The sequence below is a fragment of the Kitasatospora sp. NPDC088264 genome, from assembly GCF_040685715.1.
Classification (GTDB): Bacteria; Actinomycetota; Actinomycetes; order Streptomycetales; family Streptomycetaceae; genus Kitasatospora.
Genome location: NZ_JBFBIR010000016.1, coordinates 57,539 through 114,135 on the forward strand (window position 1 = coordinate 57,539; position 56,597 = coordinate 114,135).

General features: G+C 72.7%; 52 protein-coding genes (2 of these 52 running past the window's edge). 12 read left to right on the top strand and 40 right to left on the bottom strand.

Translation table 11 applies throughout. The annotated features are described in order from the left end of the window. Together AB0O82_RS15460 and AB0O82_RS15465 are read left to right on the top strand one after the other, a co-directional pair. Positions 1–197: the 3' portion of a hypothetical protein gene (locus AB0O82_RS15460; RefSeq protein ID WP_350877952.1), read on the top strand. 178 nt of this gene lie to the left of the window's left edge; 197 of the gene's 375 nt are visible here — the last part of the coding sequence; its start codon lies beyond the left edge, outside the window; the stop codon is at positions 195–197. A gap of 29 nt (positions 198–226) precedes the next feature. After that, positions 227–604, top strand: a complete 378-nt coding sequence (locus tag AB0O82_RS15465) for a metalloregulator ArsR/SmtB family transcription factor (RefSeq protein ID WP_363583839.1) — start codon at positions 227–229, stop codon at positions 602–604. Between the two features lie 56 nt (positions 605–660). Here AB0O82_RS15465 and AB0O82_RS15470 read toward each other — a convergent pair whose 3' ends face one another. Further along, a complete protein-coding gene (locus AB0O82_RS15470) occupies positions 661–1,833 on the bottom strand; it encodes an aminotransferase class V-fold PLP-dependent enzyme (RefSeq protein WP_363583841.1) in 1,173 nt (390 codons plus the stop codon). 82 nt (positions 1,834–1,915) lie between these two features. On the opposite strand from AB0O82_RS15470, the gene AB0O82_RS15475 reads away from it, so the two are divergent. The 3 genes from AB0O82_RS15475 to soxR all read left to right on the top strand — a co-directional run bounded on the left by AB0O82_RS15475 (position 1,916) and on the right by soxR (position 7,305). After that, a complete protein-coding gene (locus AB0O82_RS15475) occupies positions 1,916–4,006 on the top strand; it encodes a prolyl oligopeptidase family serine peptidase (protein ID WP_363583843.1) in 2,091 nt (696 codons plus the stop codon). A 203-nt stretch (positions 4,007–4,209) separates the two neighbouring features. After that, a complete protein-coding gene (locus AB0O82_RS15480) occupies positions 4,210–6,582 on the top strand; it encodes an immune inhibitor A domain-containing protein (protein WP_363583845.1) in 2,373 nt (790 codons plus the stop codon). Between the two features lie 240 nt (positions 6,583–6,822). Further along, positions 6,823–7,305 carry a redox-sensitive transcriptional activator SoxR gene (soxR, locus tag AB0O82_RS15485; protein WP_363377928.1) on the top strand — a complete coding sequence of 161 codons (483 nt, stop codon included), beginning with the start codon at positions 6,823–6,825 and terminating at the stop codon, positions 7,303–7,305. 205 nt (positions 7,306–7,510) lie between these two features. Here soxR and AB0O82_RS15490 read toward each other — a convergent pair whose 3' ends face one another. Genes AB0O82_RS15490 through AB0O82_RS15510 form a run of 5 tightly spaced genes read right to left on the bottom strand, consistent with a single transcriptional unit; the run spans position 7,511 to position 13,190 of the window. Next, the gene (locus AB0O82_RS15490) at positions 7,511–8,488 is read right to left on the bottom strand and encodes an oligopeptide/dipeptide ABC transporter ATP-binding protein (RefSeq protein ID WP_363583847.1); all 978 of its coding nucleotides are present in this window, start codon (positions 8,486–8,488) and stop codon (positions 7,511–7,513) included. Continuing rightward, positions 8,485–9,483 carry an ABC transporter ATP-binding protein gene (locus tag AB0O82_RS15495; RefSeq protein ID WP_363583849.1) on the bottom strand — a complete coding sequence of 333 codons (999 nt, stop codon included), beginning with the start codon at positions 9,481–9,483 and terminating at the stop codon, positions 8,485–8,487. Before AB0O82_RS15495 ends, AB0O82_RS15490 begins: the two co-directional genes overlap by 4 nt. Continuing rightward, the gene (locus AB0O82_RS15500) at positions 9,483–10,469 is read right to left on the bottom strand and encodes an ABC transporter permease (RefSeq protein WP_363583851.1); all 987 of its coding nucleotides are present in this window, start codon (positions 10,467–10,469) and stop codon (positions 9,483–9,485) included. Before AB0O82_RS15500 ends, AB0O82_RS15495 begins: the two co-directional genes overlap by 1 nt. Beyond that, entirely contained in the window at positions 10,466–11,425 is a 960-nt protein-coding gene (locus AB0O82_RS15505) for an ABC transporter permease (protein ID WP_363583853.1), read from the bottom strand. Before AB0O82_RS15505 ends, AB0O82_RS15500 begins: the two co-directional genes overlap by 4 nt. Positions 11,426–11,438: 13 nt before the next feature. After that, positions 11,439–13,190: an ABC transporter substrate-binding protein gene (locus tag AB0O82_RS15510; RefSeq protein WP_363583855.1), complete on the bottom strand. Its 1,752-nt coding sequence runs from the start codon at positions 13,188–13,190 to the stop codon at positions 11,439–11,441. A gap of 213 nt (positions 13,191–13,403) precedes the next feature. On the opposite strand from AB0O82_RS15510, the gene AB0O82_RS15515 reads away from it, so the two are divergent. Continuing rightward, on the top strand, positions 13,404–14,873 hold the full coding sequence (locus tag AB0O82_RS15515) for an aminopeptidase P family protein (protein ID WP_363583857.1): 1,470 nt from the start codon (positions 13,404–13,406) through the stop codon (positions 14,871–14,873). Positions 14,874–14,890: 17 nt separating this feature from the next. On the opposite strand, the gene AB0O82_RS15520 is transcribed toward AB0O82_RS15515, so the two are convergent. From AB0O82_RS15520 to AB0O82_RS15530, 3 genes are read right to left on the bottom strand one after another with little or no spacing between them, the layout of a single operon-like run. After that, positions 14,891–15,916, bottom strand: coding sequence for a nitronate monooxygenase (locus tag AB0O82_RS15520; RefSeq protein WP_363583859.1), 1,026 nt, complete (start codon positions 15,914–15,916; stop codon positions 14,891–14,893). Between the two features lie 48 nt (positions 15,917–15,964). Continuing rightward, positions 15,965–16,630 (bottom strand): response regulator transcription factor, encoded by a 666-nt coding sequence (locus tag AB0O82_RS15525; RefSeq protein ID WP_363583861.1) that lies wholly within the window; start codon positions 16,628–16,630, stop codon positions 15,965–15,967. 56 nt (positions 16,631–16,686) lie between these two features. Further along, positions 16,687–17,886 (bottom strand): sensor histidine kinase, encoded by a 1,200-nt coding sequence (locus AB0O82_RS15530; protein WP_363583863.1) that lies wholly within the window; start codon positions 17,884–17,886, stop codon positions 16,687–16,689. A 164-nt stretch (positions 17,887–18,050) separates the two neighbouring features. On the opposite strand from AB0O82_RS15530, the gene AB0O82_RS15535 reads away from it, so the two are divergent. Together AB0O82_RS15535 and AB0O82_RS15540 are read left to right on the top strand one after the other, a co-directional pair. Then, on the top strand, positions 18,051–19,127 hold the full coding sequence (locus AB0O82_RS15535; protein ID WP_363583865.1) for an ABC transporter permease: 1,077 nt from the start codon (positions 18,051–18,053) through the stop codon (positions 19,125–19,127). Next, the gene (locus AB0O82_RS15540) at positions 19,124–19,804 is read left to right on the top strand and encodes an ABC transporter ATP-binding protein (RefSeq protein WP_363583867.1); all 681 of its coding nucleotides are present in this window, start codon (positions 19,124–19,126) and stop codon (positions 19,802–19,804) included. The genes AB0O82_RS15535 and AB0O82_RS15540 overlap by 4 nt, the downstream gene beginning before the upstream one ends. A gap of 1 nt (position 19,805) precedes the next feature. Here AB0O82_RS15540 and AB0O82_RS15545 read toward each other — a convergent pair whose 3' ends face one another. Together AB0O82_RS15545 and AB0O82_RS15550 are read right to left on the bottom strand one after the other, a co-directional pair. Further along, positions 19,806–20,402 (bottom strand): Uma2 family endonuclease, encoded by a 597-nt coding sequence (locus AB0O82_RS15545; RefSeq protein WP_363583869.1) that lies wholly within the window; start codon positions 20,400–20,402, stop codon positions 19,806–19,808. A gap of 109 nt (positions 20,403–20,511) precedes the next feature. Further along, a complete protein-coding gene (locus AB0O82_RS15550) occupies positions 20,512–21,222 on the bottom strand; it encodes a GntR family transcriptional regulator (protein WP_063346897.1) in 711 nt (236 codons plus the stop codon). Positions 21,223–21,485: 263 nt separating this feature from the next. Here AB0O82_RS15550 and AB0O82_RS15555 point away from each other — a divergent pair, with 263 nt between their 5' ends. Then, a complete protein-coding gene (locus tag AB0O82_RS15555) occupies positions 21,486–21,827 on the top strand; it encodes a hypothetical protein (protein WP_363583871.1) in 342 nt (113 codons plus the stop codon). A gap of 3 nt (positions 21,828–21,830) precedes the next feature. Here the strand turns inward: AB0O82_RS15555 and AB0O82_RS15560 are convergent, their stop codons facing one another. The 23 genes from AB0O82_RS15560 to arc form a co-directional block, all read right to left on the bottom strand. Continuing rightward, positions 21,831–22,760 carry an ornithine cyclodeaminase family protein gene (locus AB0O82_RS15560; protein WP_363583873.1) on the bottom strand — a complete coding sequence of 310 codons (930 nt, stop codon included), beginning with the start codon at positions 22,758–22,760 and terminating at the stop codon, positions 21,831–21,833. A 68-nt stretch (positions 22,761–22,828) separates the two neighbouring features. After that, positions 22,829–23,857 carry a proline racemase family protein gene (locus tag AB0O82_RS15565; RefSeq protein ID WP_363583874.1) on the bottom strand — a complete coding sequence of 343 codons (1,029 nt, stop codon included), beginning with the start codon at positions 23,855–23,857 and terminating at the stop codon, positions 22,829–22,831. Further along, complete coding sequence (locus AB0O82_RS15570) at positions 23,857–25,227, bottom strand: aldehyde dehydrogenase family protein (RefSeq protein WP_363583966.1); 1,371 nt, start codon at positions 25,225–25,227, stop codon at positions 23,857–23,859. The genes AB0O82_RS15565 and AB0O82_RS15570 overlap by 1 nt, the downstream gene beginning before the upstream one ends. A 76-nt stretch (positions 25,228–25,303) precedes the next feature. Continuing rightward, complete coding sequence (locus AB0O82_RS15575) at positions 25,304–26,308, bottom strand: proline racemase family protein (protein WP_363583876.1); 1,005 nt, start codon at positions 26,306–26,308, stop codon at positions 25,304–25,306. 115 nt (positions 26,309–26,423) lie between these two features. Then, positions 26,424–27,332, bottom strand: a complete 909-nt coding sequence (locus tag AB0O82_RS15580) for a dihydrodipicolinate synthase family protein (RefSeq protein ID WP_363583878.1) — start codon at positions 27,330–27,332, stop codon at positions 26,424–26,426. An 84-nt stretch (positions 27,333–27,416) separates the two neighbouring features. After that, complete coding sequence (locus tag AB0O82_RS15585; protein WP_363583880.1) at positions 27,417–28,889, bottom strand: NAD(P)/FAD-dependent oxidoreductase; 1,473 nt, start codon at positions 28,887–28,889, stop codon at positions 27,417–27,419. Continuing rightward, positions 28,870–29,184: a (2Fe-2S)-binding protein gene (locus AB0O82_RS15590; protein ID WP_363583882.1), complete on the bottom strand. Its 315-nt coding sequence runs from the start codon at positions 29,182–29,184 to the stop codon at positions 28,870–28,872. Before AB0O82_RS15590 ends, AB0O82_RS15585 begins: the two co-directional genes overlap by 20 nt. A gap of 132 nt (positions 29,185–29,316) precedes the next feature. Further along, entirely contained in the window at positions 29,317–30,486 is a 1,170-nt protein-coding gene (locus AB0O82_RS15595) for an FAD-dependent oxidoreductase (RefSeq protein ID WP_363583884.1), read from the bottom strand. Between the two features lie 227 nt (positions 30,487–30,713). Further along, entirely contained in the window at positions 30,714–31,655 is a 942-nt protein-coding gene (gene tatC / locus AB0O82_RS15600; RefSeq protein ID WP_363583886.1) for a twin-arginine translocase subunit TatC, read from the bottom strand. Between the two features lie 76 nt (positions 31,656–31,731). Further along, on the bottom strand, positions 31,732–32,049 hold the full coding sequence (gene tatA, locus AB0O82_RS15605; RefSeq protein WP_363583888.1) for a Sec-independent protein translocase subunit TatA: 318 nt from the start codon (positions 32,047–32,049) through the stop codon (positions 31,732–31,734). Positions 32,050–32,334: 285 nt separating this feature from the next. Continuing rightward, positions 32,335–32,511: a hypothetical protein gene (locus AB0O82_RS15610; protein WP_360230298.1), complete on the bottom strand. Its 177-nt coding sequence runs from the start codon at positions 32,509–32,511 to the stop codon at positions 32,335–32,337. A 54-nt stretch (positions 32,512–32,565) separates the two neighbouring features. After that, positions 32,566–32,772, bottom strand: a complete 207-nt coding sequence (locus AB0O82_RS15615; RefSeq protein WP_363583890.1) for a hypothetical protein — start codon at positions 32,770–32,772, stop codon at positions 32,566–32,568. 27 nt (positions 32,773–32,799) lie between these two features. Then, positions 32,800–33,747 carry a WYL domain-containing protein gene (locus AB0O82_RS15620; protein WP_363583968.1) on the bottom strand — a complete coding sequence of 316 codons (948 nt, stop codon included), beginning with the start codon at positions 33,745–33,747 and terminating at the stop codon, positions 32,800–32,802. A gap of 26 nt (positions 33,748–33,773) precedes the next feature. Next, the gene (locus AB0O82_RS15625) at positions 33,774–34,766 is read right to left on the bottom strand and encodes a WYL domain-containing protein (RefSeq protein WP_350877984.1); all 993 of its coding nucleotides are present in this window, start codon (positions 34,764–34,766) and stop codon (positions 33,774–33,776) included. Between the two features lie 165 nt (positions 34,767–34,931). After that, on the bottom strand, positions 34,932–35,315 hold the full coding sequence (locus tag AB0O82_RS15630; protein WP_363583892.1) for an FKBP-type peptidyl-prolyl cis-trans isomerase: 384 nt from the start codon (positions 35,313–35,315) through the stop codon (positions 34,932–34,934). A 163-nt stretch (positions 35,316–35,478) separates the two neighbouring features. Then, entirely contained in the window at positions 35,479–36,789 is a 1,311-nt protein-coding gene (locus AB0O82_RS15635; protein ID WP_363583894.1) for an FKBP-type peptidyl-prolyl cis-trans isomerase, read from the bottom strand. Positions 36,790–37,035: 246 nt separating this feature from the next. After that, entirely contained in the window at positions 37,036–38,022 is a 987-nt protein-coding gene (locus AB0O82_RS15640; protein WP_363583896.1) for an FKBP-type peptidyl-prolyl cis-trans isomerase, read from the bottom strand. 136 nt (positions 38,023–38,158) lie between these two features. Beyond that, positions 38,159–39,520 carry a Pup--protein ligase gene (gene pafA, locus AB0O82_RS15645; protein WP_363583898.1) on the bottom strand — a complete coding sequence of 454 codons (1,362 nt, stop codon included), beginning with the start codon at positions 39,518–39,520 and terminating at the stop codon, positions 38,159–38,161. Positions 39,521–39,641: 121 nt separating this feature from the next. After that, complete coding sequence (prcA, locus tag AB0O82_RS15650; protein ID WP_363583900.1) at positions 39,642–40,397, bottom strand: proteasome subunit alpha; 756 nt, start codon at positions 40,395–40,397, stop codon at positions 39,642–39,644. 31 nt (positions 40,398–40,428) lie between these two features. Further along, complete coding sequence (gene prcB, locus AB0O82_RS15655) at positions 40,429–41,271, bottom strand: proteasome subunit beta (protein ID WP_363583902.1); 843 nt, start codon at positions 41,269–41,271, stop codon at positions 40,429–40,431. Between the two features lie 163 nt (positions 41,272–41,434). Continuing rightward, positions 41,435–41,653, bottom strand: coding sequence for a ubiquitin-like protein Pup (locus tag AB0O82_RS15660; protein WP_031069167.1), 219 nt, complete (start codon positions 41,651–41,653; stop codon positions 41,435–41,437). Between the two features lie 174 nt (positions 41,654–41,827). Then, positions 41,828–43,339 carry a depupylase/deamidase Dop gene (gene dop / locus AB0O82_RS15665; RefSeq protein ID WP_208869055.1) on the bottom strand — a complete coding sequence of 504 codons (1,512 nt, stop codon included), beginning with the start codon at positions 43,337–43,339 and terminating at the stop codon, positions 41,828–41,830. Positions 43,340–43,569: 230 nt separating this feature from the next. Then, on the bottom strand, positions 43,570–45,336 hold the full coding sequence (gene arc, locus AB0O82_RS15670) for a proteasome ATPase (RefSeq protein WP_363583904.1): 1,767 nt from the start codon (positions 45,334–45,336) through the stop codon (positions 43,570–43,572). 283 nt (positions 45,337–45,619) lie between these two features. Between arc and AB0O82_RS15675 the strand changes: the two genes are divergently transcribed. Further along, a complete protein-coding gene (locus tag AB0O82_RS15675) occupies positions 45,620–45,925 on the top strand; it encodes a ferredoxin (protein WP_363583906.1) in 306 nt (101 codons plus the stop codon). A 13-nt stretch (positions 45,926–45,938) separates the two neighbouring features. Here AB0O82_RS15675 and AB0O82_RS15680 read toward each other — a convergent pair whose 3' ends face one another. From AB0O82_RS15680 to AB0O82_RS15690, 3 genes are all read right to left on the bottom strand, one after another. Beyond that, entirely contained in the window at positions 45,939–46,544 is a 606-nt protein-coding gene (locus AB0O82_RS15680; protein WP_363583908.1) for a hypothetical protein, read from the bottom strand. Between the two features lie 125 nt (positions 46,545–46,669). Next, complete coding sequence (locus tag AB0O82_RS15685; protein WP_350877994.1) at positions 46,670–47,629, bottom strand: tRNA (adenine-N1)-methyltransferase; 960 nt, start codon at positions 47,627–47,629, stop codon at positions 46,670–46,672. 45 nt (positions 47,630–47,674) lie between these two features. After that, positions 47,675–48,895: a site-2 protease family protein gene (locus AB0O82_RS15690; RefSeq protein ID WP_363583910.1), complete on the bottom strand. Its 1,221-nt coding sequence runs from the start codon at positions 48,893–48,895 to the stop codon at positions 47,675–47,677. A 168-nt stretch (positions 48,896–49,063) separates the two neighbouring features. Here AB0O82_RS15690 and AB0O82_RS15695 point away from each other — a divergent pair, with 168 nt between their 5' ends. Both AB0O82_RS15695 and AB0O82_RS15700 read left to right on the top strand, forming a co-directional pair. Further along, the gene (locus AB0O82_RS15695; protein ID WP_363583912.1) at positions 49,064–49,972 is read left to right on the top strand and encodes a RecB family exonuclease; all 909 of its coding nucleotides are present in this window, start codon (positions 49,064–49,066) and stop codon (positions 49,970–49,972) included. Next, positions 49,972–50,643, top strand: a complete 672-nt coding sequence (locus AB0O82_RS15700; RefSeq protein WP_063346919.1) for a response regulator transcription factor — start codon at positions 49,972–49,974, stop codon at positions 50,641–50,643. The genes AB0O82_RS15695 and AB0O82_RS15700 overlap by 1 nt, the downstream gene beginning before the upstream one ends. An 88-nt stretch (positions 50,644–50,731) precedes the next feature. Here AB0O82_RS15700 and AB0O82_RS15705 read toward each other — a convergent pair whose 3' ends face one another. The 3 genes from AB0O82_RS15705 to metH form a co-directional block, all read right to left on the bottom strand. Beyond that, the gene (locus AB0O82_RS15705) at positions 50,732–52,351 is read right to left on the bottom strand and encodes an ABC transporter substrate-binding protein (RefSeq protein WP_363583914.1); all 1,620 of its coding nucleotides are present in this window, start codon (positions 52,349–52,351) and stop codon (positions 50,732–50,734) included. Between the two features lie 353 nt (positions 52,352–52,704). After that, entirely contained in the window at positions 52,705–53,406 is a 702-nt protein-coding gene (locus AB0O82_RS15710; protein ID WP_363583916.1) for an HAD family phosphatase, read from the bottom strand. Between the two features lie 153 nt (positions 53,407–53,559). Further along, positions 53,560–56,597 carry the 3' portion of a methionine synthase gene (gene metH, locus AB0O82_RS15715; protein ID WP_363583918.1) on the bottom strand. It continues 469 nt past the right edge of the window, so only the last 3,038 of its 3,507 coding nucleotides appear in the window; the start codon falls outside the window, past its right edge — the gene reads right to left on this strand; it ends in the stop codon at positions 53,560–53,562.

Genomic DNA, 56,597 nt, shown 5'->3' on the forward strand with positions numbered 1-56,597 from the left:
TGGAGATGCTCAACCTGCACGACAACGAGATCGAGGACATCCTGATCAGCCTCACCAACCAGTACCACATGGTCCGACCGATCACCACGCCCACCGGACGCGGCCTCTTCCTCTTCCTGGCGCTCAACCGCGGCCGCTCCAACCTCGCGATGGCCCGCCACCAGCTCAAGCGGATCGAACTCTCGCTGGAGATCTGAGCGGACCGACACCAGGGAAGGGGGGACTCGTGGCGGTAGCGCTCTACCAGGCCAAGGCCGAGTTCTTCCGGATGCTCGGCCATCCCGTCCGGATCCGGGTGCTGGAACTGCTCCAGGCCGGACCGACGCCCGTCCGCGGGCTGCTCGCCGAGCTGGAGGTCGAACCCTCCAGCCTCTCCCAGCAGCTCGCGGTGCTGCGCCGGTCCGGCATCGTCACCGCCACCCGGGAGGGCAGCACGGTGGTGTACACACTGGCCGGCGGCGACGTCGCCGACCTGCTGCGAGCGGCCCGGCGGATCCTCACCGGGCTGCTCGCCGACCAGAACCTGCTGCTCGCCGAGCTGCGGGCCAGCTCCGACCGGGCCGGCTCCGAACGAGGCAGCTCCGAGCGGGCCGGCCCGGACTAGCCACGCGCGGACCGGCCCGGACCAGCCACGCGCGGAGGCCGGCCCCCGCGAGCCGGTCAGCCCTTCAGCAGGTCGGCCAGCCCGTCCGCCAGCCGCTCGTACTCCCGCGGCCGGTTGTACAGCTGCGCGCTGACCCGCAGCACCCCGCCGCCGGCCCACGGGCGGATCGCGATCCGGGTGCCGAGCCGCTGCCACACCTCGTCCCGCAGCGGTCTCACGTCCTGCTCCGCCTCGACGCACCCGGCCGGCAGCCGGACCGAGCGCATCGAGACCCCGGGCGTCGCGGGCAGCGGCGACAGGCCGGCCCGCTCGGCGAGCACCCGCTGGCCGTACCCGGCGAGCGCGGCGTTGTGCGCGGCCACCGCCTCGGGGCCGAGCTCGCGCAGCAGCTCGAACCCCGCCGGGGCGGCCAGCCAGCCCGTGTAGTCGCAGGTGCCGCGCCATTCGACGTTCCACGGGAAGCCCCGGTCGTGCTCCCAGGAGAAGGTGAGCGGGCGCACCCGGTCCACCCACTCCGGGCGGACGGCGAGCACGCCGGTGCCGCGCGGGGCGAAGGCCCACTTGTGCAGGTTGCCGAACCAGAAGTCGGCGTTCGGGTCGACCGGGGCGGGCAGCATGCCGGGGGCGTGGGCGCCGTCCACGACGGTGGTCACACCGCGCTCGCGCAGGTCGGCGAGCAGGCCCGCTCCGGCGATCAGGCGGGCGGTGGGCGAGGTGATCTGGTCCAGCACCGCGACGGTGACGCGCTCGTCGACGGCGGCGAGCACCGCCTCCCGGACGGCCTGCTCGTCGGGGGTGTCCAGCGGCAGTTCGACCTCGACCACCTCGGCGCCGGTCTCGGCGGCCCGGCGGGCGGCGGCCCGGGTGACCACCCCGTAGCCGTGGTCGGTGACCAGGATCCGGTCGCCGGGCGCGAACGGGATGGTGTCCAGGGCGATCGCGACCGCCTCGGTGACGTTGGAGACCAGGGCGAGCCGGCCCGGGTCGACGGCCAGGTCGGCGGCGATCCTGGTCCGCGCCGCGCCGACCCGGGCCGGCAGGTCGGCGAAGAAGCCGTCCGGGTCCAGCTCGTGTTCGGCGCGCAGCCGCTGCTGCGCCCGCTGCACGGGGACGGGCACCGCGCCGAACGAACCGTGGTTCAGGTGCGCCGCGTCCGGTGAGACGCCGAACAGCCCGTCGGCCGCGGGCAGCGGGGCCGGGGGTTCGGCGGTCCACAGGTCCTCGATCACGGCATCCTCCGCATTGTGATGTGTGACATTTCACATGACAGGGTACTGGTCGGGTGGCGTGTCCCGAGACGACGATCGGGCCGTGACCATCACCGACCCCTTCCTGTCGCTCAGCGCCCGCACCGGCCGGTTCACCTTCGGTGCGCCGCGCGCGTTCACCCTCGCCGAGGACGGTACCCGGCTGCTGCTGCTCCGCTCGACCGGTTCCGAGGATCCGGTCGACCGCCTGCACCTGCTCGACACCGCCACCGGCGAGGAACGACTGGTCGCCGACCCGGCCGTCCTCGCCCCCGGGCGCGCCGGCCGCCGCGACGACCTGCCCGCCGTCGAACGACGGCTGCGCGAACGCACCCGCCTGGTCGCCGCCGGCATCGGCACGTACGCGGCCACCGCCGACCTCGCGACCGCCGTCCTCGTCCTCGACGGCCGGCTGTTCCGGATCGACACCGCCACCGGCACCGGCACCGAACTGCCCGTCGCCGGGCCCGCGTTCGACCCCCGGCCGGACGCCGCCGGCGAACGCGTCGCCTACGTCGCCGACGACGCCCTGTACGTCACCCCCGGCCTCGAACCGCTCTCCCCCGCCGACGGCGCCCGCTGGGGCGTCGCCGAGTTCGCCGCCGCCGAGGAGCTCGGCCGCTCCCGCGGCCACTGGTGGCGCCCCGACGGCGGCGCGCTGCTGGCCGCCCGGGTGGACGAATCCGCCCTCCCCCGGCGCTACTTCGCCGACCCCGCCCACCCCGGCGAGCCCGCCGAGGACTTCGCCTACCCGCAGGCCGGCGGCCCCAACGCGGACGTCCAGCTCTGGGTGCTCGGCCTCGACCGCAGCCGGGTACGGCTCCGCTGGGACGCCGCCGCGTTCCCCTACCTCTGCGCCGCCACCTGGGCCTCCGACCAGGAGCTGCTGCTCACCGTCGCCGACCGGCTCCAGCAGCACGTCCTGCTGCTGACCGCCGACCCGACCACCGGCGAGACCCGCGAACTCTCCCGCACCACCGACGAGTTCTGGGTCGACGACCTGCCCGGCACCCCCGCCCGGCTGACCGACGGCCGGCTGCTCACCGCCCACGACACCCCGCAGGCCCGCGGCCTCGCCCTGGACGGCAAGCCGCTGGACACCACCGGGCTCCAGATCCGCCGGGTGGTCGGGCACCTGGACGACCGGCTGCTCTGCGAGACCGGCCAGGGCGACCCGGCCGACCAGTACGTCCACCTGGTCGACCCGGACGGCGGCGCACCCGAACCCGTCACCACCGGCCCCGGCGTGCACTCCGCACTCGCCGCCGGCCGCACCCTGCTGCTCACCACCGCCGACGCCGACGGCATCCGGCGCCGACTGCTGCGCGACGGCTCGCTCGACGCCTCGCTCGACGGCCCCGCACTGCCGCTCACCGACCTGAGCGCCACCCTGCCCTACCGGGTGCGGCCACGGCTCGCCCGGGTCACCGAACTCGGCCTGCCCACCGCCGTGGTGTACCCGCGCGACCACGTCCCCGGCCGCCGGCTGCCGGTGCTGCTGGACGTCTACGGCGGGCCCGGCTTCCAGGCCGTGGCGGCCGAGCCGCGCCGCTGGCAGCTCCGCCAGTGGTGGGCCGACCAGGGCTTCGCCGTCGTCACCACCGACAACCGCGGCACCCCGTTCGTCTCGCCGGAGTTCACCCGGGCGATCTTCCGCCGCTTCTCCCAGGTGGCGCTGGACGACCAGGTGAACGCCCTGCGGGCGCTCGCCGGGCAGCACCCCGACCTCGACCTCGGCCGGGTCGGCGTGCGCGGCTGGTCGTACGGCGGGTACTTCGCGGCGCTCGCCGTGCTGCGCCGCCCGGACGTCTTCCACGCCGCCTGCGCGGGCGCCCCGCCCACCGACTTCCGGCACTACGACACCGCGTACACCGAGCGCTACCTCGCGCTGCCGCAGGACAACCCGGAGGGCTACGCCGACGACTGCCTGGTCACCGACGCGCCCGGGCTGACCCGGCCGCTGCTGCTGATCCACGGGCTGGCCGACGACAACGTCCACCCCTCGCACACCCTGCTGCTCTCCGAGGCGCTCACCAAGGCCGGCCGGCCGCACAGCGTGCTGCCGCTGCCGGGCGTCACCCACATGACCCCGGGCGGAGTGAACGAGCAGGTCACCCAGGCCGAACTCGCCTTCCTGCGGGCGTCCTTGGGCTGAGCCTCCGGATTCACGGGCAGGGGCGTCGCACCGGTGGTGCGGCGCCCTTCGCCTTGCCCTCACCTCTTCCACGTGACCCGTGACATGTGAAATATTACCTGCGCTTCACCGAACGATTACTCCCACCCGGACCACCCGGGGCGCCCGGAAGCCCGGACCGCCCGGAAGCCCGGGACCCCCATCCCCCGGAAAGGACCGGTCAGTTGCGCAGACTGTCCGCCGCACTCGCGGCCGCGCTCACCACGAGCGCGATAGCCGCCACCCTGCTGGGCACCCCCGCCCAGGCCGCTCCCCTCACCGCCACGACCGCCCCCGCCACGATCGCCGCCGCCCCGGCGGAGCAGGGCGCCGAAGCCCCGCCCGCGCCGCTCGCCCCCCAGGAGCGCGAGCGGCAGGCGCTCCGCACCAAGGCCCTGGAACAGCTCAACCAGGGCGCCGTCGCCAAGACCGCCGGCAAGCGGGCCCCCGCCAAGGTGAAGGTCGGCAACGACTACGTCCAACTGGCGCACCAGCGCACCGACAAGGTCTTCGTGATCCTCGCCCAGTTCGGCGACGAGGTCGACAACACCACCCAGTACAACGGCCAGCCCCGCTACGGCGGCACCCCCGGCCCGCGCCACGACCAGATCCCCAAGCCGGGCAAGGACGACAACCACACGCTGTGGGAGCCGGACTTCGACCGCGGCTACTACCAGAAGATGTTCTTCGACGACACGCCCGGCGCCGTGTCCATGCGCAACTACTACCGCACCCAGTCCTCCGGCCGCTACGACGTCCAGGGCACCGTCAGCGACTGGGTCACCGTCCCGTACAACGAGGCCCGCTACGGCAGCAACAAGGGCCCGCAGGGCTCCGGCGCCTGGACCCAGGGCCAGGAGTTCATCCGGGACGCCGTCAAGGCCTGGTACGACGGCGAGATCGCCAAGGGCCGCAGCGTGGCCGACATCAAGGCGCAGCTCGCCCAGTACGACGTCTACGACCGCTACGACCACACCAGGACCGGCGAGTTCAACCAGCCCGACGGCTACCTCGACAACGTCATCGTGGTGCACGCCGGCGTCGACGAGACCTGGGGCGGCGGCGCCCAGGGGGCCGACGCGCTGTGGGCGCACCGCAGTTGGACCTTCCCCGACGCGACCGGCCGCACCGGACCGGAGGGCAACAAGATCGGCGGCGCGCCGGTCGGCGACACCGGCCTCTACGTCTACGACTACGTCCAGGCCGGCGAGAACAGCGGCGTCGGCCTGTTCGCCCACGAGTACGGCCACAACCTCGGTCTGCCTGACCTGTACAGCACCAACGGCGGCGACAACAGCGTCAACTTCTGGTCGCTGATGTCCTCCGGCTCCTACCTCGGCAAGGGGCCGAACACCACCGGCGGCTACCCCGGCGACCTCGACGCCTGGAGCAAGCTCCAGTTCGGCTGGCTCGACTACGACGAGGCGCAGGCCGCCACCCGGTCCAGCCACGCCCTCGGGGTGAGCGGCTACAACACCGACCAGGCCCAGGCGCTGCTCGTCCACCTGCCGGACAGCACCACCAGCACCGACCTCGCCGACCCGTACGAGGGCGCCAGGCAGTGGTGGAGCGACACCGGCGACAACCTCGACAACTCGCTCAGCCGGGACGTCGACCTGCGCACCGCCACCGGCCCGGCCGCCCTGGACGCCGCCGCCTGGTACGACACCGAGCAGGACTACGACTTCCTCACCGTCGAGGCCTCCACCGACCAGGGCAAGCACTGGACGGCCCTGGGCGGCACCGTCGACGGCGCACCGATCGGCAACACCAACGCCAACACCCCCGGGCTCAGCGGCAGTTCGGGCACCTACCGGAAGCTGCACCTCCCGCTGGACAGCTACCTCGGCCAGCAGGTCCGGCTGCGCTTCCACGCCACCTCGGACGGCAACACCCACGGCCGGGGCGTGCTCGTCGACGCCGTGAGGATCACCGCCGGCGGCACCGAGCTCTTCGCCGACGGCGCCGAGAACGGCGCCAACGGCTGGACCGCCACCGGCTTCACCGTCATCACCGGCCGCACCGCCGTCAAGCAGCACCCGCGCGCCTACCTCGCCGAGAACCGCCGCTACACCGGCTACGGCGCGTTCCTGAAGACCGGCCCGTACAACTTCGGGTACACCGGCGTCGCGGGCAAGGCCGATGTCGTCGACGCCTACCCGTACCAGGAGGGCGTCCTGCTCTGGCTGTGGGACACCGCGTACGGCGACAACAACACCAAGGACCACCCCGGCGGCGGGCTGATCCTGCCGATCGACGCCCACCCGGCGGCGGTCCGCTTCGCCGACGGCACCCTGGTCAACGGGCGGGCGCAGACCTACGACGCGCCGTTCTCGCTCAGGCCGACCACGGCGTTCACGCTGCACAAGGGCGGCGTCGCGGTGCGGATACCATCCGAGCCGGCCGTCCCGGTCTTCAACGACCACACCGGCACGTACACCGACCCGGCCCTCCCGCAGCTCGCGGTGAAGGTCCCGGACACCAACACCAGGATCGAGGTCGTCCGGGAGTCCCAGGGCGGGCGGATCACCACCGTCCGGGTCGGCCCGGCCTCGTAGGAACCCACAGCGAAGGCCCCGGGTCCCCCCGACGAAAAGGGACCCGGGGCCGGCTCGCGGGTCTCACCGCGCCCGGCGAACGGTTCACGCCGACCTCGGGCGGGGCCGTTCGGCGCCGACTCCAGGGGACAACTGTCCTGCTCGGCAACGGCAGTAATGCTCTGCGCAGCGAATGATCCGACCACGTCCGGTACGCTAGATCTTCAACAGGACTTGAAGTCAAGGAGTCGAGGAGCAGGCATGGACACCGCACCGGTCGACCTGCTGAGCGTCGGCGAGGTGGCCCGGCGGGCCGGGATCGCCACCTCGGCGGTGCGCTTCTACGAGGACCAGGGGCTGATCTCCTCCGAGCGGTCGCCGGGCAACCAGCGCCGCTACCGGCGGCACGTGCTGCGCCGGATCTCGCTCATCCTGGTCGCCAAACGGCTCGGCATCCCGCTCTCCGAGGTGGCCGAGGTGTTCACCGGGCTCCCCGAGGACCGGATGCCGGGCAAGCACGACTGGGACCGCATCTCGCGGCGCTGGGCCGAACAACTGCGCGCCCGGCGGGCCGAGTTGGAGCGACTGGAGGAGGAGCTGACCGGCTGCATCGGCTGCGGCTGCGTGTCGCTGCGCCGCTGCCGGGTGCTCAACCCCGGGGACGAACTGGCCGCCGAGGGGCCCGGCCCGCGCCGGCTGCTGCCGGGCACGGCGGGCGAGGCGGGCGGGCCGTCCGGACCGTGAAAACGGTCGGGCCATGAAAACGGACGGTCCGTGAGAATGGTCGGTCCGTAAACATGGTGGAACCCGGTCGGACGCGGCCCTCGTGAGGTTCCCCGCCGCGCCCGACCGGGCGTCTGCGGCGAGGGATCGCGTCCCTCGCCCGTTGGGTGCCGTACCGCCCGGCGTGGGGGCAACTGGGCGGTACGGCGGCTCTATGTGGTCGGCCTCAGGCCTCCGGGAAGTGGCAGGCCGCCTGCCGGCTACCCGCCCCGGCGATCTGCAGCAGCGGACGGTCCGTGCGGCAGATCTCCTGCGCCTTGGGGCAGCGCGGGTGGAAGGTGCAACCGGACGGCGGGTTCGCCGGGCTCGGCGGGTCGCCGAGCAGCACGATCCGCTCCCGCGCGCGCTCCGCCGCCGGGTCGGGCAGCGGGACGGCGGACAGCAGCGCCTTGGTGTACGGGTGCGCCGGGCTGCCGTACACCTCGGCCTTGTCGCCGATCTCGACGATCCGCCCGAGGTACATCACCGCCACCCGGTCGCAGACCCGCTTGACCACCGAGAGGTCGTGCGCGATGAACACGTACGCCAGGCCGAGCTCCTGCTGGAGCCGCTCCATCAGGTTGACCACCTGGGCCTGGATGGAGACGTCGAGCGCGGAGACCGGCTCGTCGGCGATGACCAGCTTCGGCGAGGTGGCGAGCGAGCGGGCGATGCCGATGCGCTGCGCCTGGCCGCCGGAGAACTCGTGCGGGTAGCGGTCGATCTGCTCGGGGATCAGCCCGACCAGTTCCATCAGCTCGCCCGCCCGCCGGCGCGCGTCGGCCGCGCTCGACCCCTGGAGCAGCAGCGGCTCGGAGATGATCCGGGCCACCGTCTGCCGGGGGTTGAGCGAGGAGTACGGGTCCTGGAAGACCATCTGCAGGTGCCGCCGGTGCGGCCGCAGCCGGGCCTGGGAGAGCCCGCCGATCTCGGTGCCGTCGAAGGTGACGGTGCCCGAGGTCGGGTCGAGCAGCCGGACGATCATCCGCCCGGTGGTGGACTTGCCGCAGCCGGACTCGCCGACCAGGCCGAGCGTCTCGCCCTTGCCGACGTCGAAGCTGACGCCGTCGACGGCGCGGACCGGGGCGCCGGGCCGGCCGGTGCGGCTCCGTCGGCCGGGGAAGGTCTTCACCAGGTCCCGTACGGACAGCAGGTTCTCGGTCATGGCCGGGCTCCTTCCGGTACCAGCGGCAGGTGGCAGGCGGCCTGGTGGCCGGGGCCGAGCGGGCCGAGCTCGGGTCGGTCGGCCAGGCAGCGGGCGTGTTCCTCGGCGGTGGCGGTGCTGGTGCGGGCGCAGCGCGGCGCGAAGGAGCAGCCGGGGGCGGGGGCGATCAGCGACGGCGGGCTGCCGGGGATGGCCCGCAGCGGGGCGTCGTCGGTGTCGTCCAGGCGCGGCAGCGAGTCCAGCAGGCCGCGGGTGTACGGGTGCCCGGGGGTGGCGAACAGCCGGTCCACCGGGGCCTGTTCGGCGGCCCGGCCGCCGTACATGACCAGCACCTCGTGGGCGACCCGGGCGACCACCCCGAGGTCGTGGGTGATCATGACGACGCCGAGGCCGCGCTCCTGCTGGATGCGGGCGATCAGGTCGAGGATCTGCGCCTGGACGGTGACGTCGAGGGCCGTGGTGGGCTCGTCGGCGATCAGCAGTTCGGGTTCGCAGGCGAGCGCCATGGCGATCATGACGCGCTGGCGCATGCCGCCGGAGAACTGGTGCGGGTACTCGTCGACCCGCCGGGCCGGCTCCGGGATGCCGACCTCGGCCAGCATCTCGACCGCCCGCGCGCGGCCCGCCCTGCGGTTGGCCTTGAAGTGCACCCGGTAGTGCTCGGCGATCTGCTCGCCGACGGTGTAGAAGGGGTGCAGGCTGGACAGCGGGTCCTGGAAGATCATCGCGATCCGGCGGCCCCGGACGGTGCCCAGCTCCCGTTCGCCGAGCCCGTTGAGCTCCATCCCGTCGAGCCGGATCGAGCCGGTGACGGCGGCGCCGCGGTGCAGGCCCATGACGGCGAGCGAGGTGACGGACTTGCCGCTGCCGGACTCGCCGACCAGGCCGAGGGTCCGCCCGGCGTCGACGGCGAAGGAGATGCCGTCCACCGCCCGGACGGTGCCGCGGGGCGTGTCGAAGGAGACCTTGAGGTCCTCGACCTCCAAGAGAGTCATCAGTACCTCACTCGTGGGTCGACGAACGCGTAGAGCAGGTCGACCAGCAGGTTCGCCGCGACGATGAAGAAGGCCGCGAGCAGGGTGACGCCGAGGATCACGGGCTGGTCGGAGCGGCCCAGACCGTCGTAGAACAGCCGGCCGACGCCGGGCAGGCCGAAGATGGACTCGGTGATGACCGCACCGGCCAGAAGGCCGCCGAGGTCCATGCCGAAGATGGTGAGGATCGGCGTCACCCCGGCGCGCAGCCCGTGCTTGACCGTGACCGTCCGCGACGGCAGGCCCTTGGCCCGGGCGGTGCGGATGTACGGCTCGGCCATCGCCTCGATCATCGAGTTGCGGCTCTGCCGGGCGTACATGGCCGCGTACAGCAGGGCCAGGGCGATCCACGGCAGCAGCAGGTTGGAGGCCCACTCGAAGGGGTTCTCGGTGAACTTGTGGTACGCCGGGTAGGGCAGCAGCCCGGCCGTACGGACGACACCCCAGATCAGCATGATCGAGGTGAAGTAGACCGGCAACGAGGCGGTGCCGACCGAGAGCACCATCAGCGTCTTGTCGGAGGCCTTGCCCTTGCGCAGCGCCGAGGTGACGCCCGCGCCGAGGCCGAGGACCAGCCAGAGCACCGCCGCGCCGACGGCGAGCGAGATGGACACCGGCAGCCGGTCGACGAGCAGGTCCCAGACCGGCAGCCCGTACTCGTACGAGTAGCCGAGGCAGGGGAAGCCGCAGTGCACGGCGCTCGGGCCGCTGCCGTAGTCGCGACCGGCGAAGATGCCGCCCAGGTAGGCGAGGAACTGTTCCCAGATCGGCTTGTTCAGGCCCATCGCCGCCTTGACGTCGGCGAGCCGCTCCGGGCTGCAGGTCTTGCCGCAGGCCGCCGCCGCCGGGTCGTTCGGCAGCAGGTAGAAGATGGTGAAGGTGATGGCGCAGATGGCGAGCAGGATGCCCGCCACGCCGAGCAGTCGGCGGCCGAGGTAGAGGATCACGACCGGCCTCCCCGGGGGTCGAGGATGTCGCGCAGCGCGTCCCCGAGCAGGGTGAACGCGAGCACGGCGACGAACAGGAAAGCCGTCGGGATCAGGAAGTACGTCGGGTCGGTCTCGTAGTGGACGATGCTCTCCGCGATCATCTGGCCCCAGGACGAGGTCGGCGGGCGGACGCCCACACCGAGGTAGCTGAGCGCGGCCTCGGTGGCGATCATGCCGGGGATGAGCAGGGTGGTGTAGGCGATGATCGGGCCGGAGACGTTCGGCAGGATCTCCCGGGTGAGGATGCGCCAGGAGCGCGCCCCGCCGACCTTGGCGGCCTCGACGTACTCGCGGTGCTTGAGCGAGAGGGTCTGGCCGCGCACGACGCGGGCGATGCCGGGCCAGGTGAACAGGCCGATCACCAGGGTGATCAGCAGGATCCGGTTGACGTCCTTGGCCACCGACATCATCGCGATCATGAAGATCAGCGAGGGGAAGGACATGGTGAGGTCCATCAGCCGGGACAGCAGCGTGTCCGTCCGGCCGCCGAAGTAGCCGGCCGCGATGCCGGCCAGGGTGCCGGTGATGACGACGACGGCGGTCGCGGTGAACGCGATCAGCAGCGAGACCTGCCCGCCGTGCAGGACCCGGGCGAACAGGTCGCGCCCGGTGATCGGCTCGACGCCCAGCCAGTGCCGGGCGCTGATGCCGCCGAAGTCGCCCCGAGGCATGCCGCCCAGGTACGGGTCGATGGCGCGCTTGTCGAACTCCTCGGGGGACCAGCCGCCGAGCGAGCTCAGCGGGCCGGCCAGGGCGGCCAGCAGCAGCAAGGCGCCGACCGTGATCAGGCCGAAGCGGGCCGATCCCTTGGCCCACAGCTGGTCCCAGACCAGCCGCCACGGGCCGCGCCCGGTGGCCTTCGCGGGGCCCGTCGCCATGGAGTCCACGGCGACGGGCTCAGTGGTTGTACTCATCGCCGACGGCCCCTCAGCCCTTGCCCTTGGCGGGGTCCTTGAGGCCGACCACGGCCAGGTCGATCATGCCGGCGTAGCCGGAGTTCCCGAACGCGCCGGCCACGTTGGTGCCGGCCAGCAGCGGGCGGCGCTGCCACATCAACGGGACGGCCGGGGCCTTCTTCAGCAGGTCCTCGTCCAGTTGCTGCCAGGCCTTGTTGGCCTCGTTGACGTCCGTCATGGCCGCGATCTGGTCCATCCGGTCCATCGTGGCCTGGTCCTTGAACTGGCTGTAGTTACCCTGGTTGCCCTTCTCCTTGATGGTCCGTCCGTCGAAGATGAACGGGAGGAAGGTCGCGCCGGACGGGTAGTCCGGGCACCAGCCGTTGATGGTCAGCTCGGGGGCGTTCTTGGTGTCGCCGAGCGTGTCGGTGAAGGCGGACGGGTCGACGGTGTTCACGGTGACCTGAACACCGGCCTTGGCCAGCGACTGCTGGATCGTCTCGGCGCGGGTCTTGTCGCCCAGGGAGACGGTGATCGACACCTTGAGGTCGGTCTTGCCCGCGTCCTTGAGCATCGCCTTGGCCTTCTCCGGGTCGCCGGCGGCCGGGATCTTCAGCGGGTCCGCCTTGGCGCCGCCGGTCAGCGACGGCGGGAGGTAGGAGGTGGCCACGTCGGCCATCGCCGGGCCGCCGAAGGCCGTCACCTGCGCCTCGCGGTCGACCGCCCACATCATCGCCTCGCGCACCTTCGGGTCGTCGAAGGGCGCCTTGGCGGTGTTCAGGTACAGCATGTCCGTACAGCCGGTCTGCTCGGCCGCCATGCGGGCCTTGACGTCCGGCTTGGTCAGCACCTTGGAGACGGACTCGTGGGCCATCCACGGCATCTCGATCGCGTTGGCGTCGGCGCCGTCGCTGGCGATGATCCGGTCGTCGGCCTGGCCGCCCTTGATGCCCTGGGTGACCACGATCTTGTCGGGGTACGCCTTGCGGACGGTGTCGGTGGACTGGTCCCAGTTGGTGTTGCGGACCAGCGTCAGCTGCTTGCCCCGGTCGTACGTGTCGATCTTGTAGGGGCCGGAGGAGAACGGCCGCGAGTCGTACTGGGTGCCCTTCTCCTGAGACTGCGGCACCGGGGAGAAGGTCGGGAGGGTGACGGTGTCCGAGAACTCGGCCACCGGGCGCTTCAGGTGGAAGACGATGGTCCTGTCATCCGGGGTCTCGATGCTCGCCAGGTGCTCGCCAGTGAGCGGGCCCTTGTAGTTCTCGCCGCCGGCCAGGTACTGGACGGCGTAGTCGGGGCCGCCGGTGAGGTCCGGGGAGAAGGACCGCTCGACGTTGTACTTGATGTCGGCGGACTTGATCGGCGTGCCGTCCTCGTACTTGAGGCCGTCCTTCAGGGTGAAGGTCCACACCTTGCCGCCCTCGCTGGACTTGCCGAGGTCGGTGGCGAGGTCCGGGACGATCTCGCTGCCCGCCGCACCCGGCTCGGACTTGAAGGTGGTCAGGGTGCGGTAGATCAGCCGGGTGCCGAAGTCCATGTGCGGCACGGTCCAGTTGCGGGCCGGATCGAGGTGGGCGAAGTCCTGGTTCGTCAGGACGTTGAGGGTGCCGCCCTTGACCGGGGTGCCGCCGATGACCGAACCGGACGCGGCGCCCGGGCCCTGGCCGTTGGAAGGCGCGGCGTCACTTCCGCTGTCGCTCTTGTCGTTCTTGCAGGCCCCGAGGCCGAGGGTGAGGGTCGCCGCGAGGACCGCCGCGAGGGCGGCGTGGGTGCGCCTGGTCATGTGCAACTCCGCTGTGGGGGGCCTGCCGTGAAGCCCGTGTCCGCCCCGGGAGGTGATCCGGGGCCCGACCGGGAGGCGACCTTCGAGGTCTGGCCGCTCCGCGGTGTGACCCGTAACATAGTAATGTGAAATTGCACTGCACAAGAGGTGACGCCCCCCGTTACCGAGCTGTGTCCGGGCCACACCACCCCCTCCCCACCTAGGAGTTCACCGGTGCCCCTCCGACAGACCGGCCTCAACACCGGGAGCCACGACCTCCCCGTCTCCCCCGCCCTCGACGCCTTCATGGGCACCCGCTGGGCCGCCACCCACCTCCCCGCCGACCAGCGAGTCCCCGGCCACGACCGCCTCCCCGGCCGCCACGCCCGCCTCTCCGCCGCCTTCCCCGGCGAGCGGCTGATCGTCCCCGCCGGCCGGCTGAAGGTCCGCTGCAACGACCTCGACCACCGCTTCCGCCCGCACAGCGCCTACGCCTGGCTCACCGGCCTCACCGGCGAGGACCAGGCCGACCACGTCCTCGTCCTCGAACCGACCGGCCCCCACGGCCACGAGCCGGTCCTGTACCTGCGCCCCCGCTCCCCCCGCGGCCGGCAGCACGCCAACGGCACCGAGTTCTACCGCGACCGCCGCTACGGCGAGTTCTGGGTCGGCCGCCGCCCCGACCTCGCCGAAGCCGCCGCGCTCACCGGACTGCGCACCGAACACCTCGACGACCTCGACAAACTCCTCGCCGGCCCCCAGCCGCCCACCCGCGTCCTCGCCGGCACCGACCCCCTCGTCGACGAATGCACCGGACGCCCCGGCGCCCACACCACGCGGGACGGCGAACTCGGCGCCGTCCTCGCCGAGTTGCGCCTGGTCAAGGACACCTGGGAGATCGGCCAGCTCCAACTCGCCGTCGACCACACCGTCACCGGCTTCCAGGACGTCGTCCGCGCCCTGCCCACCGCCCTGCGCCACCCCCGCGGCGAACGCTGGATCGAGGGCATCTTCGACCTGCGCGCCCGCGCCGAAGGCAACGGCACCAGCTACACCACCATCGCCGCCTCCGGCGCCCACGCCTGCGTCCTGCACTGGATCCGCAACGACGGCGCCCTCGACCCGAACTCCCTGCTCCTGCTGGACGCCGGCGTCGAAACCGACACCCTCTACGCCGCCGACATCACCCGCACCCTCCCGCTCAGCGGCACCTTCACCCCCGTCCAGCGGCAGGCCTACGACCTCGTCCTCGCCGCCCAGAGCGCCGGCATCGCCGCGCTGCGCCCCGGCGCCCGCTTCCGCGACTTCCACCACGCCGCCATGCGGGTCATCGCCGAAGGCCTCGCCGACTGGGGCGTCCTACGCATCCCCGCCGAACAGTCCCTCACCGAGGACAACGGCCTCCACCGCCGCTACACCCTCTGCGGCAGCGGCCACATGCTCGGCCTCGACTACCACGACTGCGCCAGGGCCCGCGCCGACCGCTACCTCGACGGCACCCTGGAAGCCGGCATGGTCCTCACCGTCGAACCCGGCCTCTACCTCCAGCCCGACGACGAAACCCTCCCCCTCGAACTCCGCGGCCTCGGCATCCGCATCGAGGACGACCTCGTCATCACCCCCGACGGCGCCCACCTCATGTCCCACGCCCTCCCCCGCACCGCCCCCGCCATCGAATCCTGGATGGCCGACCTCCTCGGCTGAGCCCGGGGAGCGGCCGCTCACACCGCCCGTGCCGCCGCCCAGAGCTCCGCGATCAGGTCCGCCGCCGGGCCCGTGCGGGCCAGGTGGTGGGCGGTGCCGGCCCAGAGGTGCATGGACTGGAGGTCGGCGCGGCGGGTCGCGGCGGCGCGCAGCGGCTGGGTGAGGTGGTGCACCTCGGGGTAGGCGGGCGGGGCGTACGGGCCGTGGCGGTCGATGAAGGCGTTGCGCAGACCGCGGGCCGGGCGGCCGGTGAAGGCCCGGGTGACGGCCGTCTCCGGGAGTTCGGTGAGCGCCGCCCGGTGCGCGGCCGAGGTGCCCGCCTCGTCGGCGCGCAGCAGGGCCGTCCCCAGCTGCACCGCCGCCGCCCCGGCCCGCAGCGCCGCCGCCACCGCCGGGCCGTCGCCCAGCCCGCCGGCCGCGATCAGCGGCAGCGCCGTCACCGCCCGGACGGCGGGCAGCAGCTCCAGCAGCGGGACGTCACCGGGCTCGTCCCCGATCCGGTGGGTGGCGCGGTGCCCGCCGGCCTCCGGGCCCTGCACGCACAGCGCGTCCATCCCGACCGCCTCCGCCGCCCGCGCCTCCGCGGGCGTGGTGACGGTGCCGACCTGGAACGACCCGGCCGCGCGGACCGCCGCCGCCTCCTGCGGCGTCGGCAGGCCGAAGGTGTACGAGACCACCGGGACCGGGTCCGCCAGCAGCACGGCGAGCTTGGCCTCCCAGTCGTCCCGGTCCGGCCCGATCTCCTCGGGCAGCGCCACGTCCCACCGCTCGGCCTCGGGCCGCAGCCGCTCCCGGTAGGCGGCGACGGCCGCCGGATCGCCGGGCGGGGCCGGGACGAACAGGTTCACGCCGAACGGCCCACCGGTCAACTCCCTGACCAGCGCGACCTGTTCGGCCATCGCGGCGGCGCTCCGGTACCCGGCGGCGAGGAACCCCAGCCCGCCGGCCCGGTTCACCGCCGCCACCAGCTCCGGGGTGGACGCCCCGCCCGCCATCGGCGCGCCGACCACCGGCACGGAAAGTTCATCGAGACGCACGGCCATCGGGGTCCTCCACTCCGGGCAACGGTTCGGACCCGGCCCACCCTACGCTCAGCGGATCAGCCCCCGCCCGCGCGCCGCCCGCACCGCCGCCGTCCGCGAGTCCACCGCCAACTTGGTGTAGACGTGCACCAGATGGGACTTCACCGTGGCCTGGCTCAGGTGCAGCCGCTGGCTGATCTGCTGGTTGGTCAGCCCGTCCGCGACCAGCCCCAGCACCTCGGTCTCCCGCGCGCTGAGCGCCGCCGCCGGCGTCCGCATCCGTTCCAGCAGCCGGTCGGCGACGCTCGGTGCCAGCGCCGAGCGGCCCGCGGCGGCGGCCCGGACGGCCTGGGCCAGTTCCTCCGGCGGGGCGTCCTTGAGCAGGTAGCCGGTGGCGCCGGCCTCCAGCGCGGGCAGGGTGTCGGCGTCGGTTTCGTAGGTGGTGACGACGAGGACCCGGGGCGCGCCCGGCCCGGCGGTGATCGCGGCGGTCGCCTGGGCGCCGTTCATGGCCGAGCCGGGCCCGAACTGGAGGTCCATCAGCACCACGTCGACCCCGCCCGCCGCGGCGAGTTCGACGGCCCGTTCGGCGGTCGCGGCCTCGGCGGCGATGGTGAAGTCCGGCTCGCCCTCCAGGACGGCCCGCAGCCCGGCCCGCACCACCGGGTGGTCGTCCGCCAGCAGCAGCCGGATCACCGCGCCGCTCCCGCGCCCGCCGTCACTGCGCTCGTTCACGCCCTGACCTCCGTCACTCCGTCCGTTCACGCCCCGCACGCCGTCGCTCCGCCCGTTCACGCCCCGCCCTCCGTCACCGGCAGCTGCACCGCGAGCGCCGTGCCCCCGCCGGGCGCCGACTCCACCGTGAAGGTGCCGCCGAGCGCCCGCGCCCGGGCCCGCATCGACGGCAGCCCGAACCCGCCGTCCCCTCCGCTGCGCCCGGCGACCGCCGCCGGATCGAATCCGGCCCCGTCGTCGAACACGTCCAGCGCCACCTCGCCCTCCATGTAGCTGAGCGTCACCTCGGCGTGCGAGGCGTGCGCGTGCCGGACGGTGTTGCCGAGCGCGGACTGCGCGATCCGCAGCAGCGCGACCTCCTGCGGCACCGGCAGCCGTACCGGGTCCCCGGAGACGTGCAGTTTCACCGGCAGGCCGCTGTGCGCCGCCGTGGTGGCGCACAGCCGTTCCAGCGCGACCGGCAGCGGGTCTCCGTCGAGCGCGGGCGGGGTGAGCGCGCGGACGAACCGCCGGGCCTCGTCCAGGTTGTCCTGGGCGGCCTGCCGGGCCTGCTCGACGTACCCGGAGGCCGCCTCGGTGCGTTCCGGCAGGGCCCGCTGGGCGGCCCGCAGCAGCAGCTGGATGGAGCTGAGGCTCTGCGCGAGGGTGTCGTGGATCTCCCGGGCGAGGCGCTCGCGTTCGGCGAGCACCCCGGCGGTGTGGTGGGCGGCCGCGGCGTCGGCGCGGGCGGCGGTGAGTTCGTCGATCAGCCGGCGGCGCTCCTCGCTCTCCCGGTACAGCGCCTGGTAGCCGAGCACGGTGGCGGTGGCGACGGCCGCGCCGAGCGCGGGTCCGATCGCGGCGGGCAGGCTGAAGGTGTGCTGGTGCCAGGACCAGGCCGCGATGGCGGTGGCGGCGGTCAGCCCGACGGCGGTGAGGCCGCCGCGCCGCCCGAGCAGGTGCAGTTCCAGGAAGTACAGCGGGAACGCCAGCCACACCCCGTCCTGGGTGGCGATCAGCACGCCCACCCAGGTGACGCCGAGCAGCGCCAGCCAGAGCGCGGCGGCCCGGCGCGAGCGGCGGACGGCGGCCAGCCGGGGGCCGACGGCGTACACGGCGGCCATCGCGGTGGCCGCGGCGGCGACGGGCACCGGGTCGCCGTCCCGGCCGACGGCGGCGCGGGCGACGGCCAGGGCGAGCAGGCCCGCCACAAGCAGGTGCAGGCAGACCTGGAGGACGCGGGCGACGGGGGTGGTGCGGGATCGTTCGGTCGCCATCCGTCCAGCCTAGGTTCCGAACCGGGCCCCGGCATCAATCAAAAGGTTGAACTCCGCTTCTGCCCTTTGATGCCGAGGATGCAATCCGCGGTGCGATGCCCGCGGGGCCCCTTCTCCGGGACGGTGGAAGCGTCGGAATCACTCGTTCAGCAGGAAGGCCCACCGTGTTCGTCGCCTGGAGGGATCTGGGGTTCGCCAAGGGGCGGTTCGCCCTGATGGGGACCGTCATCGTGCTGATCACCGTACTGGTCGGTCTGCTGTCCGGACTGACCGCCGGACTCGGCCGGCAGAACATCTCCGCGATCACCGGCCTGCCCGCCGACCACCTGGTGTTCGGCGAGCCCGCCGACGGGCAGAAGCTCTCCTTCACCGACTCCCAGGTCACCCCCGAGCAGTGGCAGGCCTGGGCGGCCGAGCCGGGCGTCACCTCCGCCCAGCCACTGGGCATCACCACCACCAAGGCCGCCGCCGGGACCCGCACCACGGCGCTGTCCGCCTTCGGCGTCCCGGACGGCTCCGCGCTGGCCCCGCAGGGCGCCCGGATCGCCCCCGGTCAGGCCGTCCTGTCGAAGACCGCCGCCAAGAACCTGGGCGGCCTCGCCCCCGGCGACGACCTCACCCTGGCCGGGCACCGCCTCCGGGTCGCGGCCGTCGACGGCGACGCCGCGTACAGCCACACCCCGGTGATCTGGACCAGCCTCGCCGACTGGCAGCAGGCCGTCCCCGGCGGCACCGGCCACGCGACCGTCATCGCGCTCACCACCGCCAAGGGCGCCGACCTGCACGGCGCCGACGCCCGCCACGGCACCGAGACCCGCACCCGCGACGACGCCCTCGCCGCGATCGGCTCCTACACCTCCGAGAACGGCTCGCTCCAGCTGATGCGCGGCTTCCTGTTCGCCATCTCGGCCCTGGTGATCGGCGCCTTCTTCACCGTCTGGACGATCCAGCGCAGCGGCGACATCGCGGTGCTGAAGGCGCTCGGCGCCTCCACCCGCTACCTGCTGCGCGACGCCCTCGGCCAGGCCGTCCTGCTGCTGGTGCTCGGCACCGCCGTCGGCACCGCGCTCGCGGCGGGCGTCGGGGCCCTGGTCGGCTCCACCGTGCCCTTCGTCCTGGACGCCCCGACCGTCCTGTTCCCCGCCGCCGTCATGATCGCGCTCGGCGCGGTCGGCGCGGGCCTGTCCATCCGCCGGATCACCTCCGTCGACCCGCTGACCGCCCTGGGGAGCGCCCGATGAGCCTCGTCCTCGACCGCATCACCCTCACCTACCCGGACGGCGACGGCCGGCTCACGGCGCTGGACGACGTGTCGCTGACCGTCCCCAAGGGCTCGATCACGGCCGTCATCGGCCCGTCCGGCTCCGGCAAGTCCAGCCTGCTGGCGGTCGCCGCCACCCTGATCACCCCGGACTCCGGCCGGGTGGTGCTGGACGGCACCGACACCACCGGCCTCGGCCGCGCCGAACTGACCGCGCTGCGCCGCGCCCGGATCGGCATCGTCTTCCAGCAGGCCAACCTGCTGCCCTCGCTCACCGCCGTCGAACAGCTCCAGGTGATGGCCCACCTGGACGGCCGCTCCCCGCGCACCGCCCTCCCCCGGGCCCTGGACCTGCTGGCCGCCGTCGGCCTGCGCGACCAGGCCGCCCGCCGCCCGCACCAGCTCTCCGGCGGTCAGCGCCAGCGCGTCAACATCGCCCGCGCGCTGATGAACGACCCCACCGTCCTGCTGATCGACGAACCCACCAGCGCCCTCGACCACGAACGCGGCGCCGCCGTCCTCGACCTCATCACCGAGCTCACCCACCGCCGCGCCACCGCCACCGTCCTGGTCACCCACGACCGCACCCACCTGACGGCCGTCGACCAGATCGCCGAAGTCCACGACGGCCGCCTGACAGTGCCCGCGGCGGCCTGAGCTACTTCTTCGCCGCCAGCACGTCGTCCACCGACAGCGTCACCGCCGCCCCGATCGACTCCGGCAGGGTGAACGACTGCCCCGGGTGGTGGACGGCGTGCACGCGGTACTCGCCGTCCTGCGGGTCAGTGAGCACCATGACCCGCTGGTTCGTCCGGTCCACGATCACGTAGACGGGTACTCCAGCGGCGGCATAGACGAAGGGCTTCCGCTTCAGGTCGTCGCTGAGGTTGGACGACGTGACCTCCAACACGAGCCGGAAGACCGCCGGGTCGTAACAGTTGTACTCGATCAAGTGGTCATCGATGTCGGCATCGACGATCGCCAGGTCGGGAACGGCGTAGTCCGACGGCCCGTCCGGCAACCAGATGCCAACGCCCTGAATGACGTCGACCTCATCCCCGTCGAGGCCGGCGGCGAACAGCACACGCATGAGGCGGCTCAGCGACTTGCCGTGCGAAGCATTCGGCGGCGGCGTCACGGTGATCTGGCTCCCGACGATCTCGACCCGGTGCCCGGCGAACTGGTTGGAGATCAGCTCGGCGACTTCGAGCAGCGTCGGCTGCTCGATGGGCTCTTCCACTGCTGCGGCGGACATGGATTTCCTCCTGGCTGCCGATGTCGAGAACATCATCGTAGGGCGCGAACGCATTCCGACGCCCGATCCCCAGTCTTCACCCGAACGGGCGGTTTAGCCCCGGTTAGCCCTACCGCGCCCGCAGCTTCAGCGCCGGGCGGGCCTCCTCGGCCGCCTCGTCCTGCCCCGCCCACAGCGAACGGACGTGGCTGAGGTGGCGGGTCATACAGGCCTCGGCCGCCTCGGCGTCGCCGGCCAGCATGAGGTCGAGCAGTTCCAGGTGCTCCTCCGCCGAGGAGGTCAGCTCGCCGCGCTCGTCGAGCCGGTTGAGGCCGTACAGCCGCGAGCGCTTCCGCAGGTCGCTGACGACGTCGACCAGCCGGGCGTTGCCGGCCAGCCCCAGCAGGTCCAGGTGGAACTGCCGGTCGGCTTCCAGGTACCCGATGAGGTCGTGCTTGCGCGCGGCCGCGACGATCTCCTCGGCCTGCGGGCGCAGCCGCTCCAGCTGCTCCTTGGTCGCCGTGCGCGTCACCCGGCCGACGGTGGGGACCTCGATCAGGGCGCGGATCTCGGTGTAGTCGTCGAGGTCACGCTCGGTGAGCTCGGTGACCCGGAAGCCCTTGTTGCGGACGGCCTCGACGAGGCCTTCGCGGGCGAGGTCGAGCATGGCCTCGCGGACGGGGGTGGCGGAGACGCCGAAGTCGGCGGCGAGCGCGGGTGCGGAGTAGACGACGCCGGGGCGCAGTTCGCCGGAGATCAGGGCTGCCCGGAGCGCGTGGGCGACCTGGTCGCGAAGCCGCTCCTGTACGGAGATCAGGGTGCGGGGTTTGAGGTCGGCCATGGTGTTCCTCCGGGTGGGTGCAGAACACCAGCGTACAATGTCACGTTACGTTGAGTGCGCAACATTCCACGATTCGAACGGCCCCTCAGCACCCGAGGCCCCGGCCGAAACCCATGGTGGCAGCGGCCGCCGGCCGTGACAACGGCCGGCGGCGCACGACCTGTCGCCCGCCCTGCTCATACGGAGCCGGCCCGGCAGGGGATCCCTTCCCGCCGGGCCGACTCCCGCTTCATAGCCCCCGACACCCGCCAGGAGCAACGGACTTGGGAATCGAGATCGCCCTGTACGACGACCACCCCAACAAGGGCGGCCGGTCCGTCCCGACCCTGCTGCACCTCTCGGTCGACCACGGCCCGGCCCTCGCCGCCGCCCTGGCCGCGCACGCCGGGCCGGTCGACCACCGGCCCGGACGGCTCGGCCGGATCGACCCGTACGGCGACACCCGGTTCAACGAGCAGGACGCCGGCGCCGCCTTCGAGGAGGCCACCGTCCTGCTCGCCCGCTGCACCACCGAGGAAGAGCGGGCGGCCGTCCGCGACCTGCGCAACCTGCTCGCCCACTGCGCCGCCACCCCGGGCAGCTGGCTCCACTTCCTCGGGGACTGAAGGTCAGCCTGCCCCGGTGCTCCGGTACACCTCCGCCGCGACCGCCAGGTCCTCCCACGCCATGCCGACGCTCTTGAAGAACCGCGGCCGCCCCGCCGGCACCAGCGCGTCGCCGCGCACCAGCTCGGCCAGGTTCCACACCTGTCGGCCGGCCACGCCCGCCATGATCAGGTCGCCGGCCTCGCGGGCCGCCACCGTCCGTGCCTCCACGTACAGTTCGGCCCGCCCGACCAGCGCCTCGTCCACCTCCCGCGCGTCCGGCTCGTGCGAGCCGACCGCCGCGACGGCGGCGTGCGCGGGCACCAGGGCGCCGTCGAACAGCGGCGTACGCGCGGTGGTGCAGCAGACCACCAGGTCGGCCCCGGCGACCGCCCCCGGCTCGCCGACCCCGGCTGCCAGCCCGAGCCCCCGCCCGTACGCGGCCAGGGCCTCGGCCCGTCCGGCGTTCCGTGCCACCACGGTGAGCCGGGTCAGCGGCTGAACGGCCAGCAGCGCGTCCAGGTGCCCGTACGCCTGCGGCCCGGAGCCGAACAGCACCAGGTGTTCGGCATCCGGCGCGGCCAGCCGGCGCAGCGCGACGGCGGTGACGGCGGGTGTGCGCAGCGCGGTGAGCGCGGCGCCGTCGAACAGGGCGAGCGGCTGCAGGGTGGGCCCGTCGAGCAGCAGGTAGCTGCCGGTGATCCGGGGCAGTCCCCGCCCCGGGTTGGCGGGCGCGACCCCGGCGATCTTCACCCCGGCGTACGGGCCGGCGGCGGCCGGCATCATCAGCAGTTCGCCGGCCGGGACGGGGACGGCCGAGCGGGCCGGTGCCGACTCCGGGTCGAACCCGTCGAGCAGCACCCGCTCGATCGCCGCCACCGCAGCCGCGGGCCCGACCCCGCCGACGCCCGGCACGGCGTACTGGAGCGGCTCAGCCGCCGTACCGGGCGGCACAAGAGGCGGCGCAGGAGGCGGCGCAGCAGGGTCCACAGGAGGGTTCGCGGGAGGGTTCGCGGGAGCGGTCACAGGAGGAACCCCGCGCCCAGGTCGTCGTCCGGTTCCAGGACGAACGCGTGCTCGCCGGTGCGGTGCGCGCTGCCGGTGACCTCGGTGACGACGCCGCCGTCCAGCGGGTCGCCGCCGGGCAGGACGCGGCCGGTGAAGACCGTCCCGATGACGGACTCGTGCCGCAGCTCCTCCCCCGGCGCGAGTCGGCCCTCGGCGGCGAGGACGGCGAGCCGGGCGGAGGTCCCGGAGCCGCAGGGTGAGCGGTCGATCTGCCCGTCCGCGAAGACGGTGACGTTCCGCTGGTTCAACACGCCGTCCTCCGAGACGAGTTCGTCGAACAGGATGACCCCGTACACCCCCGACAGGAGCGGGTCGCTCGGGTGCGCCACCGCCGCCGCGCCGGCCAGCAGCTCCCTGATCTCCCGCCCGGCGGCGGTGAGTTCGGGCAGCTGCGCGGGCTCGACCGCGAGGCCGAGGGCGGCCGCCGGCACCGAGGCGTAGCAGGCGCCCGCGTGCGCCACCGCGACCTCCACGGTGCCCCGTGAAGTGGCCAGCGGCAACTTCAGAGCGGCGACCCGGGTGGGCACGTTGCGGAAGGTGACGCCGGTGGTCCGCCCGCCGGCCCGGTGCACCAGCGCGGTGACCCGGCCGGACGGCACGTCGATCCGCACTCGGGCCACGCCGTCGGCGGGGGCCGCGACCCGCCCGGAGTCCACCGCCCAGGCGCCGAGCGCGATGGTGCCGTGCCCGCAGGCCGTCGAGTAGCCGTCCTTGTGCCAGAACAGCACCCCGAAGTGCGCCTCGTCGTCGTCCGGCGGTACCAGGAACCCGCCGTACATCCCGGCGTGTCCGCGCGGTTCGCGGCTGAGCAGCTGCCGGGCGTCGTCCAGCGCGCTCGGCCGGGGCGCGGTCGCGCTGCCGCCGGCGCCGAGGGCGATGGCCCGCCGTTCGGCGACGCTGTCGCCGGGGATCGCGGGCACGCCGTCCAGCACGATCCGGAACGGCTCGCCGGCCGCGTGGTAGTCGACGGTGCGGACGGGCATCACGCGCCACCGCCCGGCAGGACGCTGACGGTGCGGCTGACGGTGTAGAAGTCCAGCGCCGCCTGGCCCTGCTCGCGCTCGCCGTGGCTCGCGCCCTTGGCACCGCCGAACGGCAGGTGGAAGTCGACGCCGCTGGACGGCGCGTTGACCCGGATCATGCCCGCGTCCAGCCGGTCGGCAGCGGCGAGCGCCACGTCCAGGCTGCGGGTGTGCACCGAGGTGGCGAGGCTGTGCGGGGTGTCGTTGGCGAGCGCGATCGCCTCGTCGAGGTCGGCCGCGGCGTGCAGCAGCGCGATCGGGCCGAAGAACTCCTCGCGGGCCAGCGGGTGTTCGGCCGGCACGTCGGTGAGCAGGGCCGGTTCGACGTACCAGCCGTCCCGCTCGGGTGCCCGGCCGCCGGTGAGCAGGGTGGCCCCGGCGGCGACGGCCGAGTCGACGGCGGCCGTCAGCCGGTCCCGGGCGGCGGCGTTGATGACCGGCCCGCAGGCCGCGTCGTCGACCAGTTCCAACGCCTTGACCAGGGCGTCGCGCAGCGGCTCGTACGCGGCGCCGACCGCGATCACCCGGCTGGTGGCGGTGCACTTCTGCCCCGCGTACCCGGCGATGGCGGCGGCGAGGTGGGCGGCGGCCTGCGCGAGGTCGGCGTCCGGCAGCACCAGCGCGGCGTTCAGCCCGCCGAGTTCGGCCTGCACCGGCACGCCGCGCTCGGTGGCGGCCCGCACCACGGCCCGACCGACGCCGGTCGAGCCGGTGAAGGAGACCACGTCGGCCGTGTCGACCAGCGCCGCGCCCTCCTCGGCGCCGCCCGGCAGCACGGTGAACACGTCCTCCGGCAGCCCGGCCCCGGCGGCCAGTTCGGCCAGCCGCAGCGCGCAGGCGGTCGCCTCGGGCGCCGGCTTGAGCACCGCGGTGTTGCCGACCGCCAGCGCCGGCGCGGCCTTCCAGGTGGGGATCGCCAGCGGGAAGTTCCACGGCGCGATCAGCCCGGCGACGCCGTACGGGCGGCGCCGGGTGAGCAGCAGCCCGGGCCCGGCGGCGGTCTCGTGCACCGCCCCGGACGGCGCGAACGGCGCCTGCGCGTAGTAGCGCCAGATCGCCGCGGTGCGAGCGACCTCGCCGCGCGCCTCGGCGAGCGGCTTGCCGACCTCGCGCACGATCAGCCCGGCCAGCTCGTCCGCGTGCGCCTCGACCGCTTCGGCGATCCGGCCGAGCGCCGCGGACCGGGCGCCCGCGCCGGCCGCGAGCCAGCCGGGCTGGGCTGCCCGGGCCCGGGCGACGGCGGCCCGGACGGCTTCGGCGCCGGGTTCCTCCACGGCGACGACGAGGTCCGCGGGGTCGGCGGGGTTGTACGAGGTGATGGTCACGACCAGCAGCCCTTCGAAGGTGGTTCAGCGGACGTCGGATCGGGCCCCTCCCCCCAGAGGCCGGCTCCTCTTTCAAACAGCTCTACAACAGGAACCCGGCCGGGAACGGGTCGCGCGGGTCGAGGAAGTACTGGGCGGTGCCGGTGACCCAGGCCCGCCCGGTGACGGTGGGCACCACGGCGGGCAGACCGGCCACCTCGGTCTCCTCGACCAGGCGCCCGATGAAGGTCGTCCCGATGAAGGAGTCGTTGCGGAAGTCGCGCCCCAGCGGCAGTTCGCCGCGCGCGTGCAGCTGCGCCATCCGGGCCGAGGTGCCGGTGCCGCAGGGCGAGCGGTCGAACCACCCGGGGTGGATGGCCATCGCGTGCCGGGAGTGCTCGGCGGTGGAGCCGGGGGCGAGCAGCTGGACGTGGTGGCAGCCGTGGATGGACGGGTCCTCCGGGTGCACCGGGCGGTCGGGGCCCGCGTTGATGGCGGCCATCAGGGCCAGTCCGGCCTCCAGGATGTCCTGCTTGCGCTCGCGCTCGAAGGGCAGCCCGAACTCGGCGAGCGGCAGGATCGCGTAGAAGTTGCCGCCGTACGCCAGGTCGTAGCCGATCGTGCCGTACCCGGGCACCTCGATCTTGGCGTCCAGCGCGGCCGAGTAGGACGGCACGTTGCGGATGGTCACCGCGGTGGCGGCGCCGTCCTCGACCCGCACCTCGGCGATCACCAGCCCGGCGGGCGTGTCCAGCCGCACCGTGGTGACCGGCTCGACCACCGGCACCATGCCGGTCTCGACCAGCACGGTGGCGACGCCGATGGTGCCGTGCCCGCACATCGGCAGCAGGCCGGAGACCTCGATGTAGAGCACGCCGAAGTCGGCGTCCGGCCGGGTCGGCGGCTGGAGGATGGCGCCGCTCATCGCGGCGTGGCCGCGCGGCTCGTACATCAGCAGGGTGCGGAAGTGGTCCAGGTGCTGCTGGAAGTGCACCCGGCGCTCGGCCATGGTGGCGCCGGGAATGACGCCGAAGCCGCCGGTGATGACCCGGGTCGGCATGCCCTCGGTGTGCGAGTCGACGGCGTGGAACACGTGACGGCTGCGCATGGCTCTGACGACTCCCGTCGGAGTGGGCGTACGGAGGTGCTGACCGTACGCGGGATCGGATGGGTGGGGCCGGGCCGGCTGCCCCCTCAGCCAGCCTGGTGACGAAGTCTCCCGGTTACGCCAGGCCCTCGGCCAGCGCCTTCTCGGTGGCCGCTCGGACGGCCGCCTCGATGTCCGGGGTCAGCGGCTGGCGCGGCGGGCGGACCGGGCCACCGGCGCGCCCGGCGATGTCCATGGACAGCTTGATGGCCTGGACGAACTCGGTCTTGGAGTCCCAGCGCAGCAGCGAGTGCAGCGACTTGTACAGCGGCAGCGCGGTGTCCAGCTCCTGCGCCACGGCGGCCCGGTACAGCGCGACGCTGGCCTCCGGCAGGGCGTTCGGGTAGCCGGCGATCCAGCCGACCGCGCCGGCCAGCGCCAGTTCCAGCAGCACGTCGTCGGCGCCGATCAGCAGGTCCAGCCCGGGGGCCAGTTCGGCGATCTCGTAGGCCCGGCGGACGTCGCCGCTGAACTCCTTGACCGCGACGATCGAGCCCTCGCCGTGCAGTTGGGCGAGCAGCGCGGGGACGAGGTCGACCTTGGTGTCGATCGGGTTGTTGTACGCGACGACGGGCAGTCCGGCCTTGGCCACGTCGGCGTAGTGCGCCCGGACGGACGCGTGGTCGGCCCGGAAGGCGTTCGGCGGCAGCAGGAGCACGGAGCCGGCGCCGGCCTCGGCGGCCTGCTCGGCCCAGCGGCGGGACTCGGCGCTGCCGTAGGCGGCCACGCCGGGCATCACCCGGGAGCCGTCGCCGGCCGCCTCGACGGCCACCTCGACGACGCGGGCGCGCTCCTCGGCGGTGAGCGTCTGGTACTCGCCCAGCGAGCCGTTGGGGACGACGCCGTCACAGCCGGACTCGATCAGCCAGCGGACGTGCTCGGCGTACGCGTCGTAGTCGACGGAGAGGTCCGGGCGCAGCGGGATCGTGGTGGCGACCATGATGCCGCGCCAGGGCCGGGCGGTGTCGTGTGGGGTGTTGGACACGATGAGCTCCTTGGTGAGGTGTGACATTTCATTAGAAGAGATGGGCCGGAGACAAGAGTCCCCGGCCCGCATGTTCGACGGACCTCAGGCCGTATCGGCGCCCTCACCGGACGACCCGGACGACCCGGACGGCCCGGACGGCCCGGACGGCCCGGCCGCCAGCTGCGACAGCGGCACCGGGCAGGCCAGCGGCCGCCGGTCCGGCCCCGGCTCACCCGAGCCGGCCAGGCAGGCCACGGCCGGACCGCACATCCGGCCCTGGCACCAGCCCATCCCGGCCCGGGTGAGCAGCTTGACGGTGCGCGGATCGCCCGCGCCCAGCTCGTCCACGGCCTCCCGGATCGCCGAGACCGGCACCTCCTCGCACCGGCAGACGTCGGTGTCCGGGCGCAGCCAGCCGGTCCAGCCGGGGCCGGGCCGGTGGGCCGCGGCCATCAGGTCGGCGAAGTTCCGCAGCCGGGCCCGGCTGCGCAACAGTGCGGGCTTCGGCACCCGGTCGGCCACGGCGTGCGCGGCCAGTTCGCCCTCCACGATCGCGAGGTCCGCGCCGCCGACGCCGTTGGTCTCCCCCGCCGACCAGAGGCCGGGCACGGTGGTGCGCAGCCGGGCGTCGACCCGGAGCCCGACGGCGCCGTCCGGGGCGGTCCTGGTGGCCGCGCCCAGTTCGGTGGCCAGGTCGATCTGCGGGAGTAGCCCGTGGCCCACGGCGACGGCGTCGCAGGCGATCCGGCGTTCGGTGCCGGGCACCGGCCGCCAGTCGGCGTCCAGCCGGGCCACCGTGACGGCGGTGACCCGCTCGGTCCCGTGCGCCTCGACGACGGCACTGCGCGGGCGCAGCCGTACGCCGTGCCGCAGCAGCGTGCTCCCGTGCCCGGCGCCCTCGACGAGCTTGGCGGGGACGGCCGCCAGGGCGCCGGGGCGCCGGGCGTAGCCGAGGTAGTCGGTGGCCTCGACGACCGCGGGCACCTCGGCCCCGGCGGTGACCAGCGAGGACGCCGCCGCGAGCAGCAGCGGCCCGCTGCCGGCCACCACGATCCGCCGCCCGGGCAGCACCAGCCCGGCCTTGAGCATCGCCTGCGCGCCGCCCGCGGTGACCACCCCGGGCAGGGTCCAGCCGGGGAACGGCAGCTGGCGCTCGTACGCGCCGGTGGCGAGCAGCACGGACGCGGCCGGGACGGTGGCCCGGTCGGTGGCCTCCGGGCCGCGCGTGACGTGCACGGCGAAGCCGTCGCCGGTCCGCTCCAGCGCCCACACCTGGTGGCCGCCGAGGAAGCGGACCCGCCCGGCCCGCTCGTGCGCGGCGAGCCGGTCGGCCAGTCCGGTGTAGACGGACCAGCCGTGGTGGAGCCGGTCCGGGCGGGCGGCGCCGAGGCCGGGCGCGGGGTGCCGGTAGTACTGCCCGCCGGTGCTGTGACCGGCGTCCAGCAGGACGCAGCGCAGCCCGAGGTCGGCGGCGGTCACGGCGGCCGCGAGCCCGGCCGGGCCGGCACCGATCACCGCGAGGTCGGGGCGTCGGGCCGCTCCGGCGGCGGCCCGGTCAGACGGCGAGGTCGGCACGGCCGTGGCCCTCCTGGGTGGTGACGGTGGTGCCGGGTTCGGCGGGGAGCAGGCAGGTGCGCTGGTTGGGGCGGCCGTCGACGGTGGCCAGGCAGTCGAAGCAGGCGCCGATGCCGCAGAACACCCCCCGCGGCCGGCCGCCGACCCGGGTGGTGCGCCAGGCGAGCACGCCGTCGGCCCAGAGCGCGGCGGCGATCGACTGTCCGGGCAGGGCCGGGACGGGTCGGCCGTCGAACTCGATGTGGTGGGCGGGGCCGGGTTCGGCCCGGACCAGGTCGGCGGGGGTGCGGCGCATCGGCGGCTTCTCCGTTCCGGGGTTGGTCGACGGACGAGGGCGGTCTACACGACAGGGGCGGTCGACACGGCGGGGGCGGTCGACGAACGAGCGTGGTCGGCAGGCGGACAGCGGTGGTCGAGGAGCCCGGGCTCAGGCCCCGGCGTCCGACGGGAAGCGGTCCGGGCGGAACGGCGCGAGGTCCAGTTCCGGCTGCTTGCCGGTCAGTTGCTCGCTGATCAGCAGGCCGGTCGCCGGAGCCAACCCGATGCCGGCGCCCTCGTGCCCGCAGGCATGGTAGAGCCCGGGCACCCTGGGGTCCTCGCCGATGGCGGGCAGGTGGTCCGGCAGGTACGGACGGAAGCCCCGGTAGGTGCGCATCACGGTGACGTCCGCGAGCACCGGGAAGAGCGCCGCGGCCTGGGCGGCGAGCCGCCGCAGCACCTCCTGGGAGAGGGTGCGGTCGAAGCCGACCCGTTCGCGGCTGGCGCCGATGAGCACCGGCCCGCCGGGGGTGCCCTCGACCACGGCGGAGGTCTGGAGCCCGGCCGAGCCGCTGGCGACGTCGGCGACGTAGTCGGCGGCATAGACCTTGTGCCGGACGATCCGCGGCAGCGGCTCGGTGACCAGGACGAAGCCGCGGCGGGGCATCACCGGCAGGTGCACCCCGGCCAACCCGGCCAGTTCGCCGCCCCAGGTGCCGGTCGCGTTGACGACGGCGGGGGCGTCGAGTCTGCGGCGGTCGGTCCGCACGCCGCGCACGGCGCCGTCCGGCCCCCGGTGCACGGCGGTCACGGTCTCGCCGGTGATCAGCTCGGCGCCCATCCGGCGGGCCTCGCGCAGCAGGTGGGCGGCGGCGAGGGCGGGCTGGACCTGGGCGTCCTGCGGGTAGTGGAAGCCGCCGGCGAGGCCGGGGGCAAGGTGCGGCTCCAGCTCGTGCAGCCGCTCGGCGGGGATCTCCTCGGCGGTGACGCCGGCGGCGGCCTGGCCGACGGCGAAGGCCCGCAGGGCGTCCTGCCCGGCCGGGGTGGACGCGATCACCACGCCGCCCTTGGGCTCGTACTCCACGGCCGCGCCGAGGTGTTCGGCGAGGTCGTGCCAGAGCCGGGTGCTGAGCAGGGCGAGGTCGAGTTCGGGCCCGGGCTCCTTGTCGGAGACCAGCAGGTTGCCCTCGCCGGCGCCGGTGGTGCCGCCGGCCACCGGCCCGCGGTCGACGACGGCGACGGTGAGCCCGGCGCGGGCCGCGTAGTAGGCGCAGGCGGCGCCGACCACGCCGGCGCCGACCACGACGACATCCAGGGGAGGTCTCTGGGTCTTGAGCACGTCAGTAATATGTCACATGCCATCCACCCTGCCAAGACCACCCGCCGAATCCCGCACCGGGCCGGAGCAGCACAAAAGCCCGGGCTCACCGGGCCGGAGCAGCGCAAAAGCCCGGGCTCACCGAGCCGGAGCAGCGCAAAAGCCCGGGCTCACCGAGCCGGAGCAGCGCAAAGGCCCCGGCCCACCGCGTCGGGCGGCGGGCCGGGGCCTCAGGGCGCGCTACCGGCTCAGGTGATGTCGTCGATCTGCTCGTGACGGGCCGCAGGCACCGGGGCGCCCGCCGTCGGCGCGGCCGAGGCCTGGACCATCTCCGTACCGGCCACCGGCTGCACCGAGAGGTCCAGCTCCGAGGCCTCCTCGTCGCTCAGTCCGGCATCGGGGTCGCGGCGCTCCTTGCGCCTGTCGTTGAAGATCGCGATGCCCACCGCGAGGAAGTACAGCGCCCAGATCGGCGCGGCCAGCGTGAGCATGCTCACCGGATCGGCGCTCGGGGTGGCGAAGGCGGCGAAGACCGTGATGCCCATGACCATGCCACGCCACCAGCCGAGCAGCCGCTTGCCGGTGACCATGCCGACCATGTTCATCATCACCAGCAGCAGCGGGAACTCGAAGGCCAGGCCGAAGACCAGCACCATCCGGGTGGCGATGTCGAGGTAGTCCTCGGGCGGCAGGATCGGCGTGGTCTTGTCCGGGGTGAACGAGATCAGCACGTCGACGGTGGTCGGCAGCACCAGGATGGCGCAGCCCACACCGGCCAGGAAGAGCGGCGCCCCGCACAGCATGAAGATGACGGCGTACTTCTTCTCGTGCCGGTGCAGACCGGGCGCCACGAAGGCCCAGACCTGGTAGAGCCAGATCGGCACGGTCGCGACCACACCGGCCGTCAGCGACACCTTGAGCATCCAGGTGAAACCGGCGGTCAGACCGATGTTGGAGACCTGGGCGCACTTGCCCTTGAACTGGGAGGCAGTCTCCGCGGTGCAGCGCGGCAGCGGCTCCAGCAGGAAGTTCTCGATCTGCCTGTGGTAGATCGCCGCCACGATGGTGATCAGCACGATCGCCAGGACCGACTTGACCACGCGGTTGCGCAGTTCCCGCAGGTGGTCGGTGAGGGCCATCCGCCCCTCAGGATCCTTGGACGCCTTCGACGCCTTGGAGAGCTTGCTCAACCCCGGTCCTCAACTCGTGCGTCGAGGCCCGCCGGTCGACGGGCCTCCGTGGTCGCGTTCGTCACGTGCGCCGCACTCAGTGCGGGCGGTCGCCGTCGGCCGCGGACGGCCCGGCGGCGGGCTCGGCCACCGGGCGGGCGGTGCCCGAGGCACCCGGAGCGGCCTGGATGGTCCTGGCCGCGGTCGTCGCCGAACCGCCGTCGACCCGGGGCGCCGGAGGCGGCGTCGCGGCGGCGTCCTCCTCGGCGCCGTCCGAGCGCATGGCCTTGGCCTCGCTCTTCAGGATCCGCATCGACTGCCCGAGCGAGCGAGCCAGGTCGGGCAGCCGCTTGGCGCCGAACAGCAGGACGGCGAAAATCACGACCACCACGATCGCGGTCATCGAGATGCGCATTGCGCGACCACCTTCACTCATGGCGACCCGTCGGGCCCCCCGCCGCGGATGGTAACCGCTGCGGATGACGCCACGACGACGGCCGCCCGAACAGGACAGCGGCCCCGGTTCGCAGTTCAGGAGCCATCTGCAGGAGCCATCTGAGAGCGTAACCCGCCCCCGCCTCCCCGCAGCAGCCCCCGTACCACCGACGGCCCTCCTGTGCTACCGAACAGGCGCTACCGGACAGGCACTACCGGACGGCCTACCCGGCGGGGCGCCACCGGAAGGGCGCCACGGACGGCCCTACCGAGCCGGTACGGCCTCCGCCAGCTCCCCCGCCGCCTCGGCCAGCGCCCGCGAGGCCGCGTCCACGCCCTTGGCCAGCGCCCGCACGTCCAGCCAGAGCCGGATCGCGAGCACCCCGAGGACCAGCAGGCCCGCGGTGGCGAGCAGGACGGCGGCGACGAGCATCCAGGACATGCGCCCCACCCTATCGGGCCCGGCCCCCCGGCCTGGTCCGGAGGAGAGCGCCCGCTACCCCTCGGCCGGGACGAGCCGCATGGTGCGCACCCCGGCCCCGACGAGCGCCGCGACGATCTTCTCCCCGGCCGGCTTGCGCACCGCCGCCCCGCAGAGCGGGCAGCCGAAGCTGTAGTGCGCCTGGGCCGGGGTGCGACCGAGGGTCAGCCGGAACTCCTCCGCCGGGAGCTCGACCTTCTCCCGGCACTCGGAGCAGTACACCTTGAATCTGGTCCCGGGCTCCACCGATCAGACCCGCCCCTCCCCGTCGGTGACGGTCTGCTCCCCGTAAGCGGCCAGCGCCTCCAGGGCGGCCGCGCGGGCCTGCCCGGCCAGCCCGGGCGGCGAGACGATCCGGCCGTCCCGGCCCAGCCGCAGCGCCAGCGGGCGCAGCTGGGAGGGATCGGCGCTGCGCAGGGTGATCCGCAGCCCGCCGTCGGGCAGTTCCTCGGCCCGGTCGTGGGTGTAGTACTCGGCCACCCAGCGTCCGCCGGAGGTGACCTCGACGACCACCTCGGGGTCGTCCGCGGACGGGTTGACCAGCCCGCCGCTCAGGTCGCGCGGCTCGCGCCGCGGCGGGTCGGCGGGGACGTCCAGCACCCGGATCTCGGCGACCCGGTCCAGCCGGAACATCCGGTGGTCCTCGGAGGTGCGGCACCAGGCCTCGAGGTAGGTGTGGCCCTCGGTGAGCAGCCGGATCGGGTCGACCTCGCGCTCGGTCATCCCGCCGCGCCCGTGCGAGTAGTAGCGCAGCCACAGGCGGCGCCCCTCGCTGAGCGCGCGGTCGATGTCGGCGAACACGTGGCCCTCCGCCTCGAAGGTCACGCCGACCCGGGCGCTGCCGGCGGCGCTCTCGCCCGCCGCGTTCTCGATCTTGACGACGGCCCGGGTGAGCGCCTCCCGGTCGCCGGCCCGCAGGCCTGGCAGCCCGGCCACCGCACGGGCGGCGACCAGCAGCGCGGTGGCCTCGTCGGCGGCGAGGCGCAGCGGCTGGGCCACGTCGTCGACGTTGTGCCACCAGATCCGCTCGCCGTCGGTGTCGATGTCGAGCAGGTCGCCGCCGCGGAAGCTGGTGCCGCACATCGGCAGCACGTTGAGGTCCCCGATCAGCTCGCGCTCGGAGATCCCGAACGCGCGGGCCACCTCGGCCACCTCGGCGCCGGGGCGCTCGCGCAGGTAGGTGACCAGCGACAGCATCCGCCGCGTCTGGTCGATCGCGTTGCTCACGCCTGAACCCCTCCGCTTCCGTTCACCACGTCCAGCCCGGCCACGGCCCGCAGCCGGTCGATCACGTCGGCCCGCAGCTCCTCGGGCCCGAGCACCAGCACGTCCGGCCCGAACTCGGCGAGGTCGGCGCCCAGCCCGTTGCCGTACGGGATCTCCAGCTCGTCCCAGCCGTCGTCCACCCGCGCGCTGCTCAGCGCCTTGGTGCGCAGCGGGAAGCCCGCTCCCCGGCGGACCCGGACGGTGGCGGTGGCGGTGGCGCCCTCGCCCGCGAACTTGGCGACGGTCGCGCGGACGTCGACGTGCTCGGGCACGGTGCCGAGGAAGGCGCCGGTCCTGGCCCGGACCTTGCCGGTGATCCGGCTGAGCCGGAACACCCGGGCGTCGCCGCGGTCGCGGTCCCACCCGGCCAGGTACCAGTGCCCGCGCCAGCACTCCAGCGCCCACGGCTCGACGGTGCGCAGCTCGCCGGCGGCGGCGCCGGCCTTGCGGTACTCGAAGCCGACCGGACGGCGGTCCCGGGCGGCGGTGAGCAGCGGCTCGAACGCGGCCTCCCGGGCGGGGATGCGCGGCTCCAGGGCGGTCCGGCCCTCGGGCTCGGCGAACGGCACCCCGGCGGCGCGCAGCTTCTGCAGCGCGCCGCTGGCCGCGCCGGACATCTTGGCCTGCTGCCAGACCCGGGCGGCCAGGGTCAGCGCGGCCGCCTCCTCGGCGTCCAGCGCGATCTCGGGCAGCCGGTTGCGGTCGGCGCGGGCCAGGTAGCCGAGCTCGCCGTCCAGGGCGCTCTCGTCGACGTCGATCACCAGGCCGAGTTCGCGCAGGTCGTCCTTGTCCCGCTCGAACATCCGGTTGAAGGCGTCCTCGCTGCTGTTCTGCCAGGCCTCGCGGTACGCCTCGATGGATTCCCGCAGCTCCTTCTTGGAGAGCGGACGTCTGGTGTTCATCAGGCACAGGGCGAGATTCATCAGCCGCTCTGCCTTGGCGATCGCCATCGCTGACCCTTCCGGTGTGCCGCGCCGTGCGCGGGGTGCGCCAACCGGGCGATCACCACCCGGCGGGACCGACCGTACCGGTAGCGGTACGCACGGCAAAAGCGGCCTCCCGAAACGCCCGTGGGCCGGGCCCCCGGAGGGGTCCGGCCCACGGCCGCGGCAGGCTCAGACGCCCAGCAGGTCGACCACGAAGATCAGGGTCGAGCCCGCCGGGATCAGCGGGGTCGGCGACTGGTTGCCGTACGCCAGGTGCGACGGGATGGTCAGCTCGCGGCGACCGCCGACCTTCATGCCGACGACGCCCTGGTCCCAGCCCTTGATGACGCGGCCGCCGCCCAGCGGGAAGCGGAACTCGTTCGGGGTCCGGTTCCAGCTCGCATCGAACTCCTCGCCGGTCTCGAAGGTCACGCCGACGTAGCGGACCTTGACGTTGTGGCCCGGCTTGGCCTCCTCGCCGTCACCGACGACGATGTCGCGGATCTGCAGGTCCGCCGGGGCGTCGCCGATCGGGAAGTCGATCTCGGGCTTCTCGTTGAGGTTGACGCTCACAGTCCCTCTTCTCACGTTTCGCATTGCAGTCACGACCAAGCGGCGGGCGCCCGCACCCCCGGTCCGTTCCCGGACCACGGTACGGGCGCCCACCGCCCGGGGTGGTCCGGCCACGCGGCCGGACCTGAAGGTCACACGCACACCATTGTCACCCGAAAGTGGATCAGCCCTGACCGGCGTCCAGAATGTCCACCACGAAGACCAGCGGCGCGCCAGGCGGGATGTCGCCCTGGCCCTTGTCGCCGTAGGCCAGCGCGGCCGGGATCACCAGCTCCACCCGGCTGCCGACGGTCTGGCCCACCAGCCCCTGGTCCCAGCCCTGGATGACCTGGCCACCGCCGACCGGGAAGGAGAACGCCTGGCCCTTGCTGAGCGAGGAGTCGAACATCTTGCCGTCCTTGAACAGCGCGCCGGTGTACTGGACGACGACCTTCTCGCCCTTCTCCACCGCCGGCCCGGTGCCCTTGATCAGGACGTGCGACTTCAGCTCGGTCGGGTCCTTCGCGCCGGCCACCGGGGTGATCTCGGCCGGCTTCTTGCCGTTGTCCTTGACCTGCGGGAAGTCCGCGGGCGGCGGCGTGACGGTGCCGCTCACCACGGCGTCGGGCGCGTTGGCGTTGCGGATGTCGATCACGAAGATCAGGTCGTCCTTCGCCCCGATCGACATGTCGGCCTTGCCCTGGGAGCCGAACGCGGCGGCCGGCGGGGCCACCACGAGGACCCGGCTGCCGGCCTTCTTCCCGACCACGGCCTGGTCCAGCGCCGGGATCAGCGCGTCAGTGCCGGCCTGGAAGATCTGCGGCTTGCCGTTGTTGTCGTACGAGCTCGGGATGTCCTTGCCGGTGGTCCAGTCCTTGGCGGTGTAGTCCACCGAGGTCCAGGAGTTCTTGTCCACCTTGGGGCCGGTGCCCTCGGTCAGCACCTTCACCACGAAGGAGCCGTCGGAGGCCTCGCCCGGCACCTGGATCTCGGCCTTCTTGCCGAAGTCACCGGTGACGGTGGGCAGCACCTTGGCGCTGTCCTTGATCGGCGGCACCGGGTCGGCGGTCGGCGTGGGCGGCGCGCTCTTGGCGGCGTCCGGCTTGGCGGCGGTGTCCGACTTGCCGTCCTTGTTCACCAGGTACAGCGTCACGGCGCTGCCGGCCAGCAGCACGGCCAGCACCGTGCCGAGGATCACGCCCAGTCGGCCCACCCCGGGCGGGTTCTCGTCGTACCCGGCCTCCGAGGTGTCGCCCCGACGCACGGTGGAGGCGAAGATCTGCGGGGTGTCGTCCGTCTTGGTCCCGCCCGAGGCGCGCGGCTGCTCTCCGGGCTGCGCCCAGCCGGCCTGCTGCTTCAGGATCGACGGCGGGACGACGATCGACTCGCCGTCCCCCGGGAGCGGGCCGCCGGGACGCGAGGCGGCCGGGTCACCCGCAGAGCTGTCGTTCGCCGCGGTGCCGGCCCCGCCCGGGCTCGGCGTCTTCTCAGTCATGACTCCCCATCCATCTCGCCACGAGGTCTTCCAGGTCTGCGACCGGCGTGCTGACTGCCGGTCTGCCGTCGCACCGTCCGCCCCGGACCTCGACGCCGGGCGGCGCCTGCCACAGTGCGAGGGCAGTATGACAGCTCAGGATGAGGGCGGACGCTTCGTTGTACGAGCGTCCGCCCAAGCGTACGGAATCCCAGGGGGGACTTCCTAGAGCGTGTCCGCCCTAAACCGCTTCCCTGAGCCGCTTCCCTAAACCGCTTCCAGAACGTCGATCACGAAGACCAGCGTCGAGTTGGGCGGCACCGAGCCCTGCGCCTGGTCCTTGTAGCCGAGCCCGGGCGGCACCACGAGCAGGATCCGGCTGCCGACGGTCTGGCCGACCAGCGCCTTGTCCCAGCCCTCGATCACGCTGCCGGTGCCGATCTGCACCGCCTGCGCGCCCCCGTGCGTCCAGGAGGAGTCGAACTGCTGGCCGTTGTTCCAGAGCACCCCGGTGTACTGCACCACCAGGGTCTGCCCGCTCTTGACCTGCTTGCCCTCGCCCTTGATCAGCACCGCCTGCTCCAGGTCGGTGGGCGCGGCCTGCCCGGTCGGCACGGTGATCGTCACCGGGGCCTTGCCGTTGTCCTTGACCTGCGGCATCGTCGCCGGCGGCGGGGTCATGGCGCCGGTCAGCGTGGAGTCCTGCGGCAGGCTCTCCATGATGTCCAGGACGAACACCACGGTGTCGCCCTTGTTGACGCCGAGCTGGGTGCTGCCCTGCTCGCCGAAGGCCGCCGCCGGCGGGGCGACCACCAGCAGCCGGCTGCCGACCTTCTTGCCGATCACGCTCTGGTCCAGCGCCGGCACGAGCTGTCCGCTGCCGGCCTGGTAGAGCTGCGGCTTCCCGCTCGGGTCGTACGAGCTGGGCAGGTCCTTGCCGGTGGTCCAGTCCTTCGCCGTGTAGTTGACCGTCACCCAGTCGCCCTTGTTGACCGTCGACCGCTCGCCCTCGCTGACGGTGTTCACCACGAACTGGCCGCCGGGCTGGCCCTCCGGGAGGGTGATGGTGGCCTTGCTGCCGAAACCGCCCTCCGAGAGCGTGGGCATCGGCGACGCCTCGCCGACCGGTGCGGGCACCGTCGGAGGCGCGCTCGCCGCGGACGGAGTCGCCGGGCCGGCCGCCTTGGGCGAACTGCTGCAGGCGACCGCCAGCAGCAGGGGCAGGGTGAGTAGCAAACCGGCGGTGCGGCGCACGGTGGTCCTAACTGTCGATCGAGGTCGGCTCTCCTGACTTCGACGGACAGCGTATGCCCGGACGGCGTCCGGCCCCGGTAGACACCACCGGGGCCGGACACCGCCTTGATCACAAACCTGGGATCCCCTGCGGGGCTCACATCCCGGCGATCAGCTTCTCCACCCGCTCGTCCACCGAGCGGAACGGGTCCTTGCAGAGCACCGTGCGCTGCGCCTGGTCGTTCAGCTTCAGGTGCACCCAGTCCACCGTGAAGTCCCGGCGCTGCTCCTGCGCCCGGCGGATGAAGTCCCCGCGCAGCCGGGCCCGGGTGGTCTGCGGCGGGATGGACTTGGCCTCGAAGGTCTTGAGGTCGGTGGTCACCCGCTTCGCCTGGCCCTTGCCCTGGAGCAGGTAGAACAGGCCGCGCCGGCGGTGGATGTCGTGGTACGCCAGGTCGATCTGGGCCACCCGCGGGTTGGACATGCTCATCTGGTGCTTCTCGCGGTAGCGCTCGATGAGCTTGTACTTCATGATCCAGTCGATCTCGGTGGCCACCTCGTCCAGGTTCTCGGTGCGGACGGCCTCCAGGGTCCGGCCCCACAGTTCGAGCACCTGGCCGATGGTGCCGGTGTTGATGCCCTTGCGGTCGGCGAACTCCAGCGCCTTGGTGTAGTACTCCTCCTGGATGTCCAGCGCGCTGGCCTCGCGCCCGTTGGCGAGCCGCACCTGGTGGGTGCCGGTGAGGTCGTGGCTGACCTCGCGGATCGCCCGGATCGGGTTCTCCAGGGTGAGGTCGCGCATCACCACGCCGGCCTCGATCAGCCGCAGCACCAGGTCGGTGGCGCCGACCTTGAGCAGCGTCGTGGTCTCCGACATGTTGGAGTCGCCGACGATCACGTGCAGCCGGCGGTAGCGCTCGGCGTCCGCGTGCGGCTCGTCGCGGGTGTTGATGATCGGGCGGGAGCGGGTGGTGGCGGAGCTGACGCCCTCCCAGATGTGCTCGGCGCGCTGGCTGACGCAGTAGACCGCGCCGCGCGGGGTCTGCAGCACCTTGCCGGCGCCGCAGATCAGCTGGCGGGTCACCAGGAAGGGGATCAGCACGTCGGCCAGCCGGGAGAACTCGCCGTGCCGGGCCACCAGGTAGTTCTCGTGGCAGCCGTAGGAGTTGCCGGCCGAGTCGGTGTTGTTCTTGAACAGGTAGACGTCCCCCGCGATGCCCTCCTCGTGCAGCCGCCGCTCGGCGTCGACCAGGAGCCCTTCGAGGATCCGCTCGCCCGCCTTGTCGTGCGTCACCAGCTCGACCACGTCGTCGCACTCGGGGGTGGCGTACTCGGGGTGGGAGCCGACGTCGAGGTACAGCCGGGCGCCGTTGCGCAGGAAGACGTTGCTGCTGCGGCCCCAGGAGACGACCCGGCGGAACAAGTACCGCGCCACCTCGTCCGGCGACAGCCTGCGCTGCCCGCGGAACGTGCAGGTCACGCCGTACTCGTTCTCCAGCCCGAAAATCCGGCGGTCCATGAGCACTCCATTCTGTGTCGGAGCTGTCCGAAACCGCCTCCACGACGACTGGGCCGCCGCAGGGGCACCGGAGTCCCGTACGGCCTCCGTCCGGCCGCCGTACGGGACTCCGCAGGCACTGCTACTCCGGCGCGGTGTCCGCCGGGTCGTCCTCGTCGTCCGACTCGGCGGACTGGTCGCCGTCGAGCAGCCGGGCGAGCTGGTTGCCCAGGATGCGCTTGAACTTGCGCTGCTGGAACCGCTGGCGGTCGAGGACGGCCACCTCCAGCTGCTCCGGGGTGAGGGCGCGCGGGCTGCCGCCGTTGGGGTCGCGGGCGAGCGAGTCCACGGCGGCCCGGACCACCTCGGTGAGGCTCATCCCGGCCCGGTGGCGCTGGCCCAGGTAGTTGCCGATCGAGTCGGCGTTGCCGCCGACCACGACGTAGTTCTTCTCGTCGACGATCGAGCCGTCCGGGGTGAGGCGGTAGATCTGGTCCTCGTCCGCGGTGCGGCCGACCTCGGCCACGATCAGCTCGACCTCGTAGGGCTTCTCGCCGACCGAGGAGAAGATGGTGCCGAGCGTCTGGGCGTAGACGTTGGCCAGGCCCCGGGCGGTGACGTCGGCCCGGTCGTAGGAGTAGCCGCGCAGGTCGGCGTAGCGGACGCCGCCGATGCGCAGGTTCTCGAACTCGTTGTAGCGGCCGACCGCCGCGAAGGCGATCTTGTCGTAGATCTCGGAGACCTTGTGAAGCGCTCTGGAGGTGTTCTCCGCGACGAAGACGATGCCGTCGGCGTAGGTGAGCACGACCACGCTGCGGCCGCGCGCGATGCCCTTGCGGGCGTACTCCGCGCGGTCCGCCATGGCCTGCTGGGGCGAGACGTAGAACGGTGTCGACACCGGCGGTCGTCCCTTTCCTGAGAGGTGATGGCTAGAGCAGCGGGGCCTGCGGGCCGTTGGGGTGCGAGCGGCGCTCGTCGGTGATCGCGACCGCGATCTCGGTGACCTCCGCGTCGGTGAGCCGGCGGAAGCCGTCCTCGGTGATCAGCGAGACGATCGGGAAGATCTTGCGGGCGAGGTCGGGGCCGCCGGTGGCGGAGTCGTCGTCGGCCGCGTCGTACAGCGCCTGGACGACGAGCATGGCGGCCTGGTCGGCCGTCAGGCCGTCGCGGTAGAGCTTCTTCATCGAGCCGCGGGCGAAGACCGAGCCCGAGCCGGTGGCGGCGAAGCCGCGCTCCTCGGAACGCCCGCCGGTGACGTCGTAGTTGAAGATCCGGCCGCGGCCGAGGTCCAGGTCGTAGCCGGCGAACAGCGGGACGACCGCCAGGCCCTGCATCGCCATGCCCAGGTTGCCCCGGATCATCGCGGTGAGCCGGTTGGCCTTGCCCTCCAGCGAGAGCACCGCGCCCTCGATCTTCTCGTAGTGCTCCAGCTCCAGTTGGAACAGCCGGACCATCTCGATGGCGAGGCCTGCGGTGCCGGCGATGCCGACCGCGCTGTACTCGTCGGCCGGGAACACCTTCTCCATGTCGCGCTGGGCGATCACGTTGCCCATCGTCGCCCGGCGGTCACCGGCGATCACCACGCCGCCGTCGAACACCGCGGCCACGATGGTGGTCCCGTGCGGGGCGTCGACCACGGCCCCCGCGGGGAGCCCGCGGTGGCCGGGGATCAGCTCCGGCCGGTGCTCGGCGAGGAAGTCCACGAAGGAGGAGGACCCCGGGGTCAGGAAGGCAGCCGGTAGACGCCCGGTGCCACGAGTGTTGGCTTCCACACGATTCCTTCCAGGTAGCTTGAAGCTCGCGTTGCCCGCACCCTACCCGCCCGACGATCACTGTCCACGCGCGCAGGGGGCCGGTGCCGGACGGCCGGGCGGCCCTCGCCGCCCGACCGCCCTCGACGGTCACGACCGTGAATTCCCGAATACCGGGGACGGGCTATTGCCCGCCCTTCTGCACGAATCCGCGGACGAAATCTTCCGCATTCGACTCCAGGACCTCGTCGATTTCGTCCAGCACCGCGTCGACGTCGTCGCTCAGCTTTTCCTGGCGTTCCTTGAGGTCGTCGGAATTCTGGGTTTCCGCGGCCTGCTCCTCGACCTCCTCGGAGGAGCGGTTCGCCCGCTGCTGGCCGCCGCCGGTGTCCTTGCTCGCCATTTCCCTCACCCCGCTCGATTCTTCTGGCACGGTTTGGTCGTTGCTTGCTGCACCGACCCTATACACAAGGTGCGACTGCCGCTCCCGGTTTGCCGGTGGCGCTTCCTGTCCAACACCCGCTGCCACCCCGGATGATTCCCATTCGGCGGACGTTCACCCATGGTGATCGAAAAGTTACCCGCCGGAGAGGACCCGTAGCAGGTCCTCCGCGGTGCGACAGCGGTCCAGCAGCTCCTTGACGTGGTTGCGGGTGCCCCGCAGCGGCTCCAGCGTGGGCACCCGCTGCAACGAGTCCCGGCCCGGCAGGTCGAAGATCACCGAGTCCCAGGAGGCCGCGGCGACGTGGTCGGCGTACTGCTCCAGGCAGCGCCCGCGGAAGTACGCCCGGGTGTCCTCCGGGGGCTTGGAGACGGCCCGCTCGACCTCCGCCTCGGTCACCAGCCGCTCGAACCGGCCGCGGGCCACCAGCCGGTTGTAGAGGCCCTTGTCGGGCCGCACGTCGCTGTACTGGAGGTCGACCAGGTGCAGCCGCGGGTTCTCCCACCCCAGGGCGTCCCGGCTGCGGTAGCCCTCCAGGATCTCCCGCTTGGCGATCCAGTCCAGTTGCCTGGAGAGCGACATCGGATCGCGCTCCAGCCGCCCGAGGACGTCCTCCCAGCGGGCCAGCACGTCCAGTGTCTGCTCGTCCGCGTCGGTGCCGAAGCGGTCCTCGACGTACTTGCGGGCCAGCTCGAAGTACTCCAGCTGGAGCTGGACGGCAGTGAGTTTGCGCCCGTTGCGCAGGGTGATCAGGTGCTTGAGCGTGGGGTCGTGGGAGACCCGGTGCAGGGTGCGCACCGGCTGGTCGACGGCGAGGTCGGAGGCGATGAAGGAGTCCTCGATCATCGACAGGACCAGTGAGGTGGTGCCCAGCTTGAGGTAGGTGGAGATCTCGGAGAGGTTGGCGTCCCCGATGATCACGTGCAGCCGGCGGTACTTCTCCGCGTCGGCGTGCGGTTCGTCCCGGGTGTTGATAATCGGGCGCTTGAGCGTGGTCTCCAGGCCGACCTCGACCTCGAAGTAGTCGGCCCGCTGGCTGATCTGGAAGCCGTGCGTCGAGCCGTCCTGGCCGATGCCGACCCGGCCGGCACCGGTGACCACCTGGCGGGAGACGAAGAACGGGGTGAGGTGGCGGACGATGTCGGCGAACGGCGTCGCCCGCTTCATCAGGTAGTTCTCGTGGGTGCCGTAGGAGGCGCCCTTGTTGTCGGTGTTGTTCTTGTACAGGTGGATGTTCTGCCCGTTGGGCAGTTCCAGCGCGCGCTGCGCGGCGGCGGCCATGATCCGCTCGCCGGCCTTGTCCCAGAGCACGGCGTCGCGCGGGTTGGTGACCTCGGGCGAGCTGTACTCGGGGTGCGCGTGGTCCACGTAGAACCGGGCCCCGTTGGTGAGGATGACGTTGGCCAGGCCGATGTCCTCGTCGGTCAGCTGGCTGGCGTCCGCCACCTCGCGCGCCAGGTCGAAGCCCCGGGCGTCACGCAGCGGGTTCTCCTCCTCGAAGTCCCAGCGGGCCCGCCGCGCCCGGTGCATCGCCGCCGCGTACGCGTTGACGATCTGGGACGAGGTGAGCATGGCGTTGGCGTTGGGGTGCCCGGGCACGGAGATCCCGTACTCGGTCTCGATGCCCATCACGCGCCGTACGGTCATGCGGCCCTCCTTGCCCGGTGCGCCGCCCCCCACGGGCGGAGCACGCCGACGTACCGCTGAACAACACCGGCGCCGGCGTTCTGCCCGCGATCGGTGGGTCGAGCCTAGAACCCGGCGCCGACGGGCGGACCCCGAGACGCGCCGTCCGGCTGCGGGGCCGCGAGGCGCCACAGCCGGACGGGGTGCGTGCTGTTCCGGGGACCGCCGGGCGGCCCGGTCTCACCGCGTGCTTACAGGTACTGCCCCGTGTTGGCGACAGTGTCGATCGAGCGGCCGGACTCGGCGCCCTGCTTGCCGGTGACCAGCGTGCGGATGAAGACGATCCGCTCGCCCTTCTTGCCGGAGATGCGGGCCCAGTCGTCCGGGTTGGTGGTGTTCGGCAGGTCCTCGTTCTCCTTGAACTCGTCCACGCAGGCGGCGAGCAGGTGGGAGACGCGCAGACCGCGCTGACCGTGGTCGAGGAAGTCCTTGATGGCCATCTTCTTCGCGCGGTCGACGATGTTCTGGATCATGGCGCCGGAGTTGAAGTCCTTGAAGTACAGGACCTCCTTGTCACCGTTGGCGTAGGTGACCTCCAGGAAGCGGTTCTCCTCGGTCTCGGAGTACATCCGCTCCACGACCGACTGGATCATCGCGGCCACCGTGGTGCCCAGGGAGCCGTCGTGCTCCTTGAGGTCGTCCGGGTGGAACGGCAGCGACTCCTTGAGGTACTTGGAGAAGATGTCCTTCGCGGCCTCGGCGTCCGGGCGCTCGATCTTGATCTTGACGTCCAGGCGGCCGGGCCGCAGGATCGCCGGGTCGATCATGTCCTCGCGGTTCGAGGCGCCGATGACGATGACGTTCTCCAGGCCCTCCACACCGTCGATCTCGGCGAGCAGCTGCGGGACGATGGTGTTCTCCACGTCCGAGCTGACGCCGGAACCGCGGGTGCGGAACAGCGACTCCATCTCGTCGAAGAAGACGATGACGGGCGTGCCCTCGCTCGCCTTCTCCCGGGCCCGCTGGAAGACCAGGCGGATCTGCCGCTCGGTCTCGCCCACGTACTTGTTGAGCAGTTCGGGGCCCTTGATGTTGAGGAAGTAGCTCTTCCCCTGGGGGCGTCCGGTGACCTCGGCGACCTTCTTGGCCAGCGAGTTGGCGACCGCCTTGGCGATCAGCGTCTTGCCGCAGCCGGGCGGGCCGTAGAGCAGCACGCCCTTGGGCGGACGCAGCTCGTACTCCTTGAAGAGGTCGGCGTGCAGGTAGGGCAGCTCGACCGCGTCCCGGATCAGCTCGATCTGGTTGCTCAGTCCGCCGATCTGGCGGTAGTCGATGTCCGGGACCTCTTCGAGGACCAGCTCCTCGACCTCGGACTTCGGCACGACCTCGTACACGTAGCCGGAGCGGGGCTCCAGCAGCAGGGCGTCCCCCGCCCGGACGGTGAGCTCGCGCAGCGGTTCGGCGAGGCGCACCACCCGCTCCTCGTCGGTGTGGCCGACGACCAGGGCGCGTTCGCCGTCCTCGAGGATCTCCTTGAGGGTGACGATCTCGCCGATGCGCTCGAAGGCCATCGCGTCCACGATGTTGAGGGCCTCGTTGAGCATCACTTCCTGGCCGCGCCGCAGTTCGTCGAGGGCGACGTTGGGGCTGACGTTCACGCGGAGCTTGCGCCCCCCGGTGAAGATGTCGGCGGTGCCGTCCTCGTTGGCCTCGAGGAAGGTGCCGAACCCGGCCGGGGGCTGTGCCAGCCGGTCCACTTCCTCCTTGAGGGCCACGATCTGGTCGCGGGCCTCTCGCAGGGTGGAGGCGAGCCGTTCGTTCTGGGCGGACACTCCGGCCAGGTTGGTCTGGAGCTCGACGATCCGCTCTTCGAGGATCCTCGAATTGCGCGGCGAGTCGGCGAGCTTGCGGCGCAGCACAGCGATTTCCTGCTCAAGGAACGAGACCTGAGCGGCCTCGTCGGAACCACGAGCGGGCCTGCCGGTGCTGCGGTTGTAGTCGTCATCGTGGGCTGCCACGGTCCTCACCTCCTCCGGGGAGCTGGACGCTTCCAGACCCTACCTGGGACCAGGGGTCCGTAAACCCCTAGATCAAGAAAGATGGAACGGGCGTGTCCGATCTTCGCCCCAGCGTGCTTCCCCTCTGCTAAGGGGATACCCACCGCTCACCACCCAAAGCGGGCCAGATGTATCGTCGAGCGAAGTGATATCCGATCGCGACCGGGCGCCTGGGTCCGATCGTTGTACGAATGGCGGGATTGCCCCGGAAAAGGGCGACCCGGGACAGAAACGGCAGGGGACCATGTCGGTAACCGAGCAGACGGCCGCGGCGGCCGAACAGCTGGAGGTGTGGATCGACCAGGATCTGTGCACCGGCGACGGCATCTGCGTGCAGTACGCACCCGAGGTCTTCGAGCTGGACATCGACGGCCTCGCCTACGTGAAGGGGCCGGACGACGAGCTGCGCCAGCAGCCCGGGGAGACCGCCCCGGTGCCGCTGACGATCCTTCAGGACGTGGTGGACTCGGCGAAGGAGTGCCCCGGCGACTGCATCCACGTGCGCCGGGTCACCGACCGGGTCGAGGTGTACGGGCCGGACGCGGACTGACGCGTCCTCCCCCTCAGGTCTGGCTGACCGGGGCGGCGGTCTGGGAACGTTCCCAGCCGCCGCCCTTGCGCATCCAGGTGAGGTCGAGTGAGATGTCGGGACGGAAGCGCGGCACCTCGTCGCTCGAATACCCCTGCGCGTGGCCGGTGATGGCGCCGTCGGAGCGCAGCGCGAGCCGGCCGAGGGTGAGGTTCTCGCGCTCGGAGAGGAGCGTGGCCAGCACCACCGGGCGGTCGCCGGGGCCGAAACCGAGCAGGTAGACGGCGTCCGGCGGGGTGCCGTTCTCGGCCGCGCAGTGCGCGGCGACGACCGTGCCGGGCCGTCCGTCGCCCAGGTCGGCCGGCATGCTGATGGCCGTCGCGACCGGGAACGGGCCGCAGTCGAGCGGAAGTTGGGCCTTGGCCGGGTCGGGGGCGGCACTCGCCCCGAGGGCCTTGGGAGTGCCGTGGACGGGCACCGGGGTGCCGGTGGCGGGGCTGGCGGCGAGGGCCGCGGCCACCACCGCGCCGCAGCCGGCCAGGGCCAGGGCCCAGTGCCAGGGGGCGGTGCGCGCGTGCCCGGGCCCGGTGCGGCCCCGCGGTGTCTGCTGTCCAGCCGTCGTCCCGACCGCGGTCTCCACCAGGCGTCCCCTCCAGTGCTCCCAGGAGCTGGTCTGCGTGCGCGAGCATCGTCCCACACACCGGCGGCCGGAATGCCGAGGGGTGGCACGAGCAGGCTCGTACCACCCCTGGGAAGCGATCCCGGTCAGCCCAGGTCGGGCTGCTCGGTCTCGACGGCGCGGGCGGCGGCACGGGCCGCGGCGCGCTCCTGGAGGCTCGGCTCCGAGCCCCCGTTGTCGTAGTCCTCGCCGTACGCGCCCTTGGCCGGGCGGCGGCGGCGCAGCGGCGGCTCGACGCCGTCGGCGAGGCGGCGGGCGGTGAGCAGGAAGCCGGTGTGGCCGATCATCCGGTGGTCCGGGCGGACGGCCAGGCCCTCCAGGTGCCAGGTGCGGACCATGGTCTCCCAGGCCTGCGGCTCGGTGAAGGTGCCGTGGTCGCGCAGTGCCTCGACGGTCTTGGACATCTGCGTGGTGGTGGCCACGTAGCAGCAGATCAGGCCGCCGGGGACGAGCGCCTTGGAGGCGACGTCCAGGCACTCCCAGGGGGCGAGCATGTCGAGGATGACGCGGTCGACGTCGGCCTCGACCAGGTTGTCCTGGAGGTCTCCGACGGTGAGCTTCCACGCCGGGTGCGGCCCGCCGAAGTAGCGCTCGACGTTGCCCTTGGCGATGTCGGCGAAGTCCTGCCGGCGCTCGTACGAGGCCAGCATGCCGGTGTCGCCGACGGCGCGCAGCAGGTAGGTGGAGAGCGCGCCCGAGCCGACACCGGCCTCGACGACGCGGGCGCCGGCGAAGATGTCGGCCATGGCCAGGATCTGCCCCGCGTCCTTGGGGTAGATCACGGCGGCGCCGCGCGGCATGGACAGGACGTAGTCGGGGAGCAGGGGGCGCAGCGCGAGGTACGGGACGTTCCCCGTGGTGCGCACGACCGTGCCCTCGGGGGCGCCGATCAGCTCGTCGTGCGGGAACGCACCCTTGTGGGTGTGGAACTGGTTCCCGGCCTGGAGCGTGAACGTGTAGTGGCGGCCCTTGGGGTCGGTCAGCTGGACCTGGTCCCCGACCTGGAAGGGCCCGCGTCGGCGGGTGGCACCGGTCGGTTCGGACATGCGGTCAATCCTAAGGGAAGCGGACGGTCCGCCCGACCAGAGTGATCACCGGCCGGCGACGGCGGCGGTGAGGCGCTGCTCGATGTCGGTGAGCGCGGCCACGCCGAACACCCGGCCGTCCGCCTCGACCACCAGGTACTCCCCGGCCGGGGTGGCCTGGACGGCGCGCAGCAGGTCCTCGCCGCCGAGGTCGGCGTCCAGCCGAAGGCCGGGTTCGAGGTCGCGGGCGAGCGGGCCGACGGCGACCCACGGGCGGCGGTGCTCGGGCACCGCGCGGACGGCGGACTCGCGGACGATGCCGATCGGGTCGCCCCGACCGTCCACCACCACGACCGCGCCGGCCTGGGCCTCGCGGGCCCGGCGCAGCGCCTCGCCGAGCGGGGTGTCGGCGGTGACCTCGACGGTCCGGCGGGCGAACTCGCGCAGCCGCAGGCCGGGCAGCACCTCCTTGAGCCGGGCGTTGCGCAGGCTCCCGGTGGCGCCGTTCCAGATGATCGCGGCGAGGACGGCGGCCAGCACCGCGTCGACCAGGGTGTCGGTCGTGGTGCGTTCGATCCCGCGGGCGGCGCTGAACAGCGGCAGGCCGACCAGCACCGCGACGGCCAGCGCCCGGCCGACCCAGGCGGCGGCGACCGTGCCGGTCATCGCCTTGCCGCTGATCGCCCAGACGACCGCGCGCAGCATCCGGCCGCCGTCCAGCGGCAGGCCGGGCAGCAGGTTGAACGCGGCGACCACCAGGTTGGAGACCATCAGCCCGGTGAGCAGCACCCCGGGCACCGTGGAGAGCTCCACGGCCTGCATCGCGAGGTAGAACACGCCGCCGAGCACCAGCGAGAGCAGCGGGCCGACGAAGGCCAGCCAGAACTCGCGCCACGGGCTCTCGGCCTCGTTCTCGATCTCCGAGACGCCGCCGAAGAACTGGAGCTGGATCCGCCGTACACCGAGCCTGTAGCGCAGCGCGACCAGGGTGTGAGCGAGCTCGTGCACCAGGACGGAGGCGTAGAAGGCGACCGCGAAGAAGAACGCGAGCAGGTAGCGGGCGGCGCCGAGGTCCGGCAGGACGTCGCCGAGCTGGCCGCCGAACACCCAGGTGATCAGCGCGGCGATGACGAACCAGGAGGGGGTCACGTAGATGGGCACGCCGAAGGGGCGGCCCACCAGGAGGCCGCTGCCGCGCTCGGGCGGCCGGGGCGGTCGCCCTGCCGGGCGGCCGCCGTCGTCCTGCGGTGGCTGGTCGGAGGTCTGCTGCCCCCTGCTGTCGCTCACCGTGATCCCTTCGGTCGTCTGCCCCGTCGTGCCCCGGTGCGCCCACGCTACGTGATCGCGGCCCTCCGGTGGCGTGCGGCCCTCTGTCAGGCTTCATACCCACTGTGCCGCGCGGTGTGGCAGCACCGTGGCAGCAGGATGACAGCGAAGGGCAATAGGGTCGGAGGCATGCAGCAGACCGACACCACCAGCGCCGCCGGGGCCCCGGCGCGCCCGGCGGCGCCCCCGACCGGCCTGTCCCCGTCCCGGGCGGGGGACTTCCTGACCTGTCCCCTGCTGTACCGGCTGCGGGTGATCGACCGGCTGCCCGAGCCGCCGAGCGCGGCGGCGACCAGGGGCACGCTGGTGCACGCGGTGCTGGAGCGGCTCTTCGACAGCCCCGCGACCGATCGGACGCCGGAGCGGGCGCTGGGCCTGCTGCGCCCGCAGTGGGAGCGGCTGCTGGGCGAGCGCCCGGAGCTGGGCTCGCTGTTCCCGGACGATCCGGACGGCGCGGCGCTCGCCCGCTGGCTGGCGGACGCCGAGAAGCTGGTCGGCCAGTGGTTCCGGCTGGAGGACCCGACCCGGCTGCACCCGGTGGAGCGCGAGCTGTACGTGGAGACGGCCCTGGAGTCGGGGCTGCTGCTGCGCGGCTACATCGACCGGGTGGACGTCGCCCCGAGCGGTGAGGTCCGGCTGGTGGACTACAAGACCGGCCGGGCGCCCTCGCGGGACTTCGAGGGCAAGGCGATGTTCCAGATGAAGTTCTACGCGCTCGTGGTGTGGCGCTGGAAGGGTGTCGTCCCCAAGCGGCTCCAGCTGGTCTACCTCGGCGGGGGCGGGGACGTGGTCAGCTACGACCCGGACGAGGCCGACCTGCTCGCGGTGGAGCGCAAGCTGCGGGCGCTCTGGGAGCGGATCACCCACGCGGTGGCCACCGGGGAGTTCCCGGCGACCCGCAACCGCCTCTGCGACTGGTGCGACCACCAGGCCAGTTGCCCGGAGTTCGGCGGCACTCCCCCGCCGTACCCGCTGCCGCTGTCGCGTACGTCTGACGAAGACGATCCCACGGGGGATCAGATGAGCAAGGAGTCCTAGTGACGATCCGAGTGCTGCTGGTCGACGACCAGCCGCTGCTGCGCACCGGTTTCCGGATGATCCTGGAGGCCGAGTCCGACCTGGTCGTGGTCGGCGAGGCCGGCGACGGTCAGCAGGCGCTGGACCAGGTGCGGGCGCTGCAGCCCGACGTGGTGCTGATGGACATCCGGATGCCCAGGATGGACGGCGTCGAGGCGACCCGCAGGATCGCCGGCCCCGGGCGGGACGGCCCGGCCAAGGTGCTGGTGCTGACCACCTTCGACCTGGACGAGTACGTGGTGGAGGCGCTGCGCGCGGGCGCCAGCGGCTTCCTGCTGAAGGACGTCCCGGCGGAGGAACTGGTGCAGGCGATCCGGGTGGTGGCGGACGGCGCGGCGATGCTGGCGCCGAGCATCACCCGCCGGCTGCTGGACATGTACGCCACCAAGCTGCCCTCGGGCGAGGAGGCGCCGCCGCAGGCGCTGAGCGCGCTGACCGAGCGCGAGCTGGAGGTGCTGAAGCTGGTGGCGCGCGGGCTCTCGAACGCGGAGATCGCGGCCGAACTGTTCGTCAGCGAGACCACCGTGAAGACGCACGTCGGCCATGTGCTGACCAAGCTCCAGCTGCGCGACCGGGTGCAGGCGGCGGTGTACGCGTACGAGAGCGGGCTGGTGCGCCCGGGCGCCCTGTAGACCCTGCAGCCGACGGCCCGCCCGCCTTCCCCGTGCACCCTGGGGGAAGGCGGGCGGGCCGCCGTGTTGAGGGGTGTCGTCCGGTCGTCTACTTGCCGGCGCTGCGGCTGATCTCCCAGAAGCGGAACACGCCGGTGGTGTCGATGGTCGACTCGACGCCGATGATGTACGAACGCGACGCGAAGAAGCCCTTGTTCTGGTACAGCGGGATGAGCGGCGCGTTCTCGGCGACGATCTGCTGGATCTGGGCGTAGCCGGCCACCGCGGCGCTGCGGTCGGCCTGCTTGAGGCCGTCCGGCACCAGCTTCTGGCTGATCCTCGGGTCGTCCCAGCCGTGGTGGTAGGCGCCGCCGTCGATGAGCAGCGGGGCGATGTAGTTGTCCGGGTCCGGGTAGTCGGCGAACCAGCCGATGAGGTACGCCTGGTAGCGGCCCTCGGACCAGCCGGCCCGGTACTTGTCCCAGTCCGGCTCCGTCTGGACGGTCACCTGGAACAGGCCGCCGGCCTCCAGCTGCTTCTTCAGGGTCTCGGGCTCGGCGCTGCCGGCCCGCGAGCGCGACCAGGTGAGGGTGAGCTTGACCGGGAGCTGGACCTTGGCGTCGGTGAGGATCTTCTTGGCCTTGCCGCTGTCCTGGTCGCCGTAGCGGTCGAAGAAGGCCGTGGTGTGGCCGGTGACGCCGGCCGGGACCATCGCGTACAGCGGCTGGACGGTCCGGGCGAAGACGTCGCGGGCGAGCGACTTGCGGTCGAGCAGCTGGGCGGCGGCCTGGCGGACGGCGACGTTGCCGGCGACCGGGTCCTTGGTGTTGAAGACCAGCGAGCGGGTGTCGTTGCTGTCGCCCTCGACGACCTGGAGGTCGGTCTTGCCGCCCTGTTGGTCGGAGTGCATCTGGGCGGCGGTGTTCGGGTCCAGGCTGTTGTCGGTGAGGTCGACGTCGCCCTTGTCCAGCGCGGCCTTCAGGTCGGCGGGCTTGTCGAAGTACCGGACGGTGAACTTGCTGTTCCGGAGCTTGGCCTCGCCGTTGTACTTGTCGTTGGGCACCAGGACGACCTTGCCCAGCTGCTTGGCCGTGTCGCCGTTGCCGCCCATGACCTCGACCGTCTCGAAGCGGTACGGGCCGGAGCCGATCAGTTTGTCGTTGGGGACGACCTTGTCGGCCGGGTAGGCCTGGTGGTCGAGGATGGCGCCGGCCGGGCCGGCCAGCTTGGCCGGCAGGGTGGCGTCGGGCGTGGAGAGGTGGAAGATCACCTCGGTGTCGCCCTTGGCCTCGACGCTCCTGATCGAGGAGAGCAGGGGGGCCGCGCCGTTCTGGTCGTTGATCTTCTTGGTGCGCTCGATCGAGAACACCACGTCGGCCGCGGTCAGCGGGTGGCCGTTGGAGAACTTCAGGCCGGTCCGCATGGTGCAGTGGTACTGGGTGGCGTCGCCCGCGGTGAACTCGCAGGACTGCGCGGCGTCCGGGGAGGGGGCGCTGGAGGCGGCCGGGAAGGTGAGCAGCGACTGGAAGGTGTTGCGCAGCAGCAGCCAGGACCCGGAGTCGTAGGCGGCGGCCGGGTCCAGCACGCCGGTGAGCTGGGTGGTACCCATGACGATCGCCTTGCCGCCGTCCCCCTTGACGGCGTCGGTGACCGATCCGCAGCCTGCCGCCGTCACGGCGACAAGACCGGCGCAGCCGAGTGCTGCCAGGCGTTCAGCTGAAGTCTTCACGGGGCGCGTCCTTCTGGGTGCGGTCCGACCGGGGTCGGCGGCCCGCGTCGAGGGCGCTCCCGGTGCGGAAGGCGTGCGCGGGCCTGGCGCCCGTACGACCGCGGGCGGGACGGGGTTGCCCGTCGTCGGCGGTGGCAGGGCGCGAGGGAGGGGAACGAACTGGAGTAGCGTGCCATATCGAACACGCACGACCGATACCCGTGCAGATGACGTTTGGGACACGGTGGTTGAGGGCATCGCGAAACACCCGACGAGTTGTCAGGCAATGCCCTTTTTCTCCCCGGGCGGCCGTCGGCGGTGGCTGGATCCGGCTGCTTACCGGCGAGTAGACCACCCTCGCAATGAGATGACAATCACACCCGCGAAGCGACCAGCGAGCGCAGCAGTTCAAGATCGACCTGCTCCAGAGAGGAGCGCACCAGCCGCCCCGGGGCCGGCTCGATCGGTGCCACCGAGGGCACCGCGACGACCGGGCAGCCCGCCGCCTCGGCCGCCCGCACCCCGGTCGGCGCGTCCTCGACCACCACGCAGCGGGCCGGGTCCGCGCCCAGCCGCCGGGCCGCCTCCAGGTACGGGTCCGGGTGCGGCTTGGTGCGCGGCACCTCGTCCCCGGCAACCGTGAAGGCGAAGTGGTGGGAGCCCAGCGAGCGCAGCACGATGTCCACCACGTGCCGGTGCGAGGCGGTCACCAGAACGGCCGGAATCCCGTGTGCGGCCAGGGTGTTGAGGAGACGTTCGGCGCCCGGCATGAGCGGCACGCCGCCCGCCAGCAGGTCGACGAAGCGCTGGTTGATCAGCACCGTCAGGTCCGCCGGGGCGAGGTCCACCCCGGTGGTGCCGACCAGGTAGTCGATCACCCGCGTCATCGGACCGCCGACCACCTGGGCCCGGTCCTCGTCGGTCAGCGCGTGGCCCAGCTCGGCGAACAGGGTGACCTCGGCCTGCCACCAGAAGTCCTCGGTGTCCACCAGCGTCCCGTCCATGTCCAGCAGCACCGCCTGCAGGCCGCGGCCGTCCCCGTGGTCGAGGATCCGGGCGGCGGTGGAGGTGGTCATGGCGGGAGTCCTTCCGTCGGTACCCCCGGGTGCGTTCGAGCGCCCCCCGGGGATGGCGCGGGCCGGCCCGCTGGTGAGCGGACCGGCCCGTTCAGGATCATCCAGGATACGCCCGGTTCGCCCGAAAAGAGCGAACGGAACGAGGCGCCGGGGTTACCGGGCGTTGAAGTACTTCGCCTCCGGGTGGTGGATGACGATCGCGTCGGTGGACTGCTCCGGGTGCAGCTGGAACTCCTCGGAGAGCACCACGCCGATCCGCTCGGGCTTCAGCAGCTCGGCGATCTTGGCGCGGTCCTCCAGCTCCGGGCAGGCCCCGTAGCCGAGCGAGAAGCGGGCGCCCCGGTACTTGAGCGCGAACATGTCCTTGACGTCCTGCGGGTCCTCGCCGGAGAAGCCCAGCTCGTAGCGGACCCGGGCGTGCCAGAACTCGGCCAGCGCCTCGGCCAGTTGCACCGACAGGCCGTGCAGCTCCAGGTAGTCGCGGTAGGAGTTGTCGGCGAACAGCTCGTTCGCCGCCTCCGAGATCCGGTTGCCCATGGTGACCACCTGGAGGCCGATCACGTCCCGCACGCCGGACTCCTCCGGGCGGAAGAAGTCGGCCAGGCAGAGCCGGCGCCCGCGCCGCTGGCGGGGGAAGGTGAAGCGGGTCCGCTCGGTGCCGTCCTCGTGGAAGACGATCAGGTCGTCGCCCTTGGAGTTGGCTGGGTAGTAGCCGTAGACCACGGCCGCCTCCAGCCAGCCCTCGGTCTGCAGCCGGTCCAGCCACATCCGCAGCCGCGGCCGGCCCTCGGTCTCCACCAGCTCCTCGTACGAGGGCCCCTCGCCGCTGCGGGCCGCCTTCAGGCCCCACTGGCCCTTGAACAGCGCGTCCTCGTCCAGCCAGGAGGCGTAGTCGGCGAACGGGATGCCCTTGACGATCCGGTCGCCCCAGAACGGCGGGGTCGGCACGGTGTTGTCGACGGTGACGTCCGAGCGGATCTGGCCGAGGTTGACCTCCGGCTCCTCCACCACCTCGACCCGGGCGTGCCGGCGCTGCTTGAGCTCCGGCAGGCTCGCGCCGGGCACGCCGCGCTTGACCGCGATCAGCGCGTCCATCAGCCGCAGGCCCTCGAAGGCGTCCCGGGCGTAGCGGACCTCGCCCTCGTAGATCTCGTGCAGGTCCTGCTCGACGTAGGCCCGGGTGAGCGCGGCGCCGCCCAGGATCACCGGGTAACTCGCGGCCAGCTTGCGCTGGTTGAGCTCCTCCAGGTTCTCCTTCATGATCACGGTGGACTTCACCAGCAGGCCGGACATCCCGATCACGTCCGCCTTGTGCTCCTGCGCGGCGTCCAGGATCGCCGAGACCGGCTGCTTGATGCCCAGGTTGACCACGTTGTAGCCGTTGTTGGACAGGATGATGTCCACCAGGTTCTTGCCGATGTCGTGGACGTCGCCCTTGACGGTGGCCAGCACGATGGTGCCCTTGCCCTCGCTGTCGGACTTCTCCATGTACGGCTCCAGGTGGGCCACCGCGGTCTTCATCACCTCGGCGGACTGGAGCACGAAGGGCAGCTGCATCTGGCCGGAGCCGAACAGCTCGCCGACCACCTTCATGCCGGCCAGCAGGGTGTCGTTGATGATCTCCAGCGCGGGCCGCCCGGCCAGCGCCTCGTCCAGGTCGGCCTCCAGGCCGTTGCGCTCGCCGTCGATGATCCGGCGCTGCAGGCGCTCGTCCAGCGGCAGCGCGGCCAGCTCCTCCGCCTTGGACGCCTTGACCGAGGCCGAGGAGACGCCGTCGAACAGCTCCAGCAGGTGCTGGAGCGGGTCGTAGCCGTCCCGGCGGCGGTCGTAGACCAGGTCGAGGGCGGCCTCGCGCTGGTCCTCGGGGATCCGGGAGATCGGCAGGATCTTGGAGGCGTGCACGATCGCCGAGTCCAGGCCGGCCTCCACGCACTCGTGCAGGAAGACCGAGTTCAGCACCACCCGGGCGGCCGGGTTGAGGCCGAAGGAGATGTTGGACAGGCCCAGCGTGGTCTGCACGGCCGGGTGGCGGCGCTTGAGCTCGCGGATCGCCTCGATGGTCTCGATGCCGTCCCGGCGGGACTCCTCCTGGCCGGTGGCCAGGGTGAAGGTGAGGCAGTCCACCAGGATCGAGCCCTCGTCGACGCCGTAGTCGGCGGTCAGCTCGGCGATCAGCCGCTCGGCGATCTCGACCTTCTTGCCGGCGGTGCGGGCCTGGCCCTCCTCGTCGATGGTCAGCGCGATCAGGCCGGCGCCGTGCTCGCGGGCCAGCGAGGCGATCCGGCCGAAGCGCGAGTCCGGGGCGTTGCCGTCCTCGTAGTTGACCGAGTTGAGCACCGCGCGGCCGCCGAGCGCCTCCAGGCCGGCCCGCAGCACCTGCGGCTCGGTGGAGTCCAGCACGATCGGCAGGGTGGAGGCGGTGGCCAGCCGGCCGGCGATCTCCTTCATGTCGGCGACGCCGTCGCGGCCGACGTAGTCCACGCACAGGTCCAGCAGGTGGGAGCCGTCCCGGATCTGCTCGCGGGCGATCTCCACGCAGGCCTGCCAGTCGCCGGCCAGCATCGCCTCGCGGAACTTCTTCGAGCCGTTGGCGTTGGTGCGCTCGCCGATCGCCAGGTACGAGGTGTCCTGGCGGAACGGCACCGCCTGGTACAGCGAGGACGCCGAGGACTCCGGCTGCGGGGTGCGCGGGGTGACCGGCCGGCCCTGCACCCGCTCGACCACCTGGCGCAGGTGCTCGGGCGTGGTGCCGCAGCAGCCGCCGACCAGCGAGAGGCCGTACTCGCGGGTGAACACGTCGTGCGCGTCGGCCAGTTCGGACGGGGAGAGCGGGTAGTGGGCGCCGTCCTTGCCGAGCACCGGCAGGCCCGCGTTCGGCATGCAGGACAGGCCGATCCGCGCGTTCTTGGCCAGGTAGCGCAGGTGCTCGCTCATCTCGGCCGGGCCGGTGGCGCAGTTGAGGCCGATGTAGTCGACGCCGAGCGGCTCCAGGGCCGTCAGCGCGGCGCCGATCTCGGAGCCGAGCAGCATGGTGCCGGTGGTCTCCACGGTCACCTGCACCAGCACCGGCAGGTCCAGCCCGGCCTCGGCGAGGGCGCGCTTGCAGCCCAGGATGGCGGCCTTGGTCTGCAGCAGGTCCTGGCTGGTCTCGACCAGCAGCGCGTCGGCGCCGCCGGCGATCAGGCCGGCCG

What these genes read in the sequence shown, in the direction of transcription:
- pafA (WP_363583898.1), bottom strand. Translation starts at nt 39,520, where the DNA reads ATGGACCGCCGGATTTTCGGGCTGGAGAACGAGTACGGCGTGACCTGC.
- AB0O82_RS15575 (WP_363583876.1), bottom strand. Translation starts at nt 26,308, where the DNA reads ATGCGCAGCCGTCACGTGTTCCACGCCGTCGACTCGCACACCGAGGGC.
- tatA (WP_363583888.1), bottom strand. Translation starts at nt 32,049, where the DNA reads ATGCGCATCTCGATGACCGCGATCGTGGTGGTCGTGATTTTCGCCGTC.
- AB0O82_RS15675 (WP_363583906.1), top strand. Translation starts at nt 45,620, where the DNA reads ATGTCGGTAACCGAGCAGACGGCCGCGGCGGCCGAACAGCTGGAGGTG.
- AB0O82_RS15495 (WP_363583849.1), bottom strand. Translation starts at nt 9,483, where the DNA reads ATGACTCTCTTGGAGGTCGAGGACCTCAAGGTCTCCTTCGACACGCCC.
- AB0O82_RS15545 (WP_363583869.1), bottom strand. Translation starts at nt 20,402, where the DNA reads ATGTCCGCCGCAGCAGTGGAAGAGCCCATCGAGCAGCCGACGCTGCTC.
- AB0O82_RS15530 (WP_363583863.1), bottom strand. Translation starts at nt 17,886, where the DNA reads ATGGCGACCGAACGATCCCGCACCACCCCCGTCGCCCGCGTCCTCCAG.
- AB0O82_RS15610 (WP_360230298.1), bottom strand. Translation starts at nt 32,511, where the DNA reads ATGTCCTGGATGCTCGTCGCCGCCGTCCTGCTCGCCACCGCGGGCCTG.
- dop (WP_208869055.1), bottom strand. Translation starts at nt 43,339, where the DNA reads ATGACCGTACGGCGCGTGATGGGCATCGAGACCGAGTACGGGATCTCC.
- AB0O82_RS15620 (WP_363583968.1), bottom strand. Translation starts at nt 33,747, where the DNA reads ATGCTGTCGCTGGTCACCTACCTGCGCGAGCGCCCCGGCGCCGAGGTG.
- AB0O82_RS15660 (WP_031069167.1), bottom strand. Translation starts at nt 41,653, where the DNA reads ATGGCGAGCAAGGACACCGGCGGCGGCCAGCAGCGGGCGAACCGCTCC.
- AB0O82_RS15565 (WP_363583874.1), bottom strand. Translation starts at nt 23,857, where the DNA reads ATGCCCGTCCGCACCGTCGACTACCACGCGGCCGGCGAGCCGTTCCGG.
- soxR (WP_363377928.1), top strand. Translation starts at nt 6,823, where the DNA reads ATGGACACCGCACCGGTCGACCTGCTGAGCGTCGGCGAGGTGGCCCGG.
- AB0O82_RS15490 (WP_363583847.1), bottom strand. Translation starts at nt 8,488, where the DNA reads ATGACCGAGAACCTGCTGTCCGTACGGGACCTGGTGAAGACCTTCCCC.
- AB0O82_RS15505 (WP_363583853.1), bottom strand. Translation starts at nt 11,425, where the DNA reads ATGAGTACAACCACTGAGCCCGTCGCCGTGGACTCCATGGCGACGGGC.
- AB0O82_RS15625 (WP_350877984.1), bottom strand. Translation starts at nt 34,766, where the DNA reads ATGGCGATCGCCAAGGCAGAGCGGCTGATGAATCTCGCCCTGTGCCTG.
- AB0O82_RS15710 (WP_363583916.1), bottom strand. Translation starts at nt 53,406, where the DNA reads ATGACCACCTCCACCGCCGCCCGGATCCTCGACCACGGGGACGGCCGC.
- AB0O82_RS15685 (WP_350877994.1), bottom strand. Translation starts at nt 47,629, where the DNA reads ATGTCCGAACCGACCGGTGCCACCCGCCGACGCGGGCCCTTCCAGGTC.
- AB0O82_RS15520 (WP_363583859.1), bottom strand. Translation starts at nt 15,916, where the DNA reads ATGGCCGTGCGTCTCGATGAACTTTCCGTGCCGGTGGTCGGCGCGCCG.
- AB0O82_RS15695 (WP_363583912.1), top strand. Translation starts at nt 49,064, where the DNA reads ATGCAGCAGACCGACACCACCAGCGCCGCCGGGGCCCCGGCGCGCCCG.
- AB0O82_RS15540 (WP_363583867.1), top strand. Translation starts at nt 19,124, where the DNA reads ATGAGCCTCGTCCTCGACCGCATCACCCTCACCTACCCGGACGGCGAC.
- AB0O82_RS15635 (WP_363583894.1), bottom strand. Translation starts at nt 36,789, where the DNA reads ATGACTGAGAAGACGCCGAGCCCGGGCGGGGCCGGCACCGCGGCGAAC.
- AB0O82_RS15550 (WP_063346897.1), bottom strand. Translation starts at nt 21,222, where the DNA reads ATGGCCGACCTCAAACCCCGCACCCTGATCTCCGTACAGGAGCGGCTT.
- AB0O82_RS15510 (WP_363583855.1), bottom strand. Translation starts at nt 13,190, where the DNA reads ATGACCAGGCGCACCCACGCCGCCCTCGCGGCGGTCCTCGCGGCGACC.
- AB0O82_RS15590 (WP_363583882.1), bottom strand. Translation starts at nt 29,184, where the DNA reads ATGCGCCGCACCCCCGCCGACCTGGTCCGGGCCGAACCCGGCCCCGCC.